Annotated in this window: 55 protein-coding genes (1 of these 55 cut by a window edge); 28 read left to right on the top strand and 27 right to left on the bottom strand. The window is 66.8% G+C overall.

Annotated elements, in window-relative coordinates; translation table 11 throughout:
- Positions 1-68, bottom strand: the beginning of a protein-coding gene (locus ACFWVD_RS12500; RefSeq protein ID WP_379242150.1) for a hypothetical protein. Its footprint begins 250 nt before the window's first position; only the first 68 of its 318 coding nucleotides appear in the window; it begins with the start codon at positions 66-68; the stop codon falls past the left edge of the window.
- Between the two features lie 110 nt (positions 69-178).
- On the opposite strand from ACFWVD_RS12500, the gene ACFWVD_RS12495 reads away from it, so the two are divergent.
- Both ACFWVD_RS12495 and ACFWVD_RS12490 read left to right on the top strand, forming a co-directional pair.
- On the top strand, positions 179-718 hold the full coding sequence (locus ACFWVD_RS12495; RefSeq protein ID WP_379242149.1) for a hypothetical protein: 540 nt from the start codon (positions 179-181) through the stop codon (positions 716-718).
- A gap of 302 nt (positions 719-1,020) precedes the next feature.
- Entirely contained in the window at positions 1,021-3,411 is a 2,391-nt protein-coding gene (locus tag ACFWVD_RS12490; protein WP_379242148.1) for an MMPL family transporter, read from the top strand.
- A gap of 159 nt (positions 3,412-3,570) precedes the next feature.
- Here ACFWVD_RS12490 and ACFWVD_RS12485 read toward each other — a convergent pair whose 3' ends face one another.
- On the bottom strand, positions 3,571-4,335 hold the full coding sequence (locus tag ACFWVD_RS12485; protein WP_379242147.1) for an SDR family oxidoreductase: 765 nt from the start codon (positions 4,333-4,335) through the stop codon (positions 3,571-3,573).
- A 123-nt stretch (positions 4,336-4,458) separates the two neighbouring features.
- Here ACFWVD_RS12485 and ACFWVD_RS12480 point away from each other — a divergent pair, with 123 nt between their 5' ends.
- Positions 4,459-6,090 (top strand): ABC-F family ATP-binding cassette domain-containing protein, encoded by a 1,632-nt coding sequence (locus ACFWVD_RS12480; protein ID WP_379242146.1) that lies wholly within the window; start codon positions 4,459-4,461, stop codon positions 6,088-6,090.
- Between the two features lie 150 nt (positions 6,091-6,240).
- Positions 6,241-6,513 carry a helix-turn-helix domain-containing protein gene (locus ACFWVD_RS12475; protein WP_379242145.1) on the top strand — a complete coding sequence of 91 codons (273 nt, stop codon included), beginning with the start codon at positions 6,241-6,243 and terminating at the stop codon, positions 6,511-6,513.
- 19 nt (positions 6,514-6,532) lie between these two features.
- Here the strand turns inward: ACFWVD_RS12475 and ACFWVD_RS12470 are convergent, their stop codons facing one another.
- The 4 genes from ACFWVD_RS12470 to ACFWVD_RS12455 all read right to left on the bottom strand — a co-directional run bounded on the left by ACFWVD_RS12470 (position 6,533) and on the right by ACFWVD_RS12455 (position 9,143).
- A complete protein-coding gene (locus ACFWVD_RS12470) occupies positions 6,533-7,492 on the bottom strand; it encodes a hypothetical protein (protein WP_379242144.1) in 960 nt (319 codons plus the stop codon).
- A 16-nt stretch (positions 7,493-7,508) separates the two neighbouring features.
- Positions 7,509-7,928 (bottom strand): hypothetical protein, encoded by a 420-nt coding sequence (locus tag ACFWVD_RS12465; RefSeq protein ID WP_379242143.1) that lies wholly within the window; start codon positions 7,926-7,928, stop codon positions 7,509-7,511.
- A 294-nt stretch (positions 7,929-8,222) separates the two neighbouring features.
- Positions 8,223-8,642: an acyl-CoA thioesterase gene (locus ACFWVD_RS12460; RefSeq protein WP_379242142.1), complete on the bottom strand. Its 420-nt coding sequence runs from the start codon at positions 8,640-8,642 to the stop codon at positions 8,223-8,225.
- Between the two features lie 78 nt (positions 8,643-8,720).
- The gene (locus ACFWVD_RS12455; RefSeq protein WP_379242478.1) at positions 8,721-9,143 is read right to left on the bottom strand and encodes a cupin domain-containing protein; all 423 of its coding nucleotides are present in this window, start codon (positions 9,141-9,143) and stop codon (positions 8,721-8,723) included.
- Positions 9,144-9,280: 137 nt separating this feature from the next.
- Between ACFWVD_RS12455 and ACFWVD_RS12450 the strand changes: the two genes are divergently transcribed.
- Entirely contained in the window at positions 9,281-9,781 is a 501-nt protein-coding gene (locus tag ACFWVD_RS12450) for a MarR family winged helix-turn-helix transcriptional regulator (protein ID WP_379242141.1), read from the top strand.
- Between the two features lie 3 nt (positions 9,782-9,784).
- Here ACFWVD_RS12450 and ACFWVD_RS12445 read toward each other — a convergent pair whose 3' ends face one another.
- The 3 genes from ACFWVD_RS12445 to acnA all read right to left on the bottom strand — a co-directional run bounded on the left by ACFWVD_RS12445 (position 9,785) and on the right by acnA (position 13,848).
- Complete coding sequence (locus ACFWVD_RS12445) at positions 9,785-10,303, bottom strand: Clp protease N-terminal domain-containing protein (RefSeq protein ID WP_379242140.1); 519 nt, start codon at positions 10,301-10,303, stop codon at positions 9,785-9,787.
- A 30-nt stretch (positions 10,304-10,333) separates the two neighbouring features.
- Positions 10,334-10,903, bottom strand: coding sequence for a TetR/AcrR family transcriptional regulator (locus ACFWVD_RS12440; RefSeq protein ID WP_379242139.1), 570 nt, complete (start codon positions 10,901-10,903; stop codon positions 10,334-10,336).
- A 131-nt stretch (positions 10,904-11,034) separates the two neighbouring features.
- On the bottom strand, positions 11,035-13,848 hold the full coding sequence (gene acnA, locus ACFWVD_RS12435; protein ID WP_379242138.1) for an aconitate hydratase AcnA: 2,814 nt from the start codon (positions 13,846-13,848) through the stop codon (positions 11,035-11,037).
- Between the two features lie 282 nt (positions 13,849-14,130).
- Between acnA and ACFWVD_RS12430 the strand changes: the two genes are divergently transcribed.
- From ACFWVD_RS12430 to ACFWVD_RS12390, 9 genes are all read left to right on the top strand, one after another.
- The gene (locus ACFWVD_RS12430) at positions 14,131-14,676 is read left to right on the top strand and encodes a DUF6676 family protein (protein ID WP_379242137.1); all 546 of its coding nucleotides are present in this window, start codon (positions 14,131-14,133) and stop codon (positions 14,674-14,676) included.
- Positions 14,677-15,005: 329 nt separating this feature from the next.
- Positions 15,006-16,367, top strand: coding sequence for an NlpC/P60 family protein (locus ACFWVD_RS12425; RefSeq protein ID WP_379242136.1), 1,362 nt, complete (start codon positions 15,006-15,008; stop codon positions 16,365-16,367).
- Positions 16,368-16,544: 177 nt separating this feature from the next.
- A complete protein-coding gene (locus ACFWVD_RS12420; RefSeq protein WP_379242135.1) occupies positions 16,545-17,705 on the top strand; it encodes an AAA family ATPase in 1,161 nt (386 codons plus the stop codon).
- Between the two features lie 29 nt (positions 17,706-17,734).
- A complete protein-coding gene (locus tag ACFWVD_RS12415; RefSeq protein WP_379242134.1) occupies positions 17,735-18,685 on the top strand; it encodes a DUF58 domain-containing protein in 951 nt (316 codons plus the stop codon).
- On the top strand, positions 18,682-19,686 hold the full coding sequence (locus ACFWVD_RS12410; RefSeq protein WP_379242133.1) for a VWA domain-containing protein: 1,005 nt from the start codon (positions 18,682-18,684) through the stop codon (positions 19,684-19,686). Before ACFWVD_RS12415 ends, ACFWVD_RS12410 begins: the two co-directional genes overlap by 4 nt.
- 84 nt (positions 19,687-19,770) lie before the next feature.
- The gene (gene fabG1 / locus ACFWVD_RS12405; RefSeq protein WP_379242132.1) at positions 19,771-20,487 is read left to right on the top strand and encodes a 3-oxoacyl-ACP reductase FabG1; all 717 of its coding nucleotides are present in this window, start codon (positions 19,771-19,773) and stop codon (positions 20,485-20,487) included.
- 48 nt (positions 20,488-20,535) lie between these two features.
- Positions 20,536-21,372, top strand: a complete 837-nt coding sequence (gene inhA / locus ACFWVD_RS12400; protein ID WP_379242131.1) for an NADH-dependent enoyl-ACP reductase InhA — start codon at positions 20,536-20,538, stop codon at positions 21,370-21,372.
- Positions 21,372-22,421 (top strand): ferrochelatase, encoded by a 1,050-nt coding sequence (locus ACFWVD_RS12395; protein WP_379242130.1) that lies wholly within the window; start codon positions 21,372-21,374, stop codon positions 22,419-22,421. The genes inhA and ACFWVD_RS12395 overlap by 1 nt, the downstream gene beginning before the upstream one ends.
- A gap of 86 nt (positions 22,422-22,507) precedes the next feature.
- Positions 22,508-22,900 carry a hypothetical protein gene (locus ACFWVD_RS12390; RefSeq protein ID WP_379242129.1) on the top strand — a complete coding sequence of 131 codons (393 nt, stop codon included), beginning with the start codon at positions 22,508-22,510 and terminating at the stop codon, positions 22,898-22,900.
- Between the two features lie 122 nt (positions 22,901-23,022).
- Here the strand turns inward: ACFWVD_RS12390 and ACFWVD_RS12385 are convergent, their stop codons facing one another.
- Together ACFWVD_RS12385 and ACFWVD_RS12380 are read right to left on the bottom strand one after the other, a co-directional pair.
- Complete coding sequence (locus ACFWVD_RS12385; RefSeq protein ID WP_379242128.1) at positions 23,023-23,835, bottom strand: hypothetical protein; 813 nt, start codon at positions 23,833-23,835, stop codon at positions 23,023-23,025.
- An 80-nt stretch (positions 23,836-23,915) separates the two neighbouring features.
- On the bottom strand, positions 23,916-24,740 hold the full coding sequence (locus ACFWVD_RS12380; protein WP_379242127.1) for a DUF3097 domain-containing protein: 825 nt from the start codon (positions 24,738-24,740) through the stop codon (positions 23,916-23,918).
- A gap of 165 nt (positions 24,741-24,905) precedes the next feature.
- Between ACFWVD_RS12380 and ACFWVD_RS12375 the strand changes: the two genes are divergently transcribed.
- Both ACFWVD_RS12375 and ACFWVD_RS12370 read left to right on the top strand, forming a co-directional pair.
- Positions 24,906-25,337, top strand: a complete 432-nt coding sequence (locus ACFWVD_RS12375; RefSeq protein WP_379242126.1) for an NfeD family protein — start codon at positions 24,906-24,908, stop codon at positions 25,335-25,337.
- An 11-nt stretch (positions 25,338-25,348) separates the two neighbouring features.
- Complete coding sequence (locus tag ACFWVD_RS12370) at positions 25,349-26,596, top strand: SPFH domain-containing protein (RefSeq protein WP_379242476.1); 1,248 nt, start codon at positions 25,349-25,351, stop codon at positions 26,594-26,596.
- A gap of 56 nt (positions 26,597-26,652) precedes the next feature.
- Here the strand turns inward: ACFWVD_RS12370 and ACFWVD_RS12365 are convergent, their stop codons facing one another.
- The 4 genes from ACFWVD_RS12365 to ACFWVD_RS12350 all read right to left on the bottom strand — a co-directional run bounded on the left by ACFWVD_RS12365 (position 26,653) and on the right by ACFWVD_RS12350 (position 31,186).
- Entirely contained in the window at positions 26,653-27,015 is a 363-nt protein-coding gene (locus tag ACFWVD_RS12365; RefSeq protein WP_379242125.1) for a hypothetical protein, read from the bottom strand.
- Between the two features lie 51 nt (positions 27,016-27,066).
- Positions 27,067-28,275: a molybdopterin-binding protein gene (locus ACFWVD_RS12360; protein WP_379242124.1), complete on the bottom strand. Its 1,209-nt coding sequence runs from the start codon at positions 28,273-28,275 to the stop codon at positions 27,067-27,069.
- A gap of 334 nt (positions 28,276-28,609) precedes the next feature.
- The gene (locus ACFWVD_RS12355; protein WP_379242123.1) at positions 28,610-29,683 is read right to left on the bottom strand and encodes a tartrate dehydrogenase; all 1,074 of its coding nucleotides are present in this window, start codon (positions 29,681-29,683) and stop codon (positions 28,610-28,612) included.
- A 9-nt stretch (positions 29,684-29,692) separates the two neighbouring features.
- Entirely contained in the window at positions 29,693-31,186 is a 1,494-nt protein-coding gene (locus tag ACFWVD_RS12350; protein WP_379242122.1) for an NAD-dependent succinate-semialdehyde dehydrogenase, read from the bottom strand.
- Positions 31,187-31,293: 107 nt separating this feature from the next.
- On the opposite strand from ACFWVD_RS12350, the gene ACFWVD_RS12345 reads away from it, so the two are divergent.
- Entirely contained in the window at positions 31,294-32,559 is a 1,266-nt protein-coding gene (locus ACFWVD_RS12345) for an aspartate aminotransferase family protein (protein WP_379242121.1), read from the top strand.
- On the top strand, positions 32,544-33,038 hold the full coding sequence (locus ACFWVD_RS12340; protein ID WP_379242120.1) for a DUF3830 family protein: 495 nt from the start codon (positions 32,544-32,546) through the stop codon (positions 33,036-33,038). The genes ACFWVD_RS12345 and ACFWVD_RS12340 overlap by 16 nt, the downstream gene beginning before the upstream one ends.
- A gap of 127 nt (positions 33,039-33,165) precedes the next feature.
- Here ACFWVD_RS12340 and ACFWVD_RS12335 read toward each other — a convergent pair whose 3' ends face one another.
- Positions 33,166-34,560: an amidase gene (locus ACFWVD_RS12335; RefSeq protein WP_379242119.1), complete on the bottom strand. Its 1,395-nt coding sequence runs from the start codon at positions 34,558-34,560 to the stop codon at positions 33,166-33,168.
- A gap of 11 nt (positions 34,561-34,571) precedes the next feature.
- On the bottom strand, positions 34,572-35,537 hold the full coding sequence (locus tag ACFWVD_RS12330) for a D-2-hydroxyacid dehydrogenase (RefSeq protein WP_379242474.1): 966 nt from the start codon (positions 35,535-35,537) through the stop codon (positions 34,572-34,574).
- 101 nt (positions 35,538-35,638) lie between these two features.
- Here ACFWVD_RS12330 and ACFWVD_RS12325 point away from each other — a divergent pair, with 101 nt between their 5' ends.
- The 4 genes from ACFWVD_RS12325 to ACFWVD_RS12310 are packed head-to-tail and all read left to right on the top strand — an operon-like array spanning position 35,639 to position 38,682.
- Positions 35,639-36,379 (top strand): Asp/Glu/hydantoin racemase, encoded by a 741-nt coding sequence (locus ACFWVD_RS12325; protein ID WP_379242118.1) that lies wholly within the window; start codon positions 35,639-35,641, stop codon positions 36,377-36,379.
- Positions 36,380-36,389: 10 nt separating this feature from the next.
- Positions 36,390-37,121, top strand: a complete 732-nt coding sequence (locus ACFWVD_RS12320; protein WP_379242117.1) for a maleate cis-trans isomerase — start codon at positions 36,390-36,392, stop codon at positions 37,119-37,121.
- Positions 37,108-37,764 (top strand): GntR family transcriptional regulator, encoded by a 657-nt coding sequence (locus ACFWVD_RS12315; protein ID WP_379242116.1) that lies wholly within the window; start codon positions 37,108-37,110, stop codon positions 37,762-37,764. The genes ACFWVD_RS12320 and ACFWVD_RS12315 overlap by 14 nt, the downstream gene beginning before the upstream one ends.
- A gap of 60 nt (positions 37,765-37,824) precedes the next feature.
- Positions 37,825-38,682: an isocitrate lyase/phosphoenolpyruvate mutase family protein gene (locus ACFWVD_RS12310; protein WP_379242115.1), complete on the top strand. Its 858-nt coding sequence runs from the start codon at positions 37,825-37,827 to the stop codon at positions 38,680-38,682.
- 149 nt (positions 38,683-38,831) lie between these two features.
- Here the strand turns inward: ACFWVD_RS12310 and ACFWVD_RS12305 are convergent, their stop codons facing one another.
- Positions 38,832-39,446, bottom strand: a complete 615-nt coding sequence (locus ACFWVD_RS12305; protein WP_379242114.1) for a DUF305 domain-containing protein — start codon at positions 39,444-39,446, stop codon at positions 38,832-38,834.
- Positions 39,443-40,969, bottom strand: a complete 1,527-nt coding sequence (locus tag ACFWVD_RS12300) for an LVIVD repeat-containing protein (RefSeq protein ID WP_379242113.1) — start codon at positions 40,967-40,969, stop codon at positions 39,443-39,445. Before ACFWVD_RS12300 ends, ACFWVD_RS12305 begins: the two co-directional genes overlap by 4 nt.
- Before the next feature lie 281 nt (positions 40,970-41,250).
- Between ACFWVD_RS12300 and ACFWVD_RS12295 the strand changes: the two genes are divergently transcribed.
- Positions 41,251-43,002, top strand: a complete 1,752-nt coding sequence (locus ACFWVD_RS12295; protein WP_379242112.1) for a BCCT family transporter — start codon at positions 41,251-41,253, stop codon at positions 43,000-43,002.
- Here ACFWVD_RS12295 and ACFWVD_RS12290 read toward each other — a convergent pair.
- On the bottom strand, positions 42,999-43,910 hold the full coding sequence (locus tag ACFWVD_RS12290; RefSeq protein ID WP_379242111.1) for a 3-methyladenine DNA glycosylase: 912 nt from the start codon (positions 43,908-43,910) through the stop codon (positions 42,999-43,001). The two genes, ACFWVD_RS12295 and ACFWVD_RS12290, sit on opposite strands and share 4 nt — an antisense overlap.
- Before the next feature lie 218 nt (positions 43,911-44,128).
- Here ACFWVD_RS12290 and ACFWVD_RS12285 point away from each other — a divergent pair, with 218 nt between their 5' ends.
- Complete coding sequence (locus ACFWVD_RS12285; RefSeq protein WP_379242110.1) at positions 44,129-45,355, top strand: linear amide C-N hydrolase; 1,227 nt, start codon at positions 44,129-44,131, stop codon at positions 45,353-45,355.
- Here ACFWVD_RS12285 and ACFWVD_RS12280 read toward each other — a convergent pair.
- A complete protein-coding gene (locus ACFWVD_RS12280; RefSeq protein ID WP_379242109.1) occupies positions 45,342-46,190 on the bottom strand; it encodes an SDR family oxidoreductase in 849 nt (282 codons plus the stop codon). The genes ACFWVD_RS12285 and ACFWVD_RS12280 overlap by 14 nt on opposite strands.
- Before the next feature lie 112 nt (positions 46,191-46,302).
- Between ACFWVD_RS12280 and ACFWVD_RS12275 the strand changes: the two genes are divergently transcribed.
- The 3 genes from ACFWVD_RS12275 to ACFWVD_RS12265 all read left to right on the top strand — a co-directional run bounded on the left by ACFWVD_RS12275 (position 46,303) and on the right by ACFWVD_RS12265 (position 48,214).
- Entirely contained in the window at positions 46,303-46,767 is a 465-nt protein-coding gene (locus ACFWVD_RS12275; RefSeq protein WP_379242108.1) for a winged helix-turn-helix transcriptional regulator, read from the top strand.
- A 231-nt stretch (positions 46,768-46,998) separates the two neighbouring features.
- Positions 46,999-47,457, top strand: a complete 459-nt coding sequence (locus ACFWVD_RS12270) for a hypothetical protein (protein ID WP_379242107.1) — start codon at positions 46,999-47,001, stop codon at positions 47,455-47,457.
- 400 nt (positions 47,458-47,857) lie between these two features.
- Positions 47,858-48,214: a hypothetical protein gene (locus ACFWVD_RS12265; RefSeq protein ID WP_379242106.1), complete on the top strand. Its 357-nt coding sequence runs from the start codon at positions 47,858-47,860 to the stop codon at positions 48,212-48,214.
- Between the two features lie 64 nt (positions 48,215-48,278).
- On the opposite strand, the gene ACFWVD_RS12260 is transcribed toward ACFWVD_RS12265, so the two are convergent.
- Positions 48,279-49,334 (bottom strand): polysaccharide deacetylase, encoded by a 1,056-nt coding sequence (locus ACFWVD_RS12260; RefSeq protein WP_379242105.1) that lies wholly within the window; start codon positions 49,332-49,334, stop codon positions 48,279-48,281.
- A gap of 331 nt (positions 49,335-49,665) precedes the next feature.
- Here ACFWVD_RS12260 and ACFWVD_RS12255 point away from each other — a divergent pair, with 331 nt between their 5' ends.
- Positions 49,666-50,100 carry a hypothetical protein gene (locus tag ACFWVD_RS12255; RefSeq protein ID WP_379242104.1) on the top strand — a complete coding sequence of 145 codons (435 nt, stop codon included), beginning with the start codon at positions 49,666-49,668 and terminating at the stop codon, positions 50,098-50,100.
- On the opposite strand, the gene ACFWVD_RS12250 is transcribed toward ACFWVD_RS12255, so the two are convergent.
- The 5 genes from ACFWVD_RS12250 to ACFWVD_RS12230 form a co-directional block, all read right to left on the bottom strand.
- Entirely contained in the window at positions 50,101-51,036 is a 936-nt protein-coding gene (locus ACFWVD_RS12250) for an SMI1/KNR4 family protein (RefSeq protein ID WP_379242103.1), read from the bottom strand.
- A 54-nt stretch (positions 51,037-51,090) separates the two neighbouring features.
- Positions 51,091-52,155 carry a hemolysin family protein gene (locus tag ACFWVD_RS12245; RefSeq protein ID WP_379242102.1) on the bottom strand — a complete coding sequence of 355 codons (1,065 nt, stop codon included), beginning with the start codon at positions 52,153-52,155 and terminating at the stop codon, positions 51,091-51,093.
- Positions 52,148-53,503, bottom strand: coding sequence for a hemolysin family protein (locus ACFWVD_RS12240; protein WP_379242101.1), 1,356 nt, complete (start codon positions 53,501-53,503; stop codon positions 52,148-52,150). The genes ACFWVD_RS12245 and ACFWVD_RS12240 overlap by 8 nt, the downstream gene beginning before the upstream one ends.
- A 428-nt stretch (positions 53,504-53,931) precedes the next feature.
- Complete coding sequence (locus tag ACFWVD_RS12235; RefSeq protein WP_379242100.1) at positions 53,932-55,368, bottom strand: GuaB1 family IMP dehydrogenase-related protein; 1,437 nt, start codon at positions 55,366-55,368, stop codon at positions 53,932-53,934.
- Positions 55,369-55,420: 52 nt separating this feature from the next.
- Positions 55,421-56,281: a DMT family transporter gene (locus tag ACFWVD_RS12230; protein ID WP_379242099.1), complete on the bottom strand. Its 861-nt coding sequence runs from the start codon at positions 56,279-56,281 to the stop codon at positions 55,421-55,423.
- Between the last annotated feature and the right edge of the window lie 234 nt (positions 56,282-56,515).

Below are 56,515 nucleotides of genomic sequence, written 5' to 3'. Positions count from 1 at the left end.
CCCGCCGCCAGCGCGCGAACCGCGTCCGGGTCGAGATCGAACGATTCAGTGCCCGGTGTCGGACTCACTTGGATTCCCTCCCCAACAGCCCGCGCGGCGACGCTCCCCACGCGATCGACTGCCCGCCACTATAGACTGCCGGGCACCGCCAGGATGATCGACAGGGGAGGACTTCTTCATGGCAGGCGAGCTGGATCCGCTCCAAGGCGCCACTGACCGGCTGCATGTGGGCCTCGACCGTCCCGCGCAGGCGAGCGCGCCGGGCGGGGTCGTGTCTGTGCAGGTCAGCGCGGACGGGGCGCTGGAAGCGATCCATCTCACCGACGCCGGTCGGCGCCTGGACCCGGACACTCTCGTCGCGATGATCGTGCGGTTGCACGCCGCGGCGATGGCCGAGTCTCGCGGTGTCGTTGCCGCCGCGATCGCCCAATTGGAGAACGACCCTCGCCTACAGGCAACGCGCGAGCGGTACGTCGACGCTCTCCAACAGCCACTGCCGCAGCAACCGTTGAATTCTCAGCAACCGTTCCCGCAGTATCAATCGGCATCTCCACAATCCCCGGCTCCGGCGCATCACGCCGACCAGAATCAGCAGCCGGGTTGGGGCACGCCCCCGACGACGACATCGGCGGCATCCACCCGTCGCGAGCCGACGCCGGAGGACGACGAAGCCGACGACGAATACTTCCAGCGTTCCAGCTGGCTCGAGTACGACTGAGTCGTCTTCGCCGATTCGCCTGCGCAACTTCATGACTCGTGCCTGGTGACGCCCTGTCCAGGCTTCGTCGCGGCGCCGCGCGCGTTCTCGCTCCAGGTGGTCGAGACCGGTAGCTGACCGGGCTCAACAGCGTTGTTCGCGAGGCCCGGCGGCACCGCCACGAAGTTGCTACGATGCGCCGTGCGAACGTGCCGACCCGCCAACAGGATCGGGTGAGACGAGGCGGGCCGGGCGGAAGTATTCCGAACCCCCGCACGTGGACATGCGGACGCGCAGTGGCGTGACTAGTTAGGGGTTTTTCGGTGTTCGAATTCACCAGGCGGCGTAGTCGCTGGGTGCTCGGCGTTTTCGCGGTGCTTGCGGTGGTGCTCGGTGCACTGGGTGCAACGCTGTTCGAGCGGGTGGAGGGCGGCGGATATACCGACCCCGGCAGCGAATCCAGCCGGGCGCTGCAGGTGTTGCGCGACGAGTTCGGGCAGGCGCCGCCGAATCTGGTGTTGCTGGTGGAGACCGAGTCGTCGGTGGAGGATCCCGAAACGTACTCGGCGGCAACGGCTTTGGTGGCCAATCTGCACGAGCGTGACGGCGTCGCCGAGGTGATGTCGTATTGGACTACGCATCAGCCCGCGCTGCGCAGTGTCGACGGCAAGCAGGGTTTGATCGTGGCAAGTGTGCTCGGCAACGAACGCGAGATCGACCAACGCGTGGCCGCTGTCGCCGACGAGCTCACCGGCGAGCAGGGATCGTTGCAGGTCAGGGCCGGTGGATTCGCCATGCTCATGCACGAGACCGTGCAGCAGAGCAAGACCGATATCGCCAAGGGTGAGGCCATCGCCTTCCCACTGACGCTGGTCGCGCTGATGTTCGTGTTCGGCGGACTGGTCGCCGCGAGCCTGCCGCTGCTGGTCGCGATCGGGACCGTGCTGGCCACCATGGGCGCACTGTGGTTGGTCACGTTGTTCACGCCGCTGTCGGTCACCGCGGCGAACGTGGCGACGCTGCTGGGTCTGGGCCTGGCCATCGACTACAGCTTGCTGATCGTGAACCGCTACCGCGACGAACTCGCCGAAGGCCGCAGCCCGGCCGGTGCGGTGGCGACCACGCTGCGCACCGCGGGCCGCACCGTCGCGTTCTCCGCGCTCACCGTCGCGGTCGCGCTGTCGGGGTTGCTGTTCTTCCCGCTGCTGGCGATCCGGTCGATGGGTTACGCGGGCATCGTCGTGGCCGCGCTGGCCGCGGCGGTCTCGCTCACCGTGCTGCCGGCCGCGCTGCTGCTGATCGGCACCCGCATCGACAAGGGCCAGCTCGGTTGGTGGTTCCTGCGCGCCCCCCGCCCCGCACCGGGCGAAGGTGCCTGGCACACACTGGCCACCGCCGTGATGCGCAAGCCGATCTCGATCGGCCTGGCCGTCACCGCGCTGCTGTTGCTGCTGGGCGCACCGTTCCTCGGCGTGAAACTCGGTTTCCCCGACGAACGCACCCTGCCGGAATCGATGAACTCGCGTCAGGTCACCGAGATCGTGGCGCGCGACTTCAGCGAGGCGGACCAGCACACCCTCGTGGCCGTGCTGCCCGACAGTGCTTACAGCGCAGCGGGATTGGACACCATCGCCCGCGACCTGTCCGACCTGGACAACGTCCGCCGCGTCGACACCGCCACCGGCAGCTACGCCCAGGGCGGGCAGCTGCTCGAACCCACCGCGGCCAACGCCCGCTTCCGGGTCGAGCAGGCGGTCTACCTGTCGATCGTGCCCGCCACCGGCGACAGCGACGCCCTCGCGGCGCTGGTCGACCAGGTGCGCGCGATCCAGACACCGAGCGAACTGCTGGTGGGCGGGGTGGCCGCGGCCAACGCCGACTCGGTCGCCGCCATCGAGAACGAACTGCCGTGGGCGCTGGGCTTCGTGGTGATCATGATGCTGATCGTGCTGTTCGCGCTCACCGGCAGCGTGGTGCTGCCGGTGCTCGCGGTGATCCTGAGCGCGCTGAGCCTGACCGCGACCTTCGGCGCGCTGGTGTGGATCTTCCAGGACGGGCACCTGTCGGGGGTGTTGGGCTTCACCGTCACCGGCGATCTGTCCGCGACCGTGCCGGTGATGTTGTTCGCCGCCGCGTTCGGGCTCGCGATGGACTACCAGGTGTTCCTGCTGTCGCGTATCCGCGAGGAATACGACCGCACCGGTAAGAACGACACCGCGGTCGCGCTGGGTCTGGAACGGGTCGGGCGGATCGTCACCGCCGCCGCGATCCTGATCTCACTGGTCTTCCTCGGGTTCCTTGCCTCCGACATCACCTTCATGAAGGCGTTCGGTATCGGTTTGCCGCTGGCCGTGATCGTGGACGCGACGCTGGTGCGTGGGTTCCTGTTGCCCGCGGCGATGAAGGTGCTCGGCGATGCGAACTGGTACGCGCCGGAGTTCCTGCATCGACTGCACGATCGGTGGGGGTTGGACGACGGTGGCTCTTCGAAAAAGACTGTGGGCGTGCGTGATCCGCTCGGCGTGACCGGCAGGTTCGAAGAGATCACCGTGATGGATCCGCTCGCCGAGGCCGAGGCTGCGCGCGCCGAGGCGGCCAGGGCTGTGGCAGTCAAGGCGGAGGTCGGTGCGGAAGAAGGCACCGAAAAACGGGGGAGCGGGCGAACGAAGGGACGTGTTGCCGCCTCCACCGGGAGCCGCGACACCTCGGAGTGAGCCGCCGCGGCCGGGAGCCACGACACCTCGGAGGGACCCGCCTCAGCTGGTAGCAGCGTCAGCCCGGAGCGCGTGGTCGCTGCGTGAGTTGTGACAACTGCGACCGAGCAGAAGCGGTGGGGCGGGCAGTCGGATTACCGGCCGCCCGCCCCACATTTCTCAGATACCTCCGGTGGCCAACAACCCGCCGTCGACCCGCACACAATCACCGGTGATCCACGCCGCCTCATCCGACACCAGGAACGCGATCAACCGCGCCACATCCTCGGGCACCCCCAGCCGCTTCATCGGATACACACTCGCCGCCCGCTCCTCATCATCGGCGTACAGCGCATCGGCGAACTTGGTCTTGATCACGCCCGGCGCCACCGCGTTCACCCGAATATTGGGCCCCAACTGCCAGGCCAGCTCCTCGGTGAGCCGGATCAGCGCCGCCTTCGACGCCCCATACGCCGAGATCACCCCCGACGAACGAATCCCGGCCACGCTGGCCACGTTCACGATCGCGCCGCCGTGCTCGGCCATCCACGCGCGATACGCCTGCTGGATATAGCCCAGCGACCCCACCACATTCACGTCGAAGATCTTGCTCACGCCACCCAGATCGGCGTCCATGAGCGCGCCGTAGACGGGATTGATGCCGGTGTTGTTGATGAGAATGTCCAGCGAACCGAACTCGGTGACCGCGCGGGCCACCGCCTCGGCGCGGGCGTCGGCGTCACCGGCGTTGCCCGCGATCGTGCTCACCTGACCCGTGTGGCCCAGTGCGCGCAGCTCGGTGGCCGCGGCTTCCAGTGGCTCGGGTTTGCGTGCTGTGATCAGCACGTTCGCGCCGCGGCGCATCAGTTCGGCTGCGGTGGCAAGCCCGATGCCGCGACTTGCTCCGGTGACCAGAGCGGTGCGGCCGAGTAGATCGGTAGTCATGGCGCAAGAGTAACCACGCTCACATCGGGCGGCGCCGGGTTCGGCTTTCGGAGTGTTCGGCGGTAAAATAAGTGGTTCTTGCCGATATACCTTTCCCGTTTGTCTTATTCTGAGGAGAACTCTGTGATCACCGCGACCGACCTGGAGGTCCGGGCCGGAGTCCGCACCCTGCTCTCGGCCCCCGGGCCGGCGCTGCGGGTGCAGTCCGGCGACCGGATCGGACTGGTCGGTCGCAACGGTGCCGGCAAGACCACCACCCTGCGCATTCTCGCGGGTGAGGGCGAGCCGTACGCCGGAAAGATCACGCGCTCCACCGACATCGGTTACCTGCCGCAGGACCCCAAGGAAGGCGATCTCGATGTGATCGCCAAGGACCGGGTGCTGTCGGCGCGCGGCCTGGACGTGCTGCTGCGCGACATGGAGAAGGCCCAGGTCGAAATGGCCGAGGTGGCCGACGATGCCGCCCGCGACAAGGCGATTCGCCGCTACGGGCGCCTGGAAGACCAGTTCTCCTCGCTGGGCGGTTACGTCGCCGAGAGCGAAGCGGCCCGCATCTGCAACAGCCTCGGCCTGCCCGACCGGGTGCTCGACCAGCAGCTGCGCACGCTGTCGGGTGGTCAGCGTCGCCGTATCGAACTCGCGCGCATCCTGTTCTCCGCCTCCGATGGTTCCGGCGGTCGCTCGGACCGCATCCTGCTGCTCGACGAGCCCACCAACCACCTCGACGCCGACTCCATCACCTGGCTGCGCGGGTTCCTGCAGAGCCACGACGGCGGCCTGATCGTGATCAGCCACGATGTCGAACTGCTCGGCGACGTGGTGAACAAGGTGTGGTTCCTCGACGCGGTGCGCGGTGAGCCCGACGTCTACAACATGGGGTGGAAGAAGTACCTCGACGCCCGCGCCACCGACGAACAGCGTCGCGTGCGCGAACGCGCCAACGCCGAGAAGAAGGCGGGCGCGCTGCGTCAGCAGGCCGCCAAGCTCGGCGCCAAGGCCACCAAAGCCGCTGCGGCACACCAGATGGTGCGTCGTGCGGAACGGTTGATCAACGAGCTCGACGAGGTGCGGGTCAGCGACAAGGTCGCCAAGATCCGCTTCCCCGAGCCCGCGCCCTGCAGCAAGACCCCGCTCATGGTGAAGGACCTGACCAAGCTCTACGGGTCCCTCGAGATCTTCACCGGCGTGAACTTCGCCGTGGACAAGGGCAGCCGCGTGGTCGTGCTCGGGCTCAACGGTGCTGGTAAGACGACCATGCTGAAACTGCTCGCCGGTGTCGAGACGCCGACTGCGGGTGGTGTCGAACAGGGGCGCGGCCTCAAGGTCGGCTACTTCGCGCAGGAGCACGACACCCTCGACGACTCGGCCTCGGTGTGGGAGAACATTCGCCACGCCTCGCCCGACGCGGGGGAGCAGGAGCTGCGCAGTCTGCTGGGCGCGTTCATGTTCACCGGGCCGCAGCTGGATCAGCCCGCGGGCACGCTGTCCGGTGGTGAGAAGACGCGTCTGGCCCTGGCCGGACTGGTGTCCTCGGCGGCGAACGTGCTGCTGCTGGACGAGCCGACCAACAACCTGGACCCCGTCTCGCGTGAGCAGGTCCTCGAGGCGCTGCGCACGTACGCGGGCGCGGTGGTGCTGGTGACGCACGATCCGGGCGCGGCCGAGGCGCTGAACCCGGAACGGGTCATCCTGCTGCCCGACGGCACCGAGGATCACTGGTCCGCGGAGTACGCGGAGCTCATCGACCTCGCTTGATCTTGTGCGGTGACCCCCGGTGTGTCGCGCGTGAAACGCTGTGTCGGGCGGGAACTCGCGGGGATTGGGTGAGTTTGATCACTGTTTTCGTTGATCACCGAGTGCGGAGTGTCTAGCCTGGAAGAAGTGCTCGGCGACTCGGAGGAAGCCATGAGCGACAGTGTCAGACAGGCCGCTGGATCGGCCAAGGGTAAATCGACGATCGGCAAGGCCGCGCTGGGCAAAGGCACCAGGGTCACGGGCAAGTCCCGCGACAGGTTGCAGAGCCAGTTGAAGAAGCAGTACGAGGCGGGCGCGTCCATTCGCTCCCTGGCCAGATCCACCGGCCGCTCGTACGGCTTCATTCACAATGTGCTGGTCGAGTCGCACGTCGAACTGCGCGGACGCGGCGGTGCCAACCGTCGCAAGAATCCGGCCGACTAGGGGGCGGCCGGCGGCGGGGCTACCAGCCGGCGACAGCCCCGTCGCCGCGAACCAACAGATTCGCCAAACTGCGCAGCAACGGCAGACCCGTCTTGATCTCCAAGTACGCGAACTGCCCCTGCGGGTTCACCTCGAGGAAGTAGTACTCCCCGTCGGTGCCCAGGCGCAGGTCGACCACGCCGAAACTGAGCCCCAGCGCGCCCATCAGGGTGGCCAGGGACTTGCTGACCGAAGCAGGCAGCCGATCGCGCGCGAAGGCCACCGAGGTGTCCAGCCGCGAATCGATCCGGCCGACGCCGGACTGCGAGTCGATGCGCACACTCCACTCCACACCGTCCACCCACACCACCCGCAGATCGCAGCTGGCTTCCACATAATCCTGGAACGTGGTGGGCGTGGAACGGATCGACTCGAGCCTGCTCAGCTCGGGTCGGGTGATGATCCTGGTCTCGGAGAACTCGCCGCGTCCGGTGCCGGTGCGCTTGTAAACCACAGGGCCGCACCGGGATTCGACGAAACTGCGCGCCTCGTCCGGGTCGTTGGTGATCAGCGTTTCCGGGATGGTGAAACCGGCCCGCTGCGCGGTCTCCAACTGCACGATCTTGCGCGTGGCGGTGCGTTCGGCGGCGGGATCGTTGACCCAGTACGCCGGGATCGACCAGAGCATCCCCTGGAGGAACCCATCGCACTCGGCCTGACGGAACTCGTCGTCGGCCGCGCGCACCCCGTGCGGCACCTGGCACGGGTGCGGCCTGCGCCACCACACCGCGCGCACGTCGTCCAGGCCCTGGATATGCGACATCGCCCGGTTCGTTCCGGCCTTGTCCAGCCGGAAACTGCCTGTCTCGGAAGGGAAGTCGCGCAGGTCAAGACGGATCGGATCGAACCCGTGATGTTCTCGCAGGGTGGCTGCCAGCGCATCGGCGTGCAGGTCGTCGGCTTCGGAGACGATGAGCACGGCGTCGGAAGCGCCTTCCATGACAGGTGCGCCCGCTTCAGTCGAGGCTGTCGCAGTTGATGCCGTCGCGGAAGGTGAAGGTCGCTCCGGTGACGCCACCTCGCTGCGCGATCCGCAGCTTGGTCGCCCAGCTGCGGGTGGCCTGGGCCAACTGTTCGTCGCCCAGTGCCTCCGACGGGGCCGGGGCCAGGGTGATCGGCCGGTCGACCAGTTCCACGCGCATCCGGCGGGTGAAGTCGGCGGTGGCGCCGGGACGAATATCCACGTGCACCTGCCGTTCGCCCGCGTGCGCGCGATCTTCGGTGAGCCGCACGACATCACTGCGGTCGAAAGTCCAGGTGCCACCGTCCACGCGCACCGAGATGTCGTGATCGGACTCGGCCACCAGCAGTCCGCGCAAGGCGGGGCCCCGATCTCGGGACGACGCGGTTACGGGGAGGTGGATGGCGTCGGTCATGGGCACTGTCTCCGATCTTCTCGTCTGCTCGCGATTTGCCAGAACCCCAAAAGGTGCTTCGGATCATAGCCCGAACGTCTGGCTGTCCGAGCGGGTTCGACAGATTTGCGCGGTGCCCGGCGAACCGCCGAGCGGCGCGTGATCGCCTAGAGGGGGCAGAATTTCGGACAACTCGGGTGCTGGAAGTGCCGCCACCTCGGCAATCACGTAGCAAACAAAGACGACAACGGCGCGGCGGGTATCCCCGAGCTGTGTCGGGAGATTCCCACCGCGCCGCGCGTGGTGTCTCGAGTCTTACAGGCCGAGCAGTTCGGGCCGCTCGGCGAGATTGCGGAAGTGGTCGGACGGGTCCGCGACCAACCGACGCGTGGTCAGGTCCATCGCGCCCGCCACCACGGTGATCTCCGCGGCGACGGTACCGTCGAGCTTGATGATCTGGTGCTGGAATCGGAAGACCTTCTCGCCTTCGGTCCACTCGAACGCGCACGTCACGGTGATCTCGTCACCGGCGCGCAGCTCACGCTTGTATTTGATGGTGGACTCGAGCACCACCGCGCCCACCCCGCTGGCGATGAACTTGTCCAGCGGAATGCCCGCCGCGCTCAACAGCTCCCAGCGCGCGTGCTCGGCGTACTGGTGGTAGACGGCGTGATTGAGGTGGCCCTGGGTGTCGAGCTCGTAGCCCCGGACGAGGACAGGTACGGAGAACGTCATACGGTGTATAACAGGCTGGTCAGGGGATTTTGTTCCCAATTCGAGTGCAATCTGCGCCACAGTATGGCCTGATGCGTATCAGCTGCGATGCGCGTTACGTTCGGCCCACCAAGCAGGCGCGTCGACGAAGTGATTGTCGAATTCCTCTTGGGCAGCGACGAATTCGTCATGCGAGCCCTCGCCGCGAATGAGCCGATCCAACAGCCGGAAGTACTCGAACCGCTGCACGCCCGGCATCAGTGCGATCAGAATTCGCGCGCCACTGTCCGGAGTCGCGCCGAAAGCGTGCGGCATCTGCCGCGGGACCACCAGCGACCCACCCGCGCCGACGGTCAGAATCCGATCACCGGCCAAAACCTGCAGCTCGCCGTCAGCGACGAAGAACAGCTCGTCGGACTGGGTATGAAAATGCGGCGCGGCCCCATCGGCCCCCTGCGTCATGGTGACTTCCAGCGTGCTCACGGCACCCCCGCTGGCATCCGCATCGGTGAGCAACCGCATCCGCACGTTCTCCGTGCCCAGCGTCTCGGCATCCTCGGGCAGGCAGAGGGCGATCTCGCGTGCGTTCGTCATCACGATTCCGTTCGTCGGTTGATAATTCGCTACCGAACTATATCTTGACGAATAGAATCCTGTCCATGGATGAACGCGAACCGGATGCCGTCGATGCGATCACCGCGCAATGGCAGCGCGAGCGACCCGATCTGGACCTCGAGGCGATGGCGGTCTTCGGCAGGCTCGGCAGACTCATGAACCTCGCCATGACGCAGATCGAAAGCGTGTTCACCGCACGAGGTTTGCAGCGCGGCGAGTTCGATGTGCTTGCGGCACTGCGCCGTTCGGGTTCACCTTTCGAACTCAACCCGTCGGTGCTCGCCGACACCCTGATGCTGTCGCGCGCGGGAATGACCGGCCGCATCGACCGACTCGAAGCGGCCGGCCTGGTCCGCCGCATCGCCGATCGCGCCGATCGCCGCGCCGTGCGAGTCGCGCTCACCGAGGAAGGTCGCGCACTCATCGACGAGCTGGTCGTGGCCCACACCGAGAACGAGACGGCGATGCTGTCGGCCCTGAAACCTGCCGACCGCGCGGCCTTGGACCGAATCGCCCGAACCCTGCTCGACGGTTGGTCGCACTGACCCCTAGAGGGGGAAGGCGGACTTCTGCCTGGCTGTGGCGAGGTCGGTGCCGAGGTCGTGCATCAGCTTGTGCACGGTACCGGTGGGGTGTTCGAGTGCGGCCAGGAACAGGTGGACGGCTCGGTAGTCCGGCTCGCCATCGGCGGTCGCGGCTCGAGGATCGGCTCGGGCGATGTCGACGGCTGCGCTGAAGACCAGCGTCGTCTGAGTGTGTGGCCGAATACGTGGTTCTTCGGCACTCCACGGTGGGGAGCGGTCGGCGCGCCAGATCCCGCTCACGAACTCGGCCGCGTGATCAGGGTCGATTCCCGTACGGCGCACCAGGTCTCGAAGTTCATCCAATTCGTCGGCGAGCGCGAGCCTTTGGGTATCGAAACATCCGGCGGCAGGCGCGGACATCGCGTCTTCGCGGCAGGCTTGCAGCAGTGCGAACATCAGGACATCCGTGGACCAGATGCGGCAGCCCAAGTCGCGGGCGGCTTGCCGGGTGAGCTGGAGGACGAATTGCCTACCGACGGACATGATCTCGACGTTAGCGCAGGCTGGGGACGTTCAGGCTTCTTTGCGGCGCACCGAGGCTTCCACCAGATCCAGTACGGCGGAAAGGTTTTCGTTGGTGTGGCCCGAGGCTATGCGGGCGATGAGGCCGTCCAGAACGAGGTCCAGGTAGCCGAGCAGGACGTCGGTGGGGACGTCGTCGCGTAGGGCGCCTGCTGCTTTGCGGCGTTCCAGGCGGGCCAGGGTGGCGGCGGTGAGTTCGGCGGAGCGCTGGGTCCAGTTCGCGCGGAATTCCGGGTCGGTGCGGACTCGGCGGGCGATTTCCAGGCGGGTGCCCAGCCAGTTGAATTCCTCTGGGCGGGCGAGCATGTCGCGCATCACCTGCACCAGGCCCTGGTTGGCGGCGACGTCGGCCATGCGTTCGGCGTCGTCTTTGGCCAGGGCGAAGAACAGGGCGTCCTTGTCGCGGAAGTGGTGGAAGATCGCGCCGCGCGACAGGCCGATGGCTTCCTCGAGGCGGCGCACGGTGGCGCCGTCGTAGCCGTATTCGGCGAAGCAGCGTCGTGCACCGTCGAGGATCTGGCTTCGGCGTGCGGCGAGGTGGTCGTCGCTGACCTTGGGCATGATTCCTCCAACTAGCGGATACACGGACCCCCGCCCCGGCGAACCGAGACGGGGGCTGTCGCATTATTCAATGGGCAAGCCGATGCCCTTGCGGCGCAACACTTTACGGTGTCACGCCACCGGTCCTGCAATTAGCCGCGGATCATGTTCCGGAGCACGTACTGCAGGATGCCGCCGTTGCGGTAGTAGTCGGCCTCACCGGGGGTGTCGATGCGGACGACCGCGTCGAACTCGGTGACCTTGCCGTCTTCCGCGGTGGCGGTGACCTTGACGGTCTTCGGCGTGACACCCTCGTTCAGCGCGGTGATGCCCGCGATGTCGAAGGTCTCGGTGCCGGTCAGGCCCAGCGACGCGGCGGACTCGCCGGCCGGGAACTGCAGCGGCACAACGCCCATGCCGATGAGGTTGGAGCGGTGGATGCGCTCGAACGACTCGGTGATCACGGCCTTCACGCCCAGCAGGCTGGTGCCCTTGGCGGCCCAGTCACGCGAGGAGCCCGAACCGTATTCCTTGCCACCGAGCACGACCAGCGGGATGCCGGCGGCCTGGTAGTTCTGCGAGGCGTCGTAGATGAACGCCTGCGGGCCGCCTTCGACGGTGAAGTCGCGGGTGTAACCACCCGAGACGTCGTCCAGCAGCTGGTTGCGCAGCCGGATGTTGGCGAAGGTGCCACGGATCATGACCTCGTGGTTACCGCGACGCGAGCCCAGCGAGTTGTAGTCCTTGCGGGCCACACCGTTGGCGTCGAGGTACTGCGCGGCCGGGGTGCCCGGCTTGATCGGGCCGGCGGGGGAGATGTGGTCGGTGGTGACCGAGTCGCCCAGCAGGGCCAGCACGCGCGCGCCGGTGATGTCGGTGACGGGGGAGGGATCCATCGACATGCCGTCGAAGTACGGCGCCTTGCGCACGTAGGTGGACTTCTCGTCCCACTCGAAGGTGTCACCCTCGGGAGTGGACAGGCCCTGCCAACGCTTGTCGCCATCGAAGATGGTGGCGTAGGAGTTGCGGAACATGTCCTGGCTGATCGAGGACTTGATGGTGTCGTCGATCTCCTGCGCGGACGGCCAGATGTCCTTCAGGAAGACGTCGTTGCCCTCGGAGTCCTGACCCAGCGCGTCGGTCTCGAAGTCGAAGTCCATCGTGCCCGCCAGGGCGTACGCGATGACCAGCGGCGGCGAGGCCAGGTAGTTCATCTTCACGTCGGGGGAGATGCGACCCTCGAAGTTGCGGTTACCCGAGAGAACGGCGGTGACCGACAGGTCGTTGTCGTTGATCGCGGCCGAGGTGGCCTCGGGCAGCGGGCCGGTGTTACCGATACACGTGGTGCAGCCGTAACCACCGACGAAGAAGCCCAGCTTCTCCAGGTAGGGCCACAGGCCGGCCTTCTCGTAGTAGTCGGTGACGACCTGCGAACCCGGTGCCATGTTGGTCTTCACCCACGGCTTGGTCGCCAGACCCTTTTCGACCGCGTTGCGGGCGAGCAGGGCCGCGCCGAGCATGACCGACGGGTTGGAGGTGTTGGTGCAGGAGGTGATACCCGCGACCACGACGGCACCGTGATCGAGCACGAAGGTGCTGCCGTCTTCGGCGACGACCTCGACCGGCTTGGACGGACGACCGGCGGCACCCTTGGCGGCCGAGTGGGCAGGCACGTAGGTGTCATCGGCGGCGGAGGCCGACACGGCGGTGGAATCCGACGCCGGGAACGACTCCTCCACGCCCTCGTCGAGCATGGTGAATTCACCCTCGCCGACGTAGGACAGGATGTCGGAGCGGAACGCGCTCTTGGACTCGCTGAGCAGGATGCGGTCCTGGGGACGCTTCGGGCCTGCGATCGACGGAACGACGGTGCTCAGGTCCAGCTCGAGGTACTCCGAGTAGACCGGCTCGCGCTCGGGGTCGTGCCACATGCCCTGTTCCTTGGCGTACGCCTCGACGAGCGCGAGCTGCTCGTCGCTGCGGCCGGTCAGGCGCAGGTAGTTGATGGTTTCGCCGTCGATCGGGAAAATCGCCGCGGTGGAACCGAACTCGGGGCTCATGTTGCCCAGGGTCGCGCGGTTGGCCAGCGGAACCTCGGAGACGCCCTTGCCGTAGAACTCGACGAACTTGCCGACCACGCCGTGCTTGCGCAGCTGCTCGGTGACCGTCAGCACCACGTCGGTGGCGGTCACGCCGGGCTTGATCTCACCGGTCAGCTTGAAGCCGACCACGCGCGGGATCAGCATGGAGACCGGCTGGCCCAGCATCGCGGCCTCGGCCTCGATGCCACCAACGCCCCAGCCCAGCACGCCCAGGCCGTTGACCATGGTGGTGTGCGAGTCGGTGCCGACGCAGGTGTCGGGGTAGGCCTGGCCGTTGCGGACCATGACCGTGGGGGCCAGGTACTCGATGTTGACCTGGTGGACGATGCCCATGCCCGGGGGGACGACCTTGAAGTCGTCGAAGGCGCCCTGGCCCCAGCGCAGGAACTGGTAACGCTCGCCGTTGCGCTCGTACTCGAGCTCGACGTTGCGCTCCAGCGCGTCGGCGCGGCCGAACACGTCCAGGATCACCGAGTGGTCGATGACCATGTCGGCGGGCGACAGCGGGTTGACCTTGCTCGGATCGCCACCGAGGACGGTGACGGCCTCACGCATGGTGGCCAGGTCGACGATGCAGGGCACGCCGGTGAAGTCCTGCATGATCACGCGCGCGGGGGTGAACTGGATCTCGACGCTCGGCTGTGCCGAGGGGTCCCAGTTCGCGATCTCGCGGATGTGGTCGGCGGTGATGTTGGCGCCGTCCTCGGTGCGCAGCAGGTTCTCTGCCAGCACCTTCAGGGCGTAGGGCAGCTTCTCGGTGCCGGGAACAGCCGAGAGACGGAAGATCTCGTAGGAGTTGCTTCCGACCTCGAGCGTGCCCTTGGCGCCGAAGGTATCAATCTTCGTCACGTCAGCTCCACTCATGTGAGGGTGTGCCACCGGCGGGGCTGTGCCGGCGGCTCGCGTCTTCGCGTAGGGGGTATTCGGCGCCGTGAGATGCCGGATTCCTCGCCGTACGAGCCTAACAGTACGCTTGTCCTATGAAAACCGCGGGGGCGGTTGGGTGTGCCGTGCGGACGTAGTCGAACTCGATGTCGCGTACTGTGCCTGTCGAGCGAAGTCGGGGAAGACGCAAGCACGCTCACCCTGCAGTGTTGGATGCCCGTCGCGACGCAGGCGATCGTGGCTCGACAGACCGGATGGAAGATGACCACTTTTGCGCCGATGGCGGCCGAACTGCCGCCCAACACCGTGCTGAGCAGCGTCGCGTCCGACCTCGCCGACAATCACGTCGCCGCCCCCAAGGGGCAGGATCAGGAGAAACTGGCCGCGATCGTCGCGCAGGCGCGATCGGAGGGGATCCCGCTCAGCGTGGTCATCGTTCCCGGTAATCCCGGCCACGATTCGAGCCTACGTGACCTGGCCACCGAGGTCGGCGAGAACACCCACGGCACCGTCGCGGTGTTCAGCGACGACTGGCTTGGCACCTACAGCGACAGCATCAGCCGGGTTCGCCTGGAGTGGGCCGAGGACGCGGCCAAGTACAAGGGCAACCATCCCGAACAGGCCGTGCAGGCGTTCGTGGATCGGCTCGAGCAGCCCGAGGGTATGTCCTGGGGCGTCATCACCGCAGCCCTGTTGGCGGTGATGGCGTTGACGATCGCCGGGCTGTATCTGGTGAAGGTTCGCCGCGGCCCCGACGCACCGGCAGCTCCCCCCGCACCGCGCGCGGATGTGGGTTCGGTCAACTAACTGGTTTCACTCCAGTCACATTTCCAGGCCACCGGTCTGTTCCATGCGGTAGAAAACTGTGCCGCGTAAGGCAAATTCTGAGCAATCGATGAATTGATGCCCCGTACCACTGTGGCGGATGTTTCCTTTGGGAAATATGTGTCGTACGGTTGCTGGTGATCGCGATCGTGAAAGCAGTGGTACAGGGGGCATTGGTCGACTCTTGTGGTCGATGTTTCGACTGATGCGCCAGTGGCGGATGTCTAGTCGAGCTACTCGGAGGTGCCGTGCGCGGTGCGGGCAGGCAAGACGAACCAGGTCTCTTACGAATAGCGATCGGTTTGCTGGCGGTGCTGGTTGTTCTCGGCGCCGCGGGACCGGTCGCGGCGGTACCACCTCCGCCACCGAATCCGTCCGACGGTGAGATCGCCGGGGCGACCGAGCAGGTCGACACGCGGGTCAGCGAGATCGGCGTGCTGATCAATCGCGTCGCCGCCGCCGACCAACAGTTGCGCGCACTCGACGACCAACTCGCGGGCAAACGCGAAGCGGTCAACCAGGCACTGGTCGATCTGCAAACCGCACGTGACGCCGCCGACGCGGCAGCGGCCGCGGTCGCCGACACCCAGACCCTGCTGGTCGACGCGGGCGCGAAAGTCGGTGTGGCACGCCAGGATTTCGATCAGGTCGCCACCCAGGCCTACGTGCGTCCGGTCAACAGTTCGGTCGTCACCTACCTCGCCTCCTCGACCCCTGATGCTGCGATGGACCGCGCGCAGGTGCTGGGCATGGTGTCGAAGAACCAGCGCCAGGTCCTGGACGGTCTGCGTCGGGCCCAGGTCGATCAGGCCAACCAGAACGCCGCCGCCCGCCAGGCCAAGACCGACGCCGACGCGGCCGCGGCGGGCGCGGAGAGCAAACGCGACGCCGCCCAAGCCGCGGTCAACATCGCCAAAGCCGAATTCGACACCCAGGCCGTCGCCCGCGACACCCTGCGTCAGGACCGCAACGCCGCCCAGACCGCCCTCGACGCCGCACGCACCGCGGTGGCCGGTCTGCAGAGCCAACGCGAGATCTTCCTGACGTGGGACGACCAACGCGAAGCCGAAGTGATGGCCCTGCTGGCCGCGGCCAACGCCGCCGCCTCCCGCGCCGCCGCCGACCAGGCCGCCCGGGCCCGCGCCGCCGAACTCAACGAGGGCAACCGCCCCCACACCGACCTCGAATCCGGCCCCGCTTCCCCCCGCCGCGCCAAACCCCGCCCGTCCCACCCCCAGGTCACCGGTTCGGCCGCGATCGAAACCGTGGTCGACCGCGCGATGTCGCAACTGGGCGTGACCTACGCCTGGGGCGGCGGCGACGAAGACGGCCCCACCCTGGGCATCCGCGACGGCGGCCCCGGCGACGCCCACGGCGACTTCAACAAAGTGGGCTTCGACTGTTCTGGGCTCATGTTGTTCGCCTTCGCGGGCATCGGAGTCTCCCTGCCCCACTACAGCGGCTACCAATACAACGCGGGCACCCGAGTCGACGTCGACGACCGCGAACGCGGCGACATGCTGTTCTGGGGCCCCGGCGGCAGCGAGCACGTGGCGATGTATCTGGGCAACGGAACCATGATCGAAGCCCCGCAATCCGGCGATTTCGTACGGATTTCCCCGGTCCGCGAAGACGGCATCATGCCGTACGCGGTCCGCATCATCACCGATTGATTTACCTATCGCCGCTGGTAGGGACCGAATCTGTGCAGTGCGTGCCACAATCGAGCGCGGTGGTGGCGGCGGTCACCGATATGACGAATCCCCGTCTAGTACTGGCCGGTTGCGGCGCGTTGTGGGATTCAATGGAATAGTTGGTGCCGCACGCACAGGACCAAAGCGAAAGCGGGGATGTTGGTGACTTCGACGGAAGGTGTGAGCGGGCCGAAGCTGGCGAAAGACGCCGGTACGGCTGCGCCGAGCACCCTGGAGCGTGACGTCCAGACTCTCGAGAAGGCGATCTACGAGGTCAAGCGGGTTATCGTCGGTCAGGATCGGCTCGTCGAGCGGTTGCTCGTGGGCGTTCTGGCACGCGGACACGTGTTGCTCGAAGGTGTGCCGGGCGTCGCGAAGACTCTTGCGGTGGAAACCTTCGCCAAGGTTGTCGGCGGCTCGTTCTCCCGGGTGCAGTTCACCCCGGACCTCGTGCCCACCGACCTGATCGGTACCCGCATCTATCGGCAGGGTCGCGAGGAATTCGACACCGAGCTCGGCCCGGTGGTGGCGAACTTCGTGCTCGCCGACGAGATCAACCGCGCACCGGCCAAGGTGCAGTCGGCGCTGCTCGAGGTGATGGCCGAACGCAAGCTGTCCATCGGCGGCAAGACGTACCCGATGCCGGAGCCGTTCCTGGTCATGGCGACCCAGAACCCGATCGAGAGCGAAGGCGTCTACCCGCTGCCCGAGGCGCAGCGCGACCGCTTCCTGTTCAAGGTGCTCGTGGACTACCCCTCGGTCGAGGAAGAGCGCGAGATCATCTACCGGATGGGTGTCAGCGCGCCCGAGCCGAAGCAGATTCTGGACCCCGAAGACGTGATCCGCCTGCAGAAGGTGGCCGCCAATGTCTTCGTGCACCACGCACTGGTGGACTACGTGGTCCGCGTGATCAGCGCGACCCGCACGCCCGCCGAATTCGGTATGGACGATGTGGCCAGCTGGATCTCCTACGGTGCGTCCCCGCGCGCGAGCCTGGGCATCATCGCCGCCGCCCGCGCGGTCGCGCTGATCCGTGGGCGCGATTACGTGGTGCCGCAGGACGTGGTCGAGGTGATCCCGGACGTGCTGCGTCACCGCCTGGTGTTGTCGTATGACGCACTGGCGGACGAGGTTTCGCCCGAACACGTGATCAAGCGGGTGCTGCAGACCGTGGGTCTGCCGCAGGTCGCCCCGCAGGCCGTCACCGGTTCGGCTGCCCCGCAACCGGTTCCGCAGCCGCCCGCCCCGCAGCAACCTGTGCCGCAGCCGGTGAACGGGCAGCAGTCCCAGCCCGCCGGCCACGTCGCACCCCGGTGAGTGTGCCGGAACCCGTTGTCCGCGTGCCCATGTCGTCTCACGCTCCGCCGTCGTTCCGTGCCGGTGAACTGACCGACCCGAAGCTGGCCGCCGCGCTGAAAACCCTCGAGTTGACCGTGCGGCGGCGCCTGGACGGCGTGCTGCACGGTGACCACCAGGGTCTGATCCCCGGTCCGGGTTCGGAACCGGGGGAGGCGCGGCTGTACCAGCCGGGCGACGATGTGCGACAGATGGATTGGTCGGTCACCGCCCGCACCACCCACCCGCACGTGCGGCAGATGATCGCCGACCGTGAGCTGGAGACCTGGCTCGTGGTCGACCTGTCGTCGAGTCTGGACTTCGGCACCGGCCGCGTGCACAAGCGCGATCTCGCGATCGCGGCCGCCGCGGCCATCACCCACCTGACCTCCGGTGGCGGCAACCGGATCGGCGCTGTCGTGGCGACCGGTCAGGACCTGGTGCGCATCCCGGCGCGCAGCGGACGGCTGCACGCGCAGACCATGCTGCGCGGCATCGCGACCACCCCGCACGCCCGCGACGGTGTGCGCGGCGATCTCAAAGCCGGAATCGAATCGCTGCGCCGTCCGCAACGTAAACGCGGTCTGGCCGTAGTGATCAGCGATTTCCTCGGCGACGTGGACTGGCAGCGGTCGCTGCGCGCGATCTCCGCCCGCCACGACATCCTCGCGGTGGAGGTCCTTGACCCCCTCGACATCGCCCTGCCCGACGGCGGCGACGTGGTGCTGCACGATCCCGAATCGGGCCGCACCCGCGAATTCAGCGTCACCCCCCAGCTGCGCGCCGATTTCGCCGCCGCGGCCGGAGCCCAGCGCGCGCAGGTGGCTCAGGCGCTGCGCAGCTGTGGCGCACCGGTGATGACCTTGCAGACTGATCGGGACTGGATCGCCGACGTGGTCCGGTTCGTGTCCACCCGGCGCCACAGCCTCGGCGCCCCGAGCGGGCGGGTGCCTCGCCAGTGAGTATTTCGCATTTCACCGCTGTTGCCTGGCTGGGATTCCTCGCGGTCGTCGCCCTGCTCGTGCTCGGCTACGTGCTGGTGCAGCGGGCCCGCCACAAGCGGATGCTGCAGTTCGGCAACATGGCGATTCTGGAACGGGTCGCCCCGTCGCGACCGAGCCCGATGCGCCATGCGCCGATCGCGTTGATCCTGGTCGGCCTGGTGTTGCTGACCATCGCGGCCGCGGGCCCGACCGCCGTGCAGAAGGTGCCGCGCAATCGCGCGACTGTTGTTCTGGTGATGGATGTTTCGCTGTCGATGGAAGCCACCGACGTCGAGCCCGACCGACTGCAGGTCGCGCAGAAAGCCGGTAAGGAGTTCGTCGAAGGGCTGACTCCGGGCATCAACCTCGGTTTCGTCACGTTCGCGGGCACCGCCTCGGTGATGGTGTCGCCCACGACCAACCGTGAAGCGGTCAAGCACTCCATCGACAACATCAAACTGGCCGAGCGCACCGCCACCGGCGAGGGCATCCTCACCGCCCTGCAGTCGATCGACACCCTGGCCGCGGTGCTCGGTGGCGCGGAAACGCCGCCGCCCGCGCGGGTGGTGTTGATGTCGGACGGCAAGCAGACCGTGCCCGACGACAAGGACGTCGACAACCCACGGCACGGTTTCACCGCCGCGCGCCTGGCCAAGAACAAGGGCATCCCGGTGTCCACGATCTCCTTCGGCACCGAATGGGGCACCGTGGAGATCCCCGATTCCGACGGCAAGGGTTCGCAGCGGGTGAAGGTGCCCGTGGACAACGACTCGTTGCGCGAGATCGCCGAACTGTCGGGCGGCGACTTCTACACCGCGTCGTCGCTGGCCGAACTCACCGCGGTCTACGACACCCTCGAGGAACAGATCGGCTACGAAACCACCCGCGGCGACGCGAGCAGGCCCTGGCTGTTGGCCGGCATGTTGGCCATCGCGGCCGGTGTCGTGGTCAGTTTGCTCTATCGCCAACGACTGCCCTAGCCTCCCACCGCCCGCGTTGTGAGCTGTCGCAACGGCGCGACCCTGACGCAGGGCGCATGAATCAGAACAGATAGGTTGGACCCTATGTCGAACGTCACATCCCGGTCGGTGCTGGTCACCGGCGGTAATCGCGGTATCGGTCTCGCTGTCGCGCAGCGCCTGCTGGCCGACGGCCACAAGGTCGCCGTCACCCACCGTGGATCGGGGGTGCCTGAAGGTCTGTTCGGTGTGAAATGCGATGTCACCGACAGCGATTCGGTCGATCGCGCGTTCACCGAGGTGGAAGAACACCAGGGTCCGGTGGAGGTGCTGGTCGCCAATGCCGGCATCACCGATGACACGCTGCTGATGCGCATGACCGAGGATCAGTTCGAGCGCGTCATCGACGCCAACCTCACCGGTGCGTTCCGCTGCGCCAAGCGCGCCAACCGCGCCATGCTGCGCGCCCGCTGGGGCCGGATGATCTTCCTGGGTTCGGTTGTCGGCCTTGGCGGTGGCCCCGGTCAGATCAACTACGCCTCCTCCAAGGCGGGCGTGATCGGCATGGCTCGCTCGATCACCCGCGAGCTGGGTTCGCGCTCGATCACCGCCAACGTGGTCGCGCCCGGTTTCATCGAGACCGACATGACCGCGGAACTGCCCGAGGACATGAAGGACATGGCGAAGAAGTTCATCCCGCTGGGCCGTCTGGGCCAGGCCGAGGAGGTCGCCGCCGTGATCAGCTTCCTGGCTTCCGAGGATTCCCGCTACGTCACCGGCGCGGTCATCCCGGTCGACGGCGGCATGGGCATGGGTCACTGATCCACCCCCTTCACAACCACACACTGATTTCAGGAGAACCGAAAACTCATGGGCGGACTGCTCGAAGGTAAGACCATCCTGGTCACCGGCATCATCACCGACTCGTCGATCGCGTTCCACGCGGCCGCGATCGCGCAGGAGCAGGGCGCGAGGGTGATCATCACCGGTATCCCCGACCGCCTGCGCCTGATCGACCGCATCGCCAAGCGCCTCCCGCAGGAAGTGCCCCCGGCCATCGGCCTGGACGTGACCAACGAAGAGGACCTGGCCGCGCTCACCGAGAAGCTGCGCGAACTGGCCCCCGAGGGCATCGACGGTGCGCTGCACTCGATCGCGTTCGCGCCGCGTTCGATCATGGGCCCCGGCTCGCTGCCGTTCCTCGAGGGCCCCGGCCCCGATGTCGCCAAGTCGTTCGAGATCTCGGCGTGGAGCTACGCCTCCCTGGCCCGCGCGGTGCTTCCCGTGATGAACGAGGGCGGCTCGCTGGTCGGCATGGACTTCGATCCGCGCGTGGCCATGCCGTACTACAACTGGATGGGCGTGTCCAAGGCCGCGCTGGAATCGGTGAACCGGTACGTGGCGCGAGAAGTGGGCGCCGCCAAGAAGATTCGCTCGAACCTGATCGCCGCGGGCCCGATCAAGACCCTGGCGGCCAAGGCCATCGCGGGCACCGCCACCGACGACGCCAAGCAGCTGGTGCAGCTGGACCAGTACTGGGACGGCGCGTCGCCGATCGGCTGGGACGGCAACGACCCGCGCGCGGTCGGCAAGTCGATCGTGGCCCTGCTGTCGGATTGGCTGCCCGCCACCACCGGCTCGATCATCTACGTCGACGGCGGCGCCAGCCACAACATGTGGTTCCCGGAGAACATGTCCCTGAGCTGATGCCCGACGCACTGCTGCTGCTGTCTTTCGGCGGCCCCGAAGGCCCCGAGGACGTGATCCCCTTCCTGGAGAACGTCACTCGGGGCCGCGGGGTACCCCCGCAACGGCTGGCCGAGGTCGCGCAGCACTACCTGCATTTCGGTGGGGTCTCACCGATCAACGCGCTGAATCAGCGGATCATCGCCGCGCTCGAGGCCGATCTGGCCGATGCGGGGCTGGATCTGCCGGTGTACTTCGGCAATCGCAACTGGCATCCCATGGTCGAGGACACTGTCGCGCGGATGACCGCGGACGGTGTGCGTTCGGCCCTGGTGTTTCCCACCTCCGCGTGGGGTGGTTACTCCGGCTGCCGCCAGTACGACGAGGACATCTCGCGGGCTCGCGCGGCCGTGGGTGACGGTGCGCCCGAACTGGTGAAACTGCGCCAGTATTTCGATCACCCGCTGTTGATCGAGTCGTTCGCCGACGCGATCACCACTGCGGTGCAACAGATTCCGGCCGATCGTCGCGCCGGTGTGCGCCTGGTATTCACAGCGCATTCGATTCCGGTGGCTGCCGATATCGCCGCGGGACCGCCTGCCGATGGCGGACGTCTCTACAGTCGTCAGGTTGCCGAAGCTGCCCGATTGTGTGCGGCGGCAACAGGTTTCGCCGACTACGACGTGGTGTGGCAGTCGCGGTCGGGCCCGCCGCAGGTGCCGTGGCTGGAACCCGACATCCTCGACCACCTGGATGCATTGCACGGCAAGGGAATCGACGCCGTGGTGGTGTGCCCGGTCGGCTTCGTATCCGATCACCTCGAAGTGATCTGGGATCTGGACAACGAGGCCAGCGCACGCGCCGCCGAACTCGGCATGGCCTTCGCGCGCGCGGGAACCCCCGGCACCGACCCGCGGTTCTCGCGGATGATCGTGGAGCTGATCGGTGAACGCGTGAGCGGCGCACCGGTGCGTGAACTCGGAGAAGTCCCCGGTTACGGGTGCACCGTCGACGGCGCCCTGTGCGCGCCGGGCTGCTGCGAACTGCCCCAGCGCCCCGCTGCGCGCTGAACACAACCGGGTAACCATTTGTCGGTAGTGCCCGGTTCCGGGAGTAGCCTTTGCTCAGTTGCGCTCGACTGATCGGAGGACTTCCGATGGTTTCGATCTCGCCGCGTCGCACGACCGGGCTGGCCCTGGTCTTGTCCGCAGCCGCGCTCGGCCTGACCGGGTGTGGCAAGGAAGGCTTCCAAACCGAGCCGGTCCCGGCACCCCCGACCACGATCTCGGTGGTCGCGGCGGACAGGTTGTGCGGGATTTTCGACGCGCAGAAGGGGACCTGGAAGGCGTTGGGCCCGCAGGTCGCGCAGGTGGCGTTCACCGGCGTTATGAAGCTGTGGACCATCGATGACACGGTCGCGGGTGCCGCTGTCGCCTACAACCGCCGCATCGTGGATACGGCCACGATGCGTGCCTGCCCTCGGGTGCGCAGCGCCGTCTTGAAAGCGCTAGAAGTTCCCGATCTGCGGGCGGCACTCGGCGGATTCTGAAGCGGAACTTCGTAACGACGCACGGCGCTTCGCCTGCGCGCTATCGGTTGCGGCGGGCGGCGGCAACGCGCTTCGCCTACGCGTTTTCGGTCGCGGCGAGTGTCGGACCTGTCTTCGCCCTGCTATCCGTCGCGGCGGGTGGCGGCGTGGACGGCGACGAGGCGGGCTTCGCGGATCGTGTTCCACAGCGGGCGTAGCAGCGATTCGTGTGCGCCGATCGCGGTGGCCGAAGTGGGTGAGGACGCCGGTTCGTGCTGGGCGACGGTGAGAATCGCGGCCACATGGTCGGCGGTGTCGAGAATTCGCTTGGCGCGCAACGGAATCGAATCGGGGTAGGCGTGGCGCGAGTAGGCTGCCAGTTGCGCCTCGATCTGTTCGCGCGGGTCGTCGTCGCCGTTGCCGATCGAGGTGGTGTGCAGTTGCATCAGCGCGTCGGCGGCATCGCGCACCGATTCGCGCATGGTGTACTCGGCCTCGCCCAGCGACATGTCGTGCCCCGCGATACGCGGCAGATCCACCCCGTACACCGTCCACTGCAGGGTGTCGTCGTCGTCCCACTGCGGGATGAGCCCGGTGCCGGGCTCGCCGGGAACGCCCAGCAGGATGCCCTCCTCGGCGTCGATCGCGTCGGCGGCGAACGCGGTACCCACCGGCAGCCCCCGCACGTCACCGGGCGCCGGCAGCACCAGTCGCAACTGCGCGCCCGCCGGGGCCATCGCCTCCCGGATCACCTTCAGCAGCGGCATCGCGCCGGTGCCCGCGTCGCCGCGTGAGGTCCACGGCAGATCGGTGCGACCGCCGGTGACCGGGTCGCCCGCCGCGATGGTGTGCCGCGGTGCCCAGGCGTGCAGTGCCTCCAGCACGTCGTCGGGCGCGCTGGTACCGGCCAGCCAGGAGCCGGCCCACAGCGTCAGCGTCGCACTGGGAGAGCACATAATCATCGAGCATAAAGGTTCGCCGGGGTTCGCGTGTGCGCACTGAGGTCGCGAATAGGCCTGCCTGACCTGGTATGCGGTTACTGCGGCTCGGTCACGAAGTCGATGAGCCGTTCCACCGCGCCGATGAGCGGGGCCTCCAGATCGCGGAACGAGCCGACCGCGTTGTAGACCCGCCGCCACCCCTGCTGCGGGGTTCCCCAGCCCAGACGTTCGCAGATGCCGGTCTTCCAATCCTCGCCGCGCGGCACGGTCGGCCAGGCGTCGATGCCCAGCGCCGCGGGGCGTACCGCCTGCCAGACGTCGATGTACGGGTGCCCGGTCACCAGCACGTGCGGGCCGAGTCCGGTGGTCAGCTGCGACTCCTTGGAGCCGGTGACCAGGTGGTCCACCAGCACGCCCACGCGCGCACCGGGACCGGGCTCGAACTCCACGAACCGGGCACCGAGATTGTCCAGCCCTTCCAGATGTTCCACGACCACGCCCTCCACCCGCAGGTCGTGCCCCCACACCCGCTCGACCAGCGCCGCGTCGTGCACACCCTCCACCCAGATCCGGCTGGTTCTAGCCACCCGCGCGCGCAGACCCTCCACGCGCGTGGACCCCGACGCGGAGCGGGTCGGTGGCTTGGGCGCGGTCGCGGTGGGCCGGATCAGCGTGACCGGTTTACCGTCGATCAGGAATGCCGCTTCGCGCATCGCGAACAGGCGAACCACCCCGCGTCCGTCCTCGAGTTTCACGAACTCACCGTCGTAGCTGCGGTCGAAACCGACTACGGCACCGCAGAATCCGCTGACCGCGTCCTCGGCGACCAGGTCGCGCACCGCGATCACCGTCGGCACCGGCGTCTTCTTGGTGCGATCGTGTCCGGAATAGATGTCCCCGTAGCTGTCTCGTGCACTCACGCCCCTGAAACTACCGCGCACGGCACCCGATGCGTCGCACCGTGATGCCGGTGGGTCTGTTGCGTTGGGGGCGTTCGTACTTCGCGGTGACCCGGTGCGCCCGAGATCGAATTCCGGGTGCCTCGAGGAGCCCCGCGAACGGCTGATCACGGCTAGGCTGGCGAGGTGGCCGCAATAATCTGGCTGATCGCGGGCATCGCTCTCGCGGCGGCGGAAATGCTCACCGGGGATCTCGTGCTGCTCATGCTCGGCGTGGCCGCATTGGGCACCGCGGGTGTCAGCGCCGCCACCGAACTGCCGGTGTGGGGCGATGCGTTGGTGTTCGCGGCGATGGCCGGTGTGCTGTTTCTCGGCGTGCGTCCGGTGCTGCGCCGCAAGTTCGGTACCCCGCCGCCCACGCTCACCAATGCCGATGCGCTGCAAGGGAAGTCGGCGCTGGTGCTGGATTCGGTGTCGGAGCATTCGGGGCAGGTCAAGCTCGGTGGTGAAGTGTGGACCGCGCGTCCGCTGGACGCGACAGAAGTGTACGAAGCCGGTGTGACCGTTTATGTGATGAAGATCGACGGCGCTACCGCCGTGGTCTGGAAGGGTCCCTAGAAACCATGGACATCGTTGCCTTGATCGTGGCCGCCGTCCTCGTCCTGTTGGTCGTGGTGGTGGTGTTCAAATCGATCGCGCTCGTCCCGCAGGCCGAGGCGGCGGTGATCGAACGGCTCGGACGGTATTCGCGCACCGTGTCGGGTCAGCTGACCTTCCTGGTCCCGTTCGCTGATCGCGTGCGCGCGAAGGTGGATCTGCGCGAACGGGTGGTGTCGTTCCCGCCGCAGCCGGTGATCACCCAGGACAATCTCACCCTGCAGATCGACTCGGTGGTGTATTTCCAGGTCACCAGCCCGCAGGCCGCGGTCTACGAGATCAGCAACTACATCGCCGCGGTCGAACAGCTCACCGTCACCACCCTGCGCAATGTCGTGGGTGGCATGACGCTGGAAGAGACGCTGACGTCGCGCGATCAGATCAACAACCAGCTGCGTGGTGTGCTCGACGAGGCCACTGGCCGCTGGGGTCTGCGCGTGGCCCGCGTGGAGCTCAAGTCCATCGATCCGCCGCCGTCGATCCAGGAATCGATGGAGAAGCAGATGAAGGCCGATCGCGAGAAGCGCGCGACGATCCTCACCGCCGAAGGCAACCGCGAAGCGCAGATCAAGACCGCCGAGGGCGCCAAGCAGGCGGCGATCCTGACCGCCGAGGGTGGCAAGCAGTCCGCGATCCTGTCCGCCGAAGGTGAACGCCAGAGCCGCATCCTGCGCGCCCAGGGTGAACGCGCTGCCTCGTACCTGCAGGCGCAGGGTCAGGCGAAGGCCATCGAGAAGGTTTTCGCGGCCATCAAGAACGGCAAGCCGACGCCGGAGCTGCTTGCGTACCAATACATGCAGACGCTGCCGTTGGTGGCCAAGGGTGATGCCAACAAGGTGTGGCTGGTGCCGAGCGATTTCGGCAAGGCACTGGAAGGTTTCGCCCAGAACTTCGCGTCCAAGGGCGAGGACGGCGTGTTCCGCTACGAGGCGTCCACCGACGAAGCGCCGGTGCAGATCGCCGACGATTCCGACGTCGAAGACTGGTTCGAAACCGCTTCCGACCCCAAGATCGCCGAAGCGGTCCGCGCCGCCGAAGCCACCGCCCGCACCCCCGTCGAAGGTTTCGACACCCCCATCCCCCGCCCGAAAACCTCAGTGGCCAAGGGCAATCCGGAACTGCCCACCCCGCCGACGAACTTGGACGCGGAGCAATCCCCGCCACCGCCGCGCCCGAACGATCCGTATGGTCGCCCCTGGCAGCCGCCGCAACACGGCTGATCCACGCACCGAGCAGAACCGGCCCTGACGCACATAGTGCGTCAGGGCCGGTTCTGTCAGGAGCGGAAACCGCCGCCTTCGATACCGATCGCGATCATCGTGAATGGGGTGGCGAGAAGGACGAACACGATCGCCATCGTGACGACGAACGGGCGGATGGCCTGGAGTCGGTAGGCCAGACGTAGGCCGACGAGCACGAGTACGTACGTGAGAATCCATGTCGCCCAAAATCGGATGGGTTCGGTGTCGGAACCGGCTACCCCCAGTGCGTCGTGCACGGCGATCACGATGTGCAGGTAGCCGATCAGGGCCGTGAACGCTCCCGTCAGCGCGCCGAACACCATCTGGGTCAAAGCCAGCAATACCGCCCCGGCGCCACGCTTTTCGTCCGCGGGTGCCGCCCCCTGTACCTCGGTCATGTCGGAAGCGTACTGCCAGGAGTGCCGGGCTTCGCCGAGGTGGCGGTGTGGTCAGTGGGGGAGGGGAAGCAGTTCTACCAGGGATCCGCGGCCGGTGCCCGGGGGGAGGATGGCCAGTGCTTGGCAGCCGATGAGGCCGGCCAGGTGGGGGGTGTGGGCGGGGCCGGTGCTGCGCCAGACGCCGCCGGGGTGTTGTTGGACGCCGACCAGGCGGGTGGCTTCGCCTTCCATGACGCCCGCGTCGGACAGGCGACCCCACATGGTGGGGCCGGGGGTGCGCAGGGTGAGGGCGTCGACGATGGCGGGGCCTACTGCCAGCAGGGCGGCTACGGCGGCGAAGGGGTTGCCGGGCAGGCCGAGTAGGACGCGGCCGTCGGGGAGTTGGGCAACCAGGGTGGAACCGCCGGGGCGAATCGCTATGCGTTCGATGATGATTCGGGCGCCGAGGTCCGACAGCAGGGTGCGTAGGTGGTCGGCGGCGCCGCGGCCGGTGGCGCCGACCATGACGACCAGGTCGGCGTGGGATTTCAGGGTGAGCCAGGAGCGCAGCAGGTCACGGCTGTCGGCGAGGTGCCACAGTCCGGTGCTCTCGATGTCGCAGCAGCGCAAGAACTCTGGGAGAACGGGGCCCAGCGAGTCGCGGGTTTCGCCGGCGGACAGGGGGCCGACGGCGCGGATTTCGTCGCCGGTCATCACCACGTCGGCGCGCAGAGGTCCACGCACGGTGACGGTTTCGGCTTCCGCGCTCAGCGCGGCCGAGGCCAGAGCGGCTGAGACACGTGCGCCCGCACGGGCCAATTCTGTTCCGGTGGTCCAGTGTTCGCCTTGGCGGCGGGTGTCGTCGCGCACCGGTGCGCCGGGTGCGCGCATCACCACCGGTTTGCCGGACACGGTGGTCATCGCGACGTGTTCGTCGCGCAGGGTCGCGGTGGTGCCGAGGGGTGTGGCGGCGCCGGTCGCGATGCGCACCGCCTCACCGGGCGCCAGCACCACCGAGCAGTTGCGTCCGGCGTAGCTGACCTGGTGGTGCAGCCGCCACCACGGTCCGGGGCCCGCGACCGCGTAGCCATCCATGGCGGCGGTGTCCACGCGCGGCAGCGGAGTGCCCGCGGCCAGCGCGACGGCCAGGGTGGCCCCGACCGCCTCGGCCACGGGTCGCTCGCGCACCGCGATCGGTTCGAGGTCCGCGGCGATCTTCGCGCGCACCCGTTCCAATCCGCATTGCACCGCCGGAACTACGCCCACCCGTGCGCTCGTCACCACGTCTGCCCTTTCCGACCACCCGTCACCGACACTGCGACCTATCGTGCGCACCACCGATTGCCTGCGATTTTCTCAGCAGTTGCCTCGCGATGACGTTGTGCTCACGGTTGCGCGGGTCGGGCGGTGCGTAGTTCCGTGGCTGGCCACCAGCGCGCGCCCGTTCGCCGCACCGATGGCACCGACAGTGCACTGCGACACCTCAGTGGGCCGTCGGCGAGTGGCGGGGCCCGCCTCGCCCGGTCTTGCGCACCCGCGAACTCAGCGTCACGCCTGGGTCAGTGCACCGTGAACTCAGCGTCACGCCTGGGTCAGTGCACCCGCGAACTCAGCGTCACGCTTGGGTCAGTGCACCTGCGAGTTCGGCTGCGCGGTCGGCGATGGCTGTGCCCAGGTCGGCGGTGGTCGCGGTGCCGCCCAGGTCTGGTGTGCGGATCGTGCCCGCCGCGAGGACGTCGCAGACCGCACGGTCGACCGCGGCGGCCGCGTCGTGCTCGCCCAGGTGGGACAGCAGCATGGCGCCCGCGAGGATCTGGGCGACCGGGTTGGCGATGCCCAAGCCCGCGATATCGGGTGCGCTGCCGTGGACCGCTTCGAACATCGAGGGCGCGTCGTTGGCGGGGTTGATGTTGCCCGAGGGGGCCAGGCCGAGTCCGCCGGTGACGGCTGCGGCGAGGTCGGAGAGGATGTCGCCGAACAGGTTCGAGCCCACGATCACGTCGAGGCGGTCGGGGTGCAGCACGATTTCGGCGGCGAGGGCGTCGACGTGCATCTGCCGTGTCTGCACCGACGGGTATTCGGCGGCGATGCGTTCGAACACGCTGTCCCAGTAGGGCATCGAATGAATGAGCCCGTTGGACTTGGTCGCCGAGCACAGTTTGCCGTCGCGTTCGGTGGCGCGGTCGAAGGCGTAGCGGATGATCCGTTCGCAGCCGGTGCGCGTGAACACCGACTCCTGGAGCACGAATTCGTCGGGGCGGCCCGGGTTATGAATGCCGCCGATGTCGGAGTACTCACCCTCGGAGTTCTCGCGCACGATGAGAATGTCGAGGTCCTCGGCCGTGCGATCACGCAGCGCGGATTCCGTGCCGGGCAGCAACCGCACCGGCCGCAGATTCACATACTGGTTGAACGCCCGCCGCAGCGGAATCAGCAAGCCCCACAGGGAAATATGGTCGGGAACACCGGGAAATCCGACCGCGCCCAACAGGATCGCATCGAAGTCCGCGAGCTGTTCGGGCCCGTCGGTCGGCATCATCGCGCCGGTGCGCAGATAGTTCTCGCACGACCAGTCGAACTCGGTCCAGCTGATTCCCGGCAGCACCCGGTCGAGCACTTTCACCGCCTCGACGGTCACGTCGACGCCGATCCCGTCGCCCGGAATGGTCGCGATCCGGTATGTGCGCACGCTGTCTCCCTAAACCTTGATGCCGATGTATTTGGTCTCGAGGAATTCGTCGATCCCGGTGAAACCCCCTTCACGCCCGAGCCCGGATTCCTTCACTCCGCCGAACGGCGCCGCCGGATTGGACACCACTCCCTGATTGAGGCCGACCATCCCGGTTTCCAGGGCCTCACACACGCGCAGCCCGCGCCGCAGGTTCTCGGTGAACACGTAGGCGACCAGCCCGTAAGGGGTGTCGTTGGCTCGCGTGATGGCTTCGTCTTCGGTGTCGAAGGTGCCGATCGCGGCGACCGGGCCGAAGATCTCGGTGTGGCACAGTTCGGCGTCATCGGGGACGTCGGTGAGCACCGTCGCGGGGTAGAACGTGCCGGGGCCGTGCACCGCCGTGCCGCCGAGCCCCAGTCGAGCGCCGCGACGACGGGCATCGGCCACCAGGTATTCGACCTTCGCCACGGCGTCAGCATCGATTAGCGGCCCGACCACCACCCCGGGCTCGGTGCCCCGCCCCATCGGCAAGGCCGCCATCTTCGCGGTCAGTCGTTCGGCGAACTCGTCAGCGACGTTGCGCTGCACCAGAATTCGGTTCGCCGCCGTGCACGCCTGGCCGATATTGCGCATCTTGGCCGCCAACGCACCCTCGACCGCTTCATCGAGATCGGCATCGTCGAACACCAGCAGCGGCGCGTTCCCGCCCAACTCCATGGACGTGCGCATGACGGTGCCCGCGCACTGCTCGAGCAGCAACTTCCCGATCGCGGTCGAACCGGTGAAGGACAGCTTGCGCGAGCGCGGATCGGCGATCAGCGGCGTCACCAACGCACCGGGATCAGCGGTGGTGACCACGTTGACCACCCCGGCGGGCACGCCCGCATCAGCCAGTAGAGCGGCCAGCGCCAGCATCGAAAGAGGTGTCTGCTCAGCAGGTTTCACCACACTGGCGCACCCGGCGGCCAGCGCGGGCGCGATCTTGCGTGCCCCCATCGCCATCGGAAAGTTCCACGGCGTGACGAGCAGGCTCGGCCCGACGGGTTGCTTGGTCACCAGGAACCGGGAACCGCCCGTCGGCGCGGGCATATATCCGCCATCGAGGCGCACGGCTTCCTCGGCGAACCAGCGAAAGAATTCTGCGGCATAAGCGATTTCGCCACGTGCTTCGGTCAGCGGCTTGCCCATTTCCAGGGTCATGATCAGGGCCAGGCGTTCGGTGTCGGCCAGCAGGGCGTGGTGGGCGCGCATCAGGATGTCGCTGCGGGTGCGCGGCGGCGTGTTCGCCCAATCCGCTTGTGCCGCAGCGGCAGCGGCGAGAGCGTCGAGGCCGTCAGCCGGGGTTGCGTCCGCCACTGAGCACAGCTGCTCGCCGGTCGCGGGATCGAACACGGGCAGCGTGGCGGGGCATTCGCGCCATTCGCCGCCGATGAACAGGCCTTTCGGAACGCTGTCGATCGCGGAATGTTCGGTGGCGCTGAGGTTTTCGAGCAGCCGTGCGCTGCCCCCGGACTCGGTCATACGGTGCCCTGCCTCCCGACGCGGTGGATCACCCATTGCCGTGACCCTCCCCGCCATGTTATGCATATTGTCAACAATCCGACAATAGACAATCTGGGGAGTCCTTGATGACCGAGCTGTCTCCCGTCCTGAAGCAGGCCACGCCCGTGCACGTCGATCACGGCGTCGGCTGCTACCTCTACGACACCGACGGTCGCCGCTACCTGGATTTCACCGCCGGAATCGGCGTCACCAGCACCGGGCACTGCCATCCGACCGTGGTCGCGGCGGCGCAAGCCCAGGTCGGCAAGCTGATCCACGGGCAGTACACGACCGTGCTGCACAAGCCGCTGCTGGAACTCACCGAACGACTCGGCGCGGTCCTGCCCGAAGGCTTGGACGCGCTGTTCTTCGCCAATTCCGGCAGCGAGGCGATCGAGGCGGCGCTGCGCCTGGTCCGCCAGGCCACCGGGCGCCCGAACGTGATCGTGTTCCACGGCGGTTTCCACGGCCGCACCGTCGCCGCCGCGACCATGACCACCTCGGGCACCCGGTTCTCGGCGGGATTCAGCCCGCTGATGTCGGGCGTGCACGTGGCACCGTTCCCGACCGCCTTCCGCTACGGGTGGACCGAGGAGGAAGCCACGGACTTCGCGTTGCGCGAGCTGGATTATCTGTTCGCGACCGTCACCTCGCCCGCGGAAACCGCGGCGTTCATCGTCGAACCGGTGCTGGGGGAGGGCGGGTACATCCCCGGCAACACCCGGTTCTTCCAAGGGCTGCGTGAACGCGCCGACCGGCACGGCATCCTGCTGGTCTTCGACGAGATCCAAACCGGGTTCGGTCGCACCGGAAAGTTCTTCGGCCACCAGCACTTCGACGTCCGGCCCGACGTGATCACCATCGCCAAAGGGTTGGCCAGTGGGTTCCCGCTGTCGGGGATCGCGGCGTCGCGGGAGTTGATGGCGAAGGCCTGGCCGGGGTCCCAGGGTGGGACGTATGGCGGCAATGCGGTGGCGTGTGCGGCCGCGGTGGCCACGCTCGACGTCATCGAGGCCGAGGGGTTGGTCGACAATGCCGCGGTGCGGGGCAGGCAATTGCTGGCCGGTGTGTCGGAACTGGCGACCAAGGCGATCGGCGATGTGCGCGGGCTCGGTCTGCTGGTCGGCGCCGAATTCACCACGGCCACTGGTGAACCCGATCCTGAGACTGCCGCTGTCGCGCAGAAGTCCGCTGTGGCGAAGGGGCTGTTGCTGCTCACCTGTGGTGCGCACATGAACGTGGTGCGGATGATCCCGCCGCTGATCGTCACCGATACCCAGGTCGAGGACGCGCTGGCGATCTGGTCGGAAGTGCTCGCCGAGCAGAAAGCAGGATCATGGCCCGCTACATGAGCATCACCCTCACCAAAGCAGGCGTCACCTGCCGCGCCCGCCTCCTCGACGACGAAGCCCCACTCACCTGTGCCGCCGTCTGGGCGGCGTTACCCCAGGAAGGCGACGCCTTCCACGCCAAATACGCCCGCAACGAGGTCTACACCCTGATTCCCCGCATCACCGCCGCCCCGCACCGCGAAAACCCCACCGTCACACCGATTCCCGGCGATGTCTGCCTGTTCGATTTCGAACCGTGGGAAATCGGCAACCCCGCCTACGGCTACGAACCCGGCTCGGCCGCCCACCACGCCCAGGGCGCCACCGACCTGGCCCTGTTCTACGGCCGCAACAATCTACTGATCAACGGCGACCTCGGCTGGGTCCCCGGCAGCGTGTTCGCCACCATCGAGGACGGCCTCGCGGATCTAGCTGCCGCGTGCAACGGGCTGTGGTTGCGCGGGGTGGAGGGGGAGACCTTGTCGTTCGCCCGCGTCTGAATAGCGACCAGAACTACTTGCCACCGCTCTGGCCGCGGTGTGAGTCCGGCATTTTCACGCACTTCGACTTCCGCCAATCAGTTTTCTGACTGAACGGCGGCGAAGTGCGTGAAAATGCCGGGGTAACTCAGGCGTTGAGCACGGATTCCGCGTGTCGGGCGACCGCGAGGACCAGATCGTCGGAGTGGCGGGGGCCGACGATCTGCAAGCCCACCGGCATCCCGGTGCGGGTCGTGCCGGCCGGAATGCTGATGGCCGGTTGCTGAGTCATGTTGAACGGGTAGGTGAATGGCGTCCAATCGGGCCAGCCACGCAGACCACTGCCGGGCGGCACCTCGTGACCGGCTTCGAACGCGGTGATCGGCATGGTCGGGGTGATCAGCACGTCGTAGGCCGTGTGGAAATTGCCCATCGCGATGCCGACCTCGGCGGCGACATGTCGGGCATCGAGATAGTCCGTGGCACTGATGGATTCGCCACGATCCCACACCTCTCCCAAACCGGGATCGACCTTCTCGCGCGAACCGGCGGGGAACTTCGACAACATGGTCGCGGCCCCCGCCGCCCACAGGATCTCGAAAGCCGCACGCGGATCACCGAATCCGGGATCCACCGCATCGATGGTCAAATCGGTCTCGGCCAACCGACGCACCGCGGCATCGACGATCTCGGCGACCTCCGGGTCCACCTGCGCGAAGCCCAGTGTCGCGGAATAGCCGACATGCAGGCCGCGCACGTCACGCTGCATCTGGCTGCGGAAGGTCGTAAAAGTGGGTGCCAGCGCGGTCGGATCACGCGGGTCGGGTAGCGACAGGATGTCCATCAGTAGCGCCGCGTCTTCCACGGTGCGCGTCATCGGGCCCGCGTGCGCCAGGGGCCCGAAGGGGCTGGCGGGGTAGAGCGGAACCCGCCCGTGCGTCGGCTTGAACCCCACGATCCCGCAGAACGATGCCGGAATCCGGATGCTGCCACCGCCATCGGTGCCCACCGATACCGGCGTCATCCCGCCCGCCACCGCCGCCGCACTACCTCCGGACGAGCCGCCCGCGGTGGTGGTGGGGTCGACGGGATTGCGGGTCACGCCGGTCAGCGGGCTGTCGGTTACGCCCTTCCACGCGATCTCCGGCGTGGTGGTCTTGCCGACGAACACCATCCCGTCCTCGCGCAGCCGCGCCGCGACCGGACTGTCCACCAACCACGGCCCGCCCGCATCCACACAGGTGGAACCGCGCAGCGTCGGCCACCCCTCGGTCAAGAAGATGTCCTTGATCGAGATCGGCACCCCGTCGAGCAGCCCGCGCGGATTACCCGACTGCCACCGGGCTTCGGAGTCCTTGGCCTGCACCAGCGCCCGATCCGGGTCGATCAGACAGAAGGCATTGAGCGCGCCATCGCGGGCGGCGATCGCGTCCAGACACCCCTGGGTGGCCTCGACGGGGGACAGTTGCCCGGCGGCGTAGGCCGACACCAACTGCACCGCCGTCATCGCGGCGGGGTCGGTGGGCGGATCGGGCTGCGTCATGGCGGACTCCTTCAGCCGGGCACGTACCCGAGCGTCTTGTCGACGACGTTGTCCAGCGGCAGACCGGCGGCCCACCGGTGAAAATTGTCGGTGAATGCGCGGACGATCTCGGTGCGCCAGCCGTGGACATCACCCGAATTGTGTGGTGTGAGAACCACATTCGGTCGATCCCACAGCGGGTGGTCCGCGGGTAGCGGTTCCGGGTCGACCACGTCGAGTGCGGCCCCGGCGATCGTGTTGTCGGCCAGCGCGGCGACGAGATCCTCGGTAACCACGAGTTCCCCGCGCCCGACATTGACAAACCTGGCGTGGGGTTTCATCGCGGCGAAAGCGGTGGCGTCGAACATGTGTCGGGTGTGCGCGGTGAGCGGCGCGATCGCGATCACGTAGTCGGCGTCGGGTAGTTCGGCGTGTAGGTCGTCGCTGATGGTGCCGAAATCCGGGTCGTCCGAGCGGGCTCGGCGGCCGACGCCGCGCACGGTCATGCCCACCGCGCGCAACAGTCGCGCGATGGTGCGGCCGATGGAGCCGGTGCCCACGATCAACGCCGTCGCGCCTGCCACACGTTCGGATTCGCGATGCTGCCATTCGTGCCGCTGTTGGAGCCGGATCGAACCGGGCAGGTCCTTGGCGAACGAAATGATCTGGCCGAGAACATATTCCGCGATCGCAGCATCGAAGACGTTGCGGGTGTTGGTGACTGTGACGTCGGAGGCGCGCAGCTCCGGGAACATCACCGCGTCGACGCCGACACCGCCCATGTGCAACCACCGCAGGCGGTCCGCGCAGGGCCAGGCGGCCGGAAGCGCGCGGGTTTGGAAGTCGTAGACGAACAACACATCGGCGCCGCGCAGCGCGTCGGCCAGGCCGTCGGCCTCGGTGTAGCGCACGTCGGCGCGTTGCGCCACGGGGGCCATGAGGTCGGAATCGGGGACGGTGTCACGATGGAGGACGGTGACGATCGGCCTGGGTTCCACAATTTCACCGCCCACATTGACACCGTAAGTTCAGATCGTATGATTGTCAACAATCCGATCGTGTTCGGAGGTCTGCCCGGCTGAGCGCGAGAGGGGCCGCAGTGGAGTTCAGCTTCCCCGACATCGACGGGCCGGTAGCACAACGAGGCATCGGCGTGATCGCGCCGTTCGACCTCGCCCTCGAACGGGAACTGTGGCGGTGGGCGCCCCTGGAAGTCAGCTTGCACCTGGCCCGCACACCCTATGAACCGGTGCCGGTCTCGCTGGCCATGGCCGAACTGGTGTCCAACCCGGTGCACCTGACCGCGGCCACGCACGACGTGCTGCACGTGGAGCCGGAAGTCGTTGCCTACCTGTGTACTTCGGGCAGTTTCATCAACGGGCTCGCCTATGAGCGGTCGCTGCGGGAGACGATCTGTCTGGCCGGTGCGCCTGATGCGGTCACCACCTCCGGGGCGCTGGTGGAGGCGATCAAGCACCTCAACATCACGCGGATGTCGGTGATCACGCCGTACGACGAGGTTCTCACCGGGAAGTTGCACGAATTCCTCGATGAAGCCGGTTGCGCGACGATCAAGTCCGATCACCTCGGGTTGGGTGGGGGCATCTGGAAGGTCAACTACCGGACCATCGCCGAGCGGATTCTCCGCGCCGATGATCCGCGTTCGGAAGCGATCTTCGTCAGCTGCACGAACCTGCCCACCTATGACGTGATCGAGCCGCTCGAACAGGCGCTGGGCAAGCCGGTACTCACTGCCAACCAACTGACGATGTGGGCATGTCTGGGCCGGATGAAGTTGCCCATGATGGGCCCAGGTAAGTGGTTGGTCAATGTGTTCTGAACGGAGCGAAATGTACACGCCGACAATCGGATTCATCTACCCCGACCACGCCGCCGAGGACGACTACCCGCGAGCGGCGGCCGTGCTCGACGCCTCGCTACCCGTGGCGCACATCTACGGCACCGACCTGCACGCGATCGCCGAACTCCTCGACCTGGGCAGCCCGCAGAAGCTGCGCGACGGCGCCTCGTTACTCGCCTCGCAGCAACCCGACGCCGTCGTCTGGGCCTGCACGTCGGGCAGTTTCGTCTACGGCCCCGAAGGTGCCCGACGCCAGGTCGAAAGCCTGGCCGAAGCCGCAGGCGTGCCCGCGTCCAGCACGAGCTTCGCGTTCGTGGAAGCCGCGCGGGCCCTCGGCATCCAGCGCGTCGCGGTCGTCGCCAGCTACCCCGAAGACATCGCGCGACTGTTCGTCGACTTCCTCGCCGACGCGGGCATCACAGTCGTGTCGATGTCCAGCGCCGGCATCGACACCGCCGCCGAGGTCGGCACCCTCACCCCCGACCAGGTCCTGACCCTGGCCGTCACCAACGACCACGCCGATGCCCAAGCGCTGCTCATCCCCGACACCGCCATGCATACTCTCGAAGTGCTCCCGAAACTCGAGGCCGCGCTCGGCAAACCGGTGCTCACGGCCAATCAGGTCACCATCTGGGAAGGTCTGCGGCTGGCCGGGGTCACCCCGTTCGCCCCGGAATTCGGCACCCTGTTCGCGGAACGGAGCCAGCATGTCGATCACTGATTTCGAACCGGTCAACCAGCAATCCACCGCCGAGATGATCGCCGACCGACTCCGCGCGGCGATCATGCGCGGCGCGCTGGCCCCCGGTGCCCAGCTCGGCGAATCCGACCTGGCAGCCAGTTTCGGCGTCTCCCGCGGGCCCGTGCGCGAGGCCATGCAGCGCCTGGTCCAAGAAGGTTTGCTGTTCAGCATCCGCAACCGCGGCATCTTCGTCATCGAACTCACCACCGACGATGTGATCGACATCTACCGCGCCCGAGCCGCCCTCGAAGGCGGCGCCCTCGACCTGATCCTGGACGGCCGCCGCGAAATCGCCTACGCCGCACTGCAACCCAGCGTCACCGCCATGCAACAAGCCGCCGACGCGGGCGACGCCCCCGCGGTCTCCGACGCCGACCAGGCCTTCCACGAAGCCCTGGTCACCGCCACCGACAGCCCCCGCCTGGTCCGCGCCGCCCGCACCCTGCTCATCGAAACCCGCATGTGCCTGGGCGCGCTGCAAACCACCTACCCCGACCTGCGTGAACAAGCCCGCGAACACGTCGAACTGCACGAAGCGATCGGCACCGGCGCACCCGATCGCGCCCGCGCCCTGCTCGTGGAGCACATGGACGACGCGGTACGCCGCCTACGCGACCGGTAGCCGTGCTCGGTCCTGCACAATGGACCCGGTCAGCACACCCCGCCTCCCGCAGGAGCAACCGTGGACAGTGAACAGCGAACGCGCGCACAAGCTTTCGTCGATCTGCATCGCGAAGGGTGCTTCCTGCTACCGAATGCGTGGGACGCGGGCAGTGCGCGCATCCTGGAGTCGGTGGGTTTTCCGGCGATCGCCACCACCAGCGCCGGGATCGCGTTCTCGTTCGGCCGCCCCGACCACGACTTCTTCACCGAACACGGTGACCAGGGCCGCGTCGACCGGCCGACGATGATGCGCCGCATCCACGAAATCGCCACCGCCGTACGGGTTCCCGTCAGCGCCGACCTCGAAGAGGGATACGGACCCGACGCCCAAGAAGTAGCCACCACCGTTTCGCTGGCGATCGAGGCGGGCGCGGCGGGCGGCAACATCGAAGACTTCACCGGCGACCGGACCACCCCGCTGTTCGACGAAGTCCACGCCGTGGACCGAATCCGCGCCGCCCGCGCCGCGGTCGCCGCCAGTGGCGAGCCGTTCGTGCTGGTCGGCCGCACCGACGCCCTACTAGTGGACGCGGGCATCGATGAAGCCATCCGCCGCGGCAACTCCTACTTCGCCGCGGGCGCGGACTGCGTCTTCGTCCCCGGCGCCGCCGACCCCACCACCATCTCCACCCTGGTCAACGCCCTCGACGGCCCCCTCAACGTCGTCATGGGCCTGACCGGCGGCGCCCTGTCGATGGCCGAACTCGCCGACCTGGGCGTTCGCCGAGTCACCGTCGGCGGCAGCATCGCCCGCTCGCTCTACCGCCACCTCCTCGACGCCGCCCACGAACTCGCCGACCAGGGCACCTTCACCTACGGCACCACCCAACTCACCCAATCCGCCCTCAACGCCCACTTCACCACCCTGGGCAACTGATCACCACGCTCTGACGGCGGATATCGGTCAAAATTCCCGCCACCACAGCGTGTTGATCTTGATCTCACCTTTCTGGACGGGTGATCACCAGGCAACTACGCGAACATCGGCCGAGTAGAAAAAACCACCAGAGCCTGTTGATCTTGATCTCACGCCGGTTGCGCGCCTCGCACGGCCAGGAGCATTCCCAGGTAGCCCATTTCCTGGCTCTGGGATTGGGCCATGGCGCGGGCGGTTTGTTTGACCGGGCCCGAGGTGATCAGGGTGTCGGCGGCGCGGGCCATGGTGACGCCGCCGGAGTGGTGGCGGTACATCAGTTGCAGGAACAGGGTTTCGGCGTCGGGGCCGCGGGCCGCGGACAGGGCGTCGAGTTCGGCCATGGTGGCCATGCCGGGCATGGGGGTGTCGGGGGTCGAATGGTGGTGGGCCGATCCCGTCATCCAGGTTCCCGGCAGGGGGGAAGTCGGTGCGGCGCCGGCGAGTTGGGTCCAGCCGAGCAGAGTCCCAAGTTCCATTCGTTGCGCGTCGGCGATCTGGTCGGCGAGTGCGCGCACGGTGGGGTCGACGCCGGGCTCGAGGCGTGCTGTCAGGCTCAGTGCCTGCTCGTGGTGTGCGGTCATGTCCTGGACGAAACCCAGCTCGGTCGTGGTGAGAACCGGTGTGACAGTGGCGGATTCGGGCCATATGAGCGGACGAAACGCGGCACCCAGCGCCAGCAGGAACACGGCGGTGGCGCAGGCGGCGGCCACGCGGAGCACGGTCATGACCCGACGGTGGACTGTTGGTCGGCAGGCGGGGTGTACACCTCGTTGTCGAGCTGCAACACCATGAACCCGTTGTCCGAACAGGTCACGAAGAGTTGGTCGCCCCGCCACTCCGGCGGTGACATGCACCAATCCGCAGACAGGTCACCGAACGCGACCCGGCTCGCCCGCGCCGACAACACCTGCGCGGGATCGAACAACCCGTCGGCCATCGACCGCAACGCCGCGGGCGCGGCCATTCCGGGAATGCCGATGATCGAGGCCAGCGCGTGCGGCGAATTCCAGATCTCGAGATTGTGGTTCGTGCGCGCAGGCGGGTTGAAGTAGGCGATCTCGTGAATCGAACCGGGATCGCTGACATCGAACACGCGAATCCCCGACGACACCCAACCGCACGCCAGCGCGGTCGGATTCGACGGGCGGTCGGCGGTGCAGTAGTGCGGGTCGTAGGAGAACAGCGAATTGCCCATCGCCGAGCCGACTGCGGAGTCGACATTCTCGGGCAGGTTGATCTCGAGCTTGATCTTCTCCACGATCTGCGGGTGCGCGTCGTCGGAAACGTCGATGAGTTTCACTCCGCCCGACCCGCCCTCGTCGACGGTGAACAGGTGCGGCACCCCGTCATAGGTCACCGGAATGCTGTGCTGGGTCGCCCACCCGTCGGTCCAGAATGTGCGGCCCACGTGCGGGACCTGCGGATTCGGGTCGCGGCGCTGCACCGCACTCACATCGAGCACGGTGAACCCGCCCACCGCGGAGATGTAGAGCCGGTTTCCGTCGGGGCTCACCCCGAACCCGTGCGCTTCGATCCCGGTCAGTCCCTGCCAGATCACGCGTGGGTTCGCCGGGTCGGTCAGGTCGATCGCGCTGAGGAACCCGGGCACCAGACCCGACGCCCAATACGTGCGACCGTCGGGCGAGAACCCGCCCTCGTGCGTGGTGATCGGCAACGGCATCATCGGATGGGTGCCCACGCCCGGATTGAGCAGGCGCGGATGCGCGCAATCGGAGATGTCGTACACCGACAGGTAACCCGCGCCCAACGCCAGCGGCACCCCGGTACCCATGAGCAGTTTGCGAGATGTGTTGACCTTCAAGGTCTCCCATGTGCCGGCCATCATCGCGGGTTCGGTCAACGTCGCGGTCAACCGCGGATTGGCGGGATCGGACGCGTCGATCACCTGCACGCCCGGATGCTCGCTGAGCAACGTGCCAGGGAAGAACGACCCCACATACGCGCAGTGTTCGAAACTGGTGGAGGTGATCCCCGCGCCACGCCCGGCATAACCGCCGACCATCGACATATTGCACCGGTAGCCCTGGGTGCTGCGCCCACTGTCCCGGTCACCCGCGGGCACATCGCCCTGCATCCCGGTTTCGGGCAGCGATCCCGGCCCGCAGTCCGCGCGCGGCACCGCACTGCGGCCGATGTCGAAGAACTCGTGCACCGTGCGCCCGAAATCCTGTGCCGACGCCCCCGACGGCAGCCCGACCGCCACCATCGCGGTCACCACCACGACCATCGCACCCCTGATCAGCGCATGGCGTGATGTGGCTGCGTGCGGACGTGATGGCATCGTGGTCCCCCTGCATCGCGGATGCTGACAACACAACTGGCTCAGACAGTTGTGCGGTATCACGAATGGTAAGCCGCGCAAATGGTTACCGAGGGCAGTTTCGGGGAACAGGGTGTGAGGCGGGGCCCGCTTACCTCGGGTCACCGCCAGTACGCTGTACGGTTGCTCTGAACGACAATTCGTCTGCCCAGGCGGGGAGTTTCCGCCATCGGAAAGGACTCGGATCCATGTCGAACGATGTCGTAGGAGGCCCCGGTGACGCGAAAGCGTCAGCGGGCGCGGTAGCGGGCCGATCGCCGAGCAGACCCCGGCTGGATCTGCTCGTGTTCTGCGCCACCGCGATCGGCGCGCTCGCTTTTGTCGCGTGGGGCATCCTCGATGACGAAAGCCTGGCCTCCTCAGCCAGTACCGCCCAGAAGTGGGTCATCACCAACACCGGCTGGCTGTTCGTGCTCACCGCCACCGCGTTCGTGGTCTTCGTGATCTGGCTGGCGGTCAGCCGTTTCGGCCGCATTCCGCTGGGCGAGGACAACGAGAAGCCCGAATTCCGGACCGTGTCCTGGATCGCGATGATGTTCAGCGCGGGCATGGGCATCGGCCTGATGTTCTGGGGCGTGGCAGAACCGTTGTCGCACTTCGTGAATCCGCCCCCGCACACCGCCGAACCCGGCACCCCGGCCGCCGCCGAAGTCGCGATGGCCACCACGCTGTTCCACTGGACGCTGCACCCGTGGGCCATCTACGCCGTGGCCGGCCTGGCGATCGCCTACAGCACGTTCCGAAAAGGCCGCTCGCAGTTGATCTCCTCGGTGTTCCGCCCGCTGCTGGGACACCACGCCGACGGGATCGGCGGCCGCGTCATCGACATGATGGCGATCTTCGCGACCCTGTTCGGCTCGGCCGCCTCGCTGGGCTTGGGTGCGTTGCAGATCGGCGCGGGCTTGGAGTTCAACGGCTGGATCGACAGCATCGGCAAAATCGGTCTGGTAGCGATCATTTCGGGCCTGACGGTGGCCTTCATCCTGTCGGCGGTGTCGGGTGTCGCGCGCGGCATCCAGTGGCTGTCCAACATCAATATGGTGCTGGCCCTTGCCATTGCGGCGTTCGTGTTCATTGCCGGGCCGACCCTGTTCATCCTCAACATGCTGCCCACCGCACTGGGCGACTACATCGAGAACCTGCCCACCATGGCCTCGCGCACCGGCGCCGGTGACGAGGCGATGAAGGCGTGGCTGTCGAGCTGGACGATCTTCTACTGGGCCTGGTGGATCTCGTGGACGCCGTTCGTCGGCATGTTCATCGCGCGGATCAGCCGTGGCCGCACCATCCGCCAGTTCGTGACCGGCGTGCTGCTGGTGCCCAGCGTGGTCAGCCTGCTGTGGTTCGCGATCTTCGGTGGCGCGGGCATCGCCGAACAGACCAAGAACGGTGATCTGACCGAACCTGACGGCTCGGTGGACTCCAACTTCGCCCTGTTCCACCTGCTGGACCAGTACCCGATCACCTCGGTCACCACCGTCGTGGTGATGATCCTGGTCGCGATCTTCTTCGTCTCCGGCGCCGACGCGGCCTCCATCGTGATGGGCACGCTGTCCGAACGGGGCAGCATCCACCCGTCGAAGTGGGTGGTGATCTTCTGGGGCGCGGCCACCGGCGCGGTGGCCGCGATCATGCTGGTCATCGCCGATTCCGACAACCTCGGCGGGGCACTCACGGGCCTACAAGCGCTGACGACGGTGGTGTCGCTGCCGTTCCTGGTGGTGATGGTGGCGATGTGTGTGTCGCTGTACAAGGACCTCAGCGACGACCCGCTGATCCTGCGCATGGACCGCGGCATCGAACTGGTCGAGGGCGCTGTGGACCAGGGCACCGAACTGCACGACGGAGATTTCGCGCTGGTCACCGAACCGTCGACCGAGGAGTTGGTCCTACCGACTCTGGGCGAGGACCACAGCCGCGTTATTTCCGACGACCGCTAACGCATCGCATCGAATCCGGCCTGCGCTGAAGACAATTCGGCGCAGGCCAGTTTCATGCGGTGCCGCAGCTTGTCGGAGGCTTCGGCGATAGCGACTTGGGCGCGCACGTATTCAGCACGGCCCGTGGGGGTTTCGATGCGGACCGGCTCGTAGCCGAAGTCGGACAGGTCGTAGGGGCTGGCTCGCATGTCGAGTTCGCGTGCGGTGCAGGCTAGTTCGAAGCAGTCGAGCAGCAGGTCCGACGAGATCAGGGGCGCCAGTTTGAAGCCCCACTTATAGAGATCCATATTCGCGTGCAGGCAGCCGGGCTGTTCGCTGGCGACTTGGTCTGCGCGAGTGAGCGGTTCGGCGTTGCGGCCCACCGCTTCCGGAGTGAAGAAGCGGAAGGCGTCGAAGTGTGTGCAGCGCAACGACATCGACTCCACCACCTCGTCGGTGCCCGCGCTACCGAGCCGCAGCGGTACCTGCTGGTGGCGGACCTCGTCGGTGCGGTAGACCATTGCCCACTCGTGCAGTCCGAAGCAGGACAGTTGTGCTGGTCGTTGCGCGGTCGCGGTGAGCAGTTTCGAGACGAATTCGATCGTGTCGCGCCGCTTCGCCAGGTAAGCCGGATCGGCGGTGAACACGCCCTGCTGCTCGCAATATCCCCGCGCACCCCGGTAGTCGCCCGCGTCGCGCAATCCGATCCCGAAACCCGGATGCCATCGCCGCAGTTGCGCGGGCTTGTTTCCGTAGTAACTAAACAGGAAGTCGATCACCGGATGGGTGGTGCCCGCCTTGCGTCGCTCGAGATACGGACCGACCAACTGATCGAGCCGGTCCCGGTGCTCACGCGCCGCCGCCTGCCACTCCGACGCTGGCAATACACGCAGGTCAGGGGAGTGGTCGAGGTAATCGGCGGGGCACACCCAACTATTGTCCCGCACCGGTTCGGAGCCTCTGAAGGTGCCCGAACAGGCGGCTCCGTGCGTGCCGTTCCAGGGCTCGATGAGGGTCGCAACTCGACTTCTGACACGCTTTCGACACGGGTTCGGCGTCGACGCGCGCTTGTCGTCGTGTCGGGCGCTGTCGACGGCGCGAGTGTGGTTGGTTGGACGGATCGAGCTCCCTGCGACGTGGAGGTGCCGTGCTTACCGACGATGTCTATCTGGTCCCGCCCACTCCCGGCGACTACGTGTCCGTCCGCGCGCTGACAGTGCGCGGCACCGACACCGACATCGGCGCGGACCTCGCAACGCTGAGCCGCAGTGACTTCGGAACGGTGCTAGCTCCCTACGCGAGTCCGATCTACGGCCAGGCGCGGCAGGCCTACTTCGAGAAGAACTATCCGACGATGGCGGCGCGTTCCCGCGGTGTGGCCCAAAGCTTCGGTGTCGCACAGGATTACGACTGCTCGGTCCTGGGATACGACCTGCCCGCACCGCCACCCGGCTGCACGGTGGTGTGGTTTCCCGCCGCGCTGACCACCACCGGCCGACCGATGTTCGGCCGCAACCTCGACTGGTTCGCCGGAACAATCAGCAGCCAACACGGACTACCGCCCACCCCGGGTGAACACGGTTCGTGCAGTCGGTCGGTGCTGACCACCACGGTCCCGGAATCCGGTCGCACGGTCGCTCAACTGGGCTGCCACGATCTGCTGAGTCCCGGCATGGACGGGGTCAACGACGCCGGTCTGATGATCGTCGCGCTGGTCGATCACAGCGATCGTGGCAATATCGGCGCGGGCACCGCCGGTGGCTTCAGCACCGGTGTGAGTGCGATGCAATTGCCCGGTTGTGTGCTCCATTCCGCGAGCACGGTCGACGAAGCGAAGTCGGTCATTCTGCAACAGTCGCTGTTCTGTCCTGGCACGACGAACCTGCACTGGTTCATCACGGACGAATCCGGTGCGGCGACGGTGTTGGAAATCGACGGCGATTCCCGTCAATACCGATTCGTCGACGCGGTACCGGGCCAGCCGTTCATCGTGACCAATCATGCGCTGCACAGCTATCCGACCCTCGACACCTTTCCGCAGATTCCCGCCAGTCAAGAACACAATTCTTTTATCCGCTACCGGACACTGACCGCCGCGATCGCAGCACATCAAGGGAAATGGAGTCCGGCCGATATCAGCGGCCTGCTCGATACGGTCCTGTGCTCCTACGTCAACAATGCCACCGCCGGAATCGCCGGCGATGTCCCTGAACGCACCCTGTGGAAATACCTCGCCGACCCGACGAACCGCCAGTACCGCTTCCGTTTCTACCAACACGACCTCGACCCGGAACCGAATTCGAACCACGTCGGATCCCAATTCACCGACCCGATCGAGTGGAGCCTGACCGAGGCGGCGCTCAGGTCGCCTTGACCACCATCGCGTCCGCGAAGGACGGCGACACCGCGCTGACGGCGCGGACCAACCCGACGTACCGAGGTCGCAAGGACGCCGGTTGCGTGCGGACCGCCTCGACCAGCCACTGGGCGGCTTCCGTCGGCGTGAGGGCGGCCAGTTCGCGGTAGTCGTCGGTGGGCGCGATCATCGGCGTGCGAACCAGCGGGAAATGGACAGTGGTGACCCGAATCCCTTGCGCCGCAGTCTCGGCCCCCATGCTGCGACCGAACGCGCTCAGCGCCGACTTCGACGCGTGATAGGCGGCGAACTTGGGCATCGTTTCCGCCGGCACACCCCAGGTGGCCACGTTGATGATATGTCCGCCGCGCTGGTCGAGCATGGCGGGCAGCAGTCGCAGCGTCAGCGCGACCGGGCCGAAATAGTTCACCGACATGGTCCGTTCGTAATCGTGCAACCGGTCGCAGGAATCGGACACGGTTCGCCGAATCGACCGCCCGGCATTGTTGATCAGAACGTCGACGCCACCGAATCTCTCCAGCACCTGCGCGGCCAGCGCATCGACCGCCGCCGTGTCGGTCAGATCGCAACCGATGGCGTGCGCCCGCCCACCGCGCTCGACGATCTCGTCCCGTACATCGCCCAATTCCTGGTCGCGACGAGCGACGACGATGACCTCGGCCCCGAGCTCGGCGAGCCGAAGCGCCGCCTCCCGCCCGATCCCGGAGGACGCACCGGTGACCAGAATCCGCTTGCCGGTGACCCGATCAGGCTCCCGCCCGATCGCCCGACTCACAGCCCTGCGCGCCGAAAACGGCGGCCGCAGCATCGCCGTCACTGTCCACCGCGGCATCAGGTTCCCCATCCAGCATCACTCTCCACCAAGTCGGTTGCAATCCAGGACCAACCTAACCCGGTCGGTCTCGATCCGCAACCGACTCGGTCGCTCGTTGTAAGGTGGTCCGATGAGCGCCCCCGACGTCGACGACCTCGCGCGTCTCCGCCGCGACTCGGTCGAGGCCGCCCTCTCCCAAGTAGGCGACCGCTGGACCTTCCTGATCCTGCGCGAAGCATTCTTCGGAGTCCGCCGATTCGTCGACATGCGCCGCAATCTGGGAGTCGCCCGAAACGTCCTCGCCGACCGGCTGAAGAAGCTCGTCGACAACGGAATTCTCGAACGCTTCGAATACAGCGAACGCCCCCCACGCGACGAATACCGCTTGACCGAAAAAGGCCGCGACCTCTACGGACTGACCATCGCCCTGATGCAATGGGGCGACCGCTGGTGCCTCGACGAGCCACCATTGCGGATCACGCACGCAGCCGATGACGGGGTTGTCGAGCAGGTTTTGCGGTGCACGTGTTGTGGGGAGGATGTGGATGTGCGCGATGTGCGTTACGAGTCGACTGGTGAATCTATGGATCAGTAGCGGCTCGATAATGTCTGTCGCGAGTTGAATCGTGCAGGTCGACGGCCCGCGATGGGCACTAAACGATGCGGGGCTCAGCGGTACATCGGTTGGTGCGGCCTAGTCGGTGCGGAGGTGCCATGTGAACGAAGCAACGTGTGTGAAGAGACTGGCGTGTAAGTAATTGTCGTCGGCGCGGCGGACCGAGGCATTCACGAGAGCGAGCAAGGCGTGGGATGGAAAGTACATGGATTGATCGTCGAAGGGCTGGTGGATCCGACGAATCTGCCAGGGCGGCCGAGCGGAACGGGCGTGACCGTCGATATCGACGCCGTGCATAACGAGCCCTACGACTACGGCGTGGCGACGGTGAACGGCTGGACCTTCATCGCTGATCCGCAGTTTCGGGTGAGCTTCGATGATGAAGCGGCAGTGAGGGTTGCGGGTACCAGTCGAGCGCTCGCCTGGGTGACCGACAGCGTCTCGACGACTCACGGGTTCGCTTGGTATCGCCGAGCAGAGTTGATGCGCGCGATCGTCTACGTGGAAGGGGAGGTGGTCGACGAGTACGGAGGGACGCTTCCCGAGGAACAGAATTGTCCCGAGCCTTGCAGCGAGGACTACGTCTTCGAGATGATGTGGCGGCTGACCGGAGTTGGCTGGGGTGCCGGCGCGGACGCTGACTACAGGGTGTGGACCTGTACGACCTAACTCGTCGCGTAGGCGGGTCTCGCGATGCCGCCGACGTCGGGAAGTAGCAGGGAGGCAGAGGTTCAGATCAGCCAACGCGGGAGACTGGGGGGTGGAGGGAATGCGGAGGTATTGGTTCGAGAGCATCGATGACTCGCGGTGTCGGCCCCATCGGTCGGCCCGCGCTGATTCCGTCCGGCATCATGGTCTGACGCGAATCAGCGTCACCGGTAGATGAATATTTCCGTCGGCACTGTCCCGCTTGTGCGCGCTACGCTCACCGAGTGGATCGGCAGCACAACAGAATTGGTTGGGATCTCGTGTGTCGCTCGCGGCTCGGGCAGCGTGTTCGCCGAAGTGGTGCTCGACATCTGTGGGCACCTCGAGGTGGTGTTGCCTTCGCGATTACCGGGAGGCGAAGGTGAATCCGGACTATCTGGCGCAGTTCGATGCGCTGATCGATCGGGCGACGACGGTTCGGGTGATGGATTTCGACAGTGCGGGCCGGGACGCGTATGAGGCTGCCAATGAGGTGCTCGTCGGCGAGGTCGATCGGATGATCGCGGTGTGGGACGGGCAGGACGGACAGCGCGCCGGTACCGGGACTGTGGTTGCTTCGGCTCGCGAGCCGCGTGCGGAGGTGATCGCGGCTCTCGCGGGCTTGTCGGGTCCGGCTGGGGCACAGCTGGATCGTGACGATCCGGTCGACGACTCGCTCTACGACCCGTATGACCGGGCCTACCGGCGCGGTGAATTCGCCGGGGACGGTTCACCGTGAACCCGTAGGCTTTCGCAGGTCTGAGCGAGTTGCGACGCACGGGCGCCGGCGCGCTGGGAACGGATCAGCGGTGTTCGTCGACGGCGGTGGCGGGGAGTTGTTGCCAGTGGGCGAGGATCGCGGGGTCCTGGAGGTCCATCCATGCGGCTACGTCGGCGTGGGTGGCGCAGATCGTTTCGGGGTTGTCGCATACCTCTGCCATGAAATCGGCGGTGGCGGGGTTGAAGGCGTTGCCGTTCCAGGTGTTGAAATGGTTCGCGATGACCAGGGGTGCGCGGTTGCCTTCGAAGGCTCGGCGATACATGTAATCGTAGGTCTGTTTGGTGAGTTCGCGGGCGTGGTGCGCGGTTTCGGGTTGTTCTTTCGCCTTGTTGAAGGTGAACCAGAAGTTGTAGTCCAGGGCGGTCTGGCGTTGGCGGAGAACGGGGGAATAGGCGAACGGGATCGGGAACTCCCAGATTCCCTCGATGCGTTGTGGCCAGGTCAGTCCGGGGTTCGCGGCGGGCATCGACGAATCCCATGTCATCGCGTGCTGGTGCCATGCCGGAATGAGTTGAGGGAGTTGGCCTTCCAAACATTGTGTGCGTCCGCCGCGCACCACCTCGGGCCCGAACAGGAGGTCGGGGCCGTCGTGGATATTGTTGTTGGTGCGCCAATTCGTCATCAAGGCGAAGAACTGGTCGAGTTCGTGGATCCAATCCTGGGTGGTCCACCGGTCACCGTTGTATCCACCGCCTCGACAGAAATGTCCGACGTAATGGGTGCCCATCTCGTGCCCGGCCAGCCATGTTCGATTCAGATAATCGATCTGCGTTCGGACATCGTCGGCATTACCGCCGAAGGCAATGGCCGACTGTCCGGGTGCGTGACCAGGTCCGTGATAGTGGTTTCGGTTCTCATCGGTCAGGAAATACAGTCCGGTCATCAATGCGGTGAAGCGAGCGTCGACGCGCTGCGCGACGTCGAGGAACATATCCCAGTTCGGCGTGACGCCGACACCGTCGAAAGAGAACAGGACGAACTGCGGCGGACGCTCACCCGGCGCCAGTCGGCGCATCGGCACATTGGACTCGGCGCGTTGCGGCGGCACGACACCGGGCTGCCCCACTTCCAGTGTCACAGTGGCGAAATCGGGGCCGGTCGATGTGGCGCCGTGCGACGGCGCACATGCGGCGACGATCCCAGCGGCCGCGCAGGCAACTATGCGGGAGATCCGTGTGCGCGCCCCCCGCCGCGGTCGAATTCCGATCGGGGCACTGTCTCGGTATCTCATCTCGGCTCCGCTCACATTGCGACGCAGTCCGTGCGATCGTCACCACTGAGTGTGCCGCAGCAACACGCAGTGGCCACCGCTCATTTGCTTGGCGTGTCGGGCGTGCCGTCGGACTTGATGTGATGGCCGGATGTACAGGGCGGCGGGGGTTCGATGGTCATCGTGAAACACTGGGCTGATGGCGATGTCGTCCGAACCTGTGCCGACGTGGATGCGAGATGTCGCTGCGGACCTGGAAACCTACCTGCATGCCGCCAGCGCGCTGCCGCCCCCGGCACCAACGACTGGCACCGGCGGGCAGAACGGGTGGTATGCGACATTGCCCGGCGGGCCCGTCGAAGGGCGAACGCCGTGGGTTCACATGTCCGACATCGCAATTGACTGCATGGGTGGCGCGCTCGTTCTCACCTTCACGTGGAAACCTGACGACTCCGACGATGCGCCGCGATACATCCTTCCCATGACGACCATGGAGGCCGACGAAATCACCGGATCGGATGCGCTGATCACGCGGCTGGACTACCTCCTCGACTCGGACTGGCGTGGTGATCACGCTGTCGATCTCGGGAACGGTGTGATGCTGGTTGTCATGGCGAAAGGACGTCACTACTGATCAGGGTTGGAACTGCCAGTTCAGTTCGCCTGCTTCGACTTTCGGTAGCCAGTGCTGGTCGAAGGGGGTGCCGGTTTCCAGGCTGTGGGCGAGGTCGGTGAGCATGGCGCTCAGCGATGTCCATCGAGGGCCCGCATCGTCGGCGTCTACCTTGTCGAATTCGGTGACACAGCCGTGCAGTGGGCCTGGTCTGGTATCTACGAACAGCAGGTTGCCGTCGAGGCCGGCGAAGGGGAGGAATTGGGGGAGGTAAGTGCCCGCGGGGTCGCCTGCTGCGGCGGCGGGCCGGCCTGTCTCTTCGTCGAATTCGCGCCAGATGTCGAGTTCGAGTTGGTGTTCCTGGACGACTCTGTCCAGGTCGAACAGTTCGTGGACCGGGAGCAACCTGAGCCAGTGTTCGTGGGGGAAGCCGTTGATGTGGGTGAACAGCGTCGAAAGTTCTTCGGGCCAAGGAGTTCCCGTTTTTTCGGCGGCTCGATCGATCTGCTCGGGATCGGCTCCGATCAATGGCACCGACGGCAGGTTGGCGTTCAGCCAGGTGGAGATCCGCGCCCATTGTTCGGTGACGGAATTCAGGTGCTCCATCGACATCGTCGGCGCGGTGGCATCCGCCCTGGCGGGCTGCATGGCGGGCGTGTTCAATAGCTTGTTGCGTTCATCCTGTGCTCCGATTTCCTCTTCGATTCGTCTGCTCAGCTCATCGTCGGACAAGTTCGGGTCGTCGAACCCACGCACGGTGGCGAATTCGTTTCCCAACTGAACTTGGACCACGTTGTTGACCGGGGCGCCGTTCTCGTCACGCAGACACGCGAGTACGCGCGCGGCCGCGATGAGGTCGTCGATGGCCGCGGTGCGATCAGGTGCATTGCCGAAGCGCGAGTGGGCGGCACCGTGCGCGATATCCCAGTAGGAGATGCCCCACGTGGTGGTTGTCATCGGTTCTCTTTCCAGTAGCCGACTACTACCTGTTGGCGGAGCTGAGCACCGAGTTCAATCCGCGTTGCGGTGGGTTCCGTCGCGGACTGTGCCGACGAACTCTTCGATGAGGTCCTCCAGCGCGACCACACCCACGGTGTTTCCTCGACTGTCGACGACCCGGCCGAGGTGGCTGTTGGTGCGGCGGAGGCGGGCCAGGGCTTCGTAGAGGGGGGTTCCGGTGCTTACCGTGGGTAGCGGGCGGATGTCGGTGCGGGGGATGACGGTGTCGGGGCCTGCGTTGTCGTCGGCTACTTCGTCGAGGACGTCCTTGATGTGCAGGTAGCCCACCAGCGAGCCGTCGGAGGCTCGGACGGGGTAGCGGGAGAAGCCGGTTTCGGAGACTGCTGCTTCTACTTCGCCCAGGGTGGTGCCGTTGCCGATCAGGGGGACCGATCTGGCTTTGGCCAGGGGGACCATGACGTCGCCTACTACCTGTTCGGAGGTGCCGAGGGCTTGGGTGAGGCGGCGGTGCTCCTCTTCGTCGAGTAGGCCTTCGGAGCGGGATTCGCCGATCATTTCGGCCAGTTCCACTGTCGAGACCGTGGCGTCGAGTTCGTCCTTGGGTTCCACGCCCAACATGCGCAGGGTCATGTTGGCGGCGAAGTTGTAGATCGCGATCAGGGGGCGGGCCAGGCGCAGGAACATCAGGTGGATCGGGACCAGCAGCAGCGCACAGCGTTCCGGGCCTGCCAGGGCGATGTTCTTGGGGACCATTTCGCCCAGCAGGATGTGCAGGATCACCACGATGGTCAGTGCGAGGGCGAAGCCGACCGGGTGCAGCAATTGTGCTGGGAGACCGAGCAATTCGAAGGGGCGCTCGATCAGGTGGGCGATCGCGGGTTCGCCTACTCGGCCCAGCAGGATCGAGCAGATGGTGATGCCCAGTTGGGCCGCGGCCAACATCATCGACAGGTTCTCGCCCGCTTCGATGACTGTTTGGGCCTTCTTCTTGCCTTGGGCGACAAGGGCTTCCAGGCGGTCGCGCCGGGCGGAGATCAGGGCGAATTCGGCGGCGACGAAGAACGCGTTGCCTGCCAACAGGATCACGGTGAGGAAGATGCCGAACAGGTCACCCATTGTTGTGCTCCCGTCCGGCCAGATTCGCCGCGTCCACGGGGATCAATCGGACGCGGTCGATGCGTCGTCCGTCCATGCGTTCCACCTTGGCGATCCAGCCGCCGCCCGAGCCGCGGGACTCGGGCAGCACCACTTCGTCGCCGGTTGTCGGGATGCGGCCCAGTTGCGTGAGGACCAGCCCGCCCAGAGTTTCGTATTCGCCTTCGGGGGCGTCGTAGCCGGTCGCGCGGGAGACCTCGTCGATGCGCAGTAGGCCCGAGCAGTCCCAGCCGTCGGAGACTCGGCGCACGTCGCGTTCTTCTTCGTCGTGTTCGTCGCGGACGTCGCCCAGGATTTCCTCGATGAGGTCTTCCATGGTGACCATGCCCGCGGTGCCCCCGTATTCGTCGACCACGAGCGCCACCTGCATACCGTCGGCGCGCACGCGTTCGAGCACTTCGTCGCCGTCGAGACTGGCGGGCACGATGGGCACCGCCACGGCCAGCTGGCTCAGCGGGATCTTCTTGCGCATGTCGCCGGGATGGGTGAAGGCCTGTTTGACGTGCACGACGCCCAGGGTGTTGTCCAGGTCGCCGTCGATCACCGGGAAACGGGAGTAGCCGGTGCGGGCCGACGCGGCGATGAGGTCGGCGATGGTGTCGTCACGGTCCAGCGATTCGACTTTCACGCGCGGGGTCATCAGGTCCTCGGCGCTGCGCTCACCGAATTCCAGCGAGCGGTCCATCACCTGCGCGGTGCGCTGATCCATCGCGCCACGCATGGCCGACGTGCGCACCAGCGAACCCAATTCCTGCGGTGAGCGGGCCGAACGCAGTTCCTCGGCGGGCTCGATGCCAAGCCGGCGGACCACCCAGTTGGCGGCGCCGTTGAGGAAACGGATCAGCCACTTGAACAGGGCGGAGAACCCGATCATCGGGCCCGCGGTCAGGCGCGCGACCTTCATCGGTTCCGCGATCGCGATGTTCTTGGGTACCAATTCGCCGTAGATCATCGACAGCGAGGTCGCGATGACCAAAGCCAGAATCAGCGCGACAGCCTGCGAAGCGCTCTCGCTCAAACCGACAGCGTCCATCAGCGGATGCAACAGCCGGGCGAGCACGGGTTCGGCGATGAAACCGGTGATCAGGGTGGTGATGGTGATGCCCAGCTGAGCGCCGGACAGTTGGAACGACAGGGTGTGGTGGGCCTGTTTCACCAGCCGGGAACGGGTGTCACCCTCGCGGGCGGCCGCTTCGACGGTGCTGCGTTCCAGTGCGGTGAGCGAGAACTCGGCGGCGACGAACAGGGCCGTTCCGAGGGTGAGGGCGACGAAACCGAGCAGGCTGAGCACGGTCACAACGATGGCCATCCTCAGCACCACCCGAGTGGTGCCGCAGGGAAACCGGGGACGGACGCTGCGGAAAGGAGGACGCCGGGTTTGTCACCCGGCTCCGTAGAGGAGCCCTCCTGTGTGGCGCCCTGAGACGCGGGTGACAACTGGATCCTTTCGAGGCGGGAATCGAGCGGGTGCCGTGATCGGCAACTCCATAGTAATCGGTTCCCACCGGCGATGCGCGCGCGGCGCGGCGGGCGGAAACGGCGACGGGGGGGGAGGGGAAAACCCACCCGCCCCCCCCCCCCCGGGGTTCCCCCCCCCCGAGTAGGCGAAATGAGGGGGTGACGGGGGGAGGGAGTGCGGGGGGAAGAGTTACCACCGGGAATGGGACGCACGCGGGGGAGGACAAAAACGCCCCCCCCGCCCCCCCGACGCATCGATCGGCCGCCGTCGCGCGGGGTTCACCAGCCGCTGGGCAGCGGGCGACCTTCCGCGAAACCGGCCGCGGACTGCACGCCGAGCACGGCCTTCTCATGGAATTCCGGCAGCGAGCGGGCACCGGCGTAGGTGCAGGAGCTGCGCACACCCGAGGTGATGTGGTCGATGAGGTCCTCGACACCGGGACGCTCGGGGTCCAGACGCATCCGCGAGCTGGAGATGCCCTCTTCGAACAGGGCCTTGCGAGCGCGGTCGAAGGAGCTGTCGGCGGCGGTGCGCGCGGCCACGGCACGCTTGGACGCCATGCCGAAGCTTTCCTTGTACTTGTTGCCGTCGCGGTCGATGCGCAGGTCGCCGGGGGACTCGTAGGTGCCGGCGAACCAGGAACCGATCATCACGTTCGACGCGCCCGCGGCCAGCGCCAGAGCGACGTCGCGGGGGTGGCGCACGCCACCGTCGGCCCACACGTGCACGCCGAGTTCCTGTGCCGCAGCGGCACATTCGGCCACCGCGGAGAACTGCGGGCGGCCAACGCCGGTCATCATGCGGGTGGTGCACATGGCGCCGGGGCCCACACCGACCTTGATGATGTTCGCGCCCGCCGCGGCGAGATCGCGCACGCCGTCACCGGACACCACGTTGCCGGCCACCAGGGGCAGGCCGAGGTTCAGATCGGCGACGGTGCGCAGGGATTCCAGCATCTTGGTCTGGTGGCCGTGCGCGGTGTCGAGCACCAGCACGTCGGCGCCGGCTTCGGCCAGGGCCTTGGCCTTGGCGGCCACGTCACCGTTGATGCCCACGGCGGCCGCGACGCGCAGCTTGCCGTTCGCGTCGACCGCGGGGGTGTAGATGCCGGCGCGCACGGTGCCGGTGCGGGTCATCACGCCCGCGAGGGTGCCGTCGGGGTGGGTGAGCACCGCGAGCTGGGCGTGGGCCTCGGCGAGGCGGTCGAAGATGTCACGCGGGGACGCCTCGACGGGGACCTGGACGAAATCGGTGAACGCGACCTCGCGCAGGCGCGCGAACCGGTCGACATCGGCGCAGGCGGCCTCGGTGACCACACCGACCGGCTTGCCGCCCTCCACGACCACCACGGCACCGTGCGCACGCTTGTGCATCAGGGCCATCGCGTCGGAGACCGAACGCTCGGGATCCAGGGTGACGGGGGTGTCGGCGGTCAGCGAACGGCTCTTGACGAACGCGATGGTGTCGGCGGCGGCGGGCAACGGCAGGTCCTGGGGGAGAACCACGATGCCGCCACGGCGGGCGACGGTCTCGGCCATGCGCTTGCCCGCCACGGCGGTCATGTTCGCGACCACGAGGGGGATGGTGGTACCGGACCCGTCGACGCTGGCCAGGTCCACATCGAACCGGGACGCAACCTCGGTCCGGTTCGGGACCAGGAACAGGTCGTCGTAGGTCAGGTCATACGGCGGCTGGGGTCCCGGAAGAAATCGCACTTGACCAATGGTAGCCCTGTGAGTACTCCGGTGCGCAATCCCCCGTACCGATTCAGCTGTTCGGCTGCTCGGCGACCGCTCTGGTCCGGCACAGAACGACCGTCGCCGCGCACATCACCACCACGCAGGCGGCGACCACGACCAGGCCGACACCGTCGGTGCGTAACTGTTCGTCGAGGGCGGTGAGACCGAGGAACGCGGCGGCGAGGGGTTCGGCGACAGTGAAGGCGGGCAGGGAGGCCGACAGCGGTCCGACCTGGAACGCGCGCTGTTGCAGGTAGAGGCCGAGCAGGCCCGCGGCCACCAGGGTCCAGGTCTGCCAGCCGCTCAGGACCGCGCCGAGGCCGTCGCCGAACAGGTGGACCACGCGATCTGTCAGTGCCGCGGCGAGACCGAACAGCGCACCACCGGCGAGGCCGAGCGCGAGTGCCTTGGCCGATCGGCTCGAAACCAGCAGGCCGACCAGGGTTGCCGCCGCGATGACTCCCAGAAGAATTGCCAAGGGCCCCAACCACTTTCGGAAGGGTGCGTTGTCTTCGCCGACGGTCGGATCGCCCACGATCAGGAACAGGGCGAGCGCGGCGACGAGGATCAGCGCGGACGTGGCGGCGCGTGCGGTGATGCGCTGGCCGTTGAGTCGCGCCGACAGCGGGAGCGCGAACACCAAGGCGCTCACCAGAATCGGCTGGACCACCAGCACCGCACCGAAGGTGAGTGCGAGGACCTGCATGGCGTAACCACCGGCGTCGCCGCCGATCCCGGACCACCAGCGGGGACTGCGGAGCAGGGTAGCCATGAGCGACGTGCCCTCGGGCACGGCCGCGGCGGCCTGTTGCTGTGCCACGGCGGCCAGCGCGAACAACATGGCCGCGATCAGCGCGCACACGATGGCCGCGATCGGATGGTTCGTCACCGGCTCAGTGTGGTCGATCAGCTCGCGTCAGCGCGCAGCCGCGCAGGGGAGTCGCCGGGTTCGGGCATCTCGACGGCGCACGCGGCATCCCCGGAAAAGCAGCGTGGGGGGAACAGAGGCGGTGTGTCCCCCCCCCCCCCCCCCTTTTGTTTTTTTTCCGCGGTTTCGGTCTCCTTTTTCGCCCCCCCAAAGGGGTTTTTTTTAAAGGAGGGTGTGGAAAGCGCGGCAACAGGA

This window comes from Nocardia sp. NPDC058666 (genome assembly GCF_042714895.1).
Classification (GTDB): domain Bacteria; phylum Actinomycetota; class Actinomycetes; order Mycobacteriales; family Mycobacteriaceae; genus Nocardia.
The sequence above is the reverse complement of the archived record's forward strand: the minus strand, read 5'-3'. Positions and strand labels throughout refer to the sequence as shown.

What these genes read in the sequence shown, in the direction of transcription:
- ACFWVD_RS12495 (WP_379242149.1), top strand. Translation starts at nt 179, where the DNA reads ATGGCAGGCGAGCTGGATCCGCTCCAAGGCGCCACTGACCGGCTGCAT.
- ACFWVD_RS12485 (WP_379242147.1), bottom strand. Translation starts at nt 4,335, where the DNA reads ATGACTACCGATCTACTCGGCCGCACCGCTCTGGTCACCGGAGCAAGT.
- ACFWVD_RS12475 (WP_379242145.1), top strand. Translation starts at nt 6,241, where the DNA reads ATGAGCGACAGTGTCAGACAGGCCGCTGGATCGGCCAAGGGTAAATCG.
- ACFWVD_RS12470 (WP_379242144.1), bottom strand. Translation starts at nt 7,492, where the DNA reads ATGGAAGGCGCTTCCGACGCCGTGCTCATCGTCTCCGAAGCCGACGAC.
- ACFWVD_RS12465 (WP_379242143.1), bottom strand. Translation starts at nt 7,928, where the DNA reads ATGACCGACGCCATCCACCTCCCCGTAACCGCGTCGTCCCGAGATCGG.
- ACFWVD_RS12460 (WP_379242142.1), bottom strand. Translation starts at nt 8,642, where the DNA reads ATGACGTTCTCCGTACCTGTCCTCGTCCGGGGCTACGAGCTCGACACC.
- ACFWVD_RS12455 (WP_379242478.1), bottom strand. Translation starts at nt 9,143, where the DNA reads ATGCGGTTGCTCACCGATGCGGATGCCAGCGGGGGTGCCGTGAGCACG.
- ACFWVD_RS12450 (WP_379242141.1), top strand. Translation starts at nt 9,281, where the DNA reads ATGGATGAACGCGAACCGGATGCCGTCGATGCGATCACCGCGCAATGG.
- ACFWVD_RS12445 (WP_379242140.1), bottom strand. Translation starts at nt 10,303, where the DNA reads ATGTCCGTCGGTAGGCAATTCGTCCTCCAGCTCACCCGGCAAGCCGCC.
- ACFWVD_RS12440 (WP_379242139.1), bottom strand. Translation starts at nt 10,903, where the DNA reads ATGCCCAAGGTCAGCGACGACCACCTCGCCGCACGCCGAAGCCAGATC.
- acnA (WP_379242138.1), bottom strand. Translation starts at nt 13,848, where the DNA reads ATGAGTGGAGCTGACGTGACGAAGATTGATACCTTCGGCGCCAAGGGC.
- ACFWVD_RS12430 (WP_379242137.1), top strand. Translation starts at nt 14,131, where the DNA reads ATGACCACTTTTGCGCCGATGGCGGCCGAACTGCCGCCCAACACCGTG.
- ACFWVD_RS12420 (WP_379242135.1), top strand. Translation starts at nt 16,545, where the DNA reads ATGTTGGTGACTTCGACGGAAGGTGTGAGCGGGCCGAAGCTGGCGAAA.
- ACFWVD_RS12415 (WP_379242134.1), top strand. Translation starts at nt 17,735, where the DNA reads ATGTCGTCTCACGCTCCGCCGTCGTTCCGTGCCGGTGAACTGACCGAC.
- fabG1 (WP_379242132.1), top strand. Translation starts at nt 19,771, where the DNA reads ATGTCGAACGTCACATCCCGGTCGGTGCTGGTCACCGGCGGTAATCGC.
- inhA (WP_379242131.1), top strand. Translation starts at nt 20,536, where the DNA reads ATGGGCGGACTGCTCGAAGGTAAGACCATCCTGGTCACCGGCATCATC.
- ACFWVD_RS12395 (WP_379242130.1), top strand. Translation starts at nt 21,372, where the DNA reads ATGCCCGACGCACTGCTGCTGCTGTCTTTCGGCGGCCCCGAAGGCCCC.
- ACFWVD_RS12390 (WP_379242129.1), top strand. Translation starts at nt 22,508, where the DNA reads ATGGTTTCGATCTCGCCGCGTCGCACGACCGGGCTGGCCCTGGTCTTG.
- ACFWVD_RS12385 (WP_379242128.1), bottom strand. Translation starts at nt 23,835, where the DNA reads ATGTGCTCTCCCAGTGCGACGCTGACGCTGTGGGCCGGCTCCTGGCTG.
- ACFWVD_RS12365 (WP_379242125.1), bottom strand. Translation starts at nt 27,015, where the DNA reads ATGACCGAGGTACAGGGGGCGGCACCCGCGGACGAAAAGCGTGGCGCC.
- ACFWVD_RS12350 (WP_379242122.1), bottom strand. Translation starts at nt 31,186, where the DNA reads ATGACCGAGTCCGGGGGCAGCGCACGGCTGCTCGAAAACCTCAGCGCC.
- ACFWVD_RS12345 (WP_379242121.1), top strand. Translation starts at nt 31,294, where the DNA reads ATGACCGAGCTGTCTCCCGTCCTGAAGCAGGCCACGCCCGTGCACGTC.
- ACFWVD_RS12340 (WP_379242120.1), top strand. Translation starts at nt 32,544, where the DNA reads ATGGCCCGCTACATGAGCATCACCCTCACCAAAGCAGGCGTCACCTGC.
- ACFWVD_RS12335 (WP_379242119.1), bottom strand. Translation starts at nt 34,560, where the DNA reads ATGACGCAGCCCGATCCGCCCACCGACCCCGCCGCGATGACGGCGGTG.
- ACFWVD_RS12320 (WP_379242117.1), top strand. Translation starts at nt 36,390, where the DNA reads ATGTACACGCCGACAATCGGATTCATCTACCCCGACCACGCCGCCGAG.
- ACFWVD_RS12315 (WP_379242116.1), top strand. Translation starts at nt 37,108, where the DNA reads ATGTCGATCACTGATTTCGAACCGGTCAACCAGCAATCCACCGCCGAG.
- ACFWVD_RS12305 (WP_379242114.1), bottom strand. Translation starts at nt 39,446, where the DNA reads ATGACCGTGCTCCGCGTGGCCGCCGCCTGCGCCACCGCCGTGTTCCTG.
- ACFWVD_RS12300 (WP_379242113.1), bottom strand. Translation starts at nt 40,969, where the DNA reads ATGGTCGTGGTGGTGACCGCGATGGTGGCGGTCGGGCTGCCGTCGGGG.
- ACFWVD_RS12295 (WP_379242112.1), top strand. Translation starts at nt 41,251, where the DNA reads ATGTCGAACGATGTCGTAGGAGGCCCCGGTGACGCGAAAGCGTCAGCG.
- ACFWVD_RS12280 (WP_379242109.1), bottom strand. Translation starts at nt 46,190, where the DNA reads ATGCCGCGGTGGACAGTGACGGCGATGCTGCGGCCGCCGTTTTCGGCG.
- ACFWVD_RS12275 (WP_379242108.1), top strand. Translation starts at nt 46,303, where the DNA reads ATGAGCGCCCCCGACGTCGACGACCTCGCGCGTCTCCGCCGCGACTCG.
- ACFWVD_RS12255 (WP_379242104.1), top strand. Translation starts at nt 49,666, where the DNA reads ATGGCGATGTCGTCCGAACCTGTGCCGACGTGGATGCGAGATGTCGCT.
- ACFWVD_RS12250 (WP_379242103.1), bottom strand. Translation starts at nt 51,036, where the DNA reads ATGACAACCACCACGTGGGGCATCTCCTACTGGGATATCGCGCACGGT.
- ACFWVD_RS12245 (WP_379242102.1), bottom strand. Translation starts at nt 52,155, where the DNA reads ATGGGTGACCTGTTCGGCATCTTCCTCACCGTGATCCTGTTGGCAGGC.
- ACFWVD_RS12240 (WP_379242101.1), bottom strand. Translation starts at nt 53,503, where the DNA reads ATGGCCATCGTTGTGACCGTGCTCAGCCTGCTCGGTTTCGTCGCCCTC.